Consider the following 57,671-nt stretch of genomic DNA (forward strand, 5'->3'; position numbering starts at 1 on the left):
CATCCACCTGCCGATACAGATGAACCTTGGAGTAGCTTCCTGCTTCCACACCATTCCGATCCAAGACGTAGGTAGTGTTGTATACGTTTATTCCTTTCCTCTCCGCGATCGATCCGCCGATCACATGCGCGTCAAGCTGCAATGCCGTCTCACGCAGCAAGCGTTTTGCCTGCGCTCCCTCATCGTCAGCGATCTCCTCGAAGCGGGGCAAATCATAACCGGTATCCCACAGTTCAGGCAACACAAGAATATCTGTTTTTCCGCCTTGGGCCAATTGGGCGACGTACTTCCTGACCATCTCCCGATTATTATCAGGTTGCCCAAACGCGATGTCCATTTGCAGCATGGCCACCTTCCATTTCATGTATTTCCCTCCCTGACCATATGTTTCTTTCATGGTAGCTTTCCACTGGTTTCAATTCAAGATAAAAAATGAGAAAAATCTACTAGTGAAAACGAGGATTTCGCCTGCATGAAAGATGAAAAATGCCCAAGATGAACATGTCATCCGGGCATTTTTGCGGGTAGTGTGATACGCGATCAAGTGCGAGGGGTCGGTGTCGGCCGCGGAGTAGCTGTCGGGCGAGGCGGTGTCGTCGGGCGCTGCTCAAGCTGCCGCACCTGATTCTCCAGACGCTGAATCCGCCTTTGCAATTCGTCCACCCGGTCGTCTACTGCGGTGTAATCGGAACGCAGCGCATCGACCCGTCTTTCCACCCGCTCCAGTCTGCGCTCGAAGTCATCTGTCGGGACTGGGGCAGGCGTAGGCGTGGCGATTGGAACATACAAAATTTGCCCGACGTAAATGTAGTACGGGTATGGAATGTTGTTGGCTCTGATCAGGTCTTGGACAGAAATGCCGAAACGAGCGGCAATGCTGCTTAACGTATCCCCGGAACGTACAGTATAATTCACGCGTACTCCTCCTTGATTTCATTTCCTACGTTAACAGCCTATGCCTAGCAGCTATCAGCGGAAATAAACCAACACCCATTTTTGCGGAAATGGTTATACACCCAGGTTAGCCGCCGTTCCCGCTTTTTCGTGGGTGGACGGAAATAAAAACACCTTGCCAACGCATGCTGGCAAGGTGGATATGGCGCAACTGTTGTTAAAATACCGGATCTGCAAATTGCGCCAGTTTTTCGATAGAGGCTTTTTCCACATCGGCGTGGAGGCTGTTTCCGTGAGCATCCATGGTAACGATGGCGGCAAAGCCTTTTACCCGCAGATGCCACATCGCCTCTGGAATACCGAATTCCATGAAGTCGACACCCTCTACTTTTTCGATACATTCGGCGTAATACTGGGCAGCCCCGCCGATTGCATTCAGATAGACGGCTCCGTGCTCACCGAGTGCTTTCAGCGTCTTGGCTCCCATGCCGCCTTTTCCGATGACAGCGCGAATCCCAAATTTCTTGATGATGTCGCCCTGGTACGGCTCTTCGCGAATCGAAGTGGTCGGACCGGCTGCTTTTACGTGCCATTCGCCGGATTCGTCTTTCAGCATAACAGGTCCGCAGTGGTAGATGATGCCGCCGTTCAGGTCGATCGGGCAATCGTGATCCATCAAGTAGCTGTGCAGCGCATCACGGCCAGTGTGCATTTCTCCGTTGATGATGACAACATCCCCGACTTTCAGGCTGCGGATTTGTTCTTCGCTGATCGGCGCTTGCAGGACGACTTCACGGCGCTCTCCGTCCTGGTTCGCTGCAGCTACTGGCGTCAGGTCCATCGCCACTTCCTCATCCTTGTAGAGGTAGCGTTTGATCTCGCCTGTCTCGGCGTTGAGACGCACACCTTGACGGCGGAATGCCCAGCAGTTGTACGCGACAGAGACGAAGAAACTGGCTGGCAGACGGTTTTCGGCGCCGATTTTGCAGCCCAACAGCGTAGCATTTCCGCCGAAGCCCATCGTTCCGATACCCAATTGGTTAGCCGTCTCCAAGATGTAGTCTTCCAGCTTGGCCAGATCAGGATTCGGGTTGACGTCGTCTACTTTGCGGAACAGTTGGTGCTTGGCCAGCGCGTAACCGGAAGTACGGTCGCCCCCGATGCCGACGCCGATGAACCCGGCGCTGCAGCCTTGACCTTGTGCCTGGTAGACCGCGTGCAAAATGCACTTGCGTACGCCGTCCAGGTTGCGACCCGCTTTGCCCAGACCTTCCAGCTCACAGGGCAGCGAGTATTGAATGTTTTTGTTTTCACAGCCGCCGCCTTTGAGGATCAGCTTGATTTCAATCTCGTCCTCTTCCCACTGCTCAAAATGGATGACCGGTGTCCCTGGTCCGAGGTTGTCCCCCGTGTTTGCGCCGGTGAGCGAGTCTACTGAGTTGGAGCGCAGCTTACCTGTTTTGGTCGCTTCGGCAATCGCTTCGTGAATCGCTTTTTTAATAATAAGTTGATTCACGCCAATCGGTGTTTTGATTTCAAAAGTCGGCATGCCCGTATCCTGGCAGATTGGCGATACGTTTTCTTCTGCCATGACGATGTTTTCGGCGATGGTGGACAGGGAAAGCGCTGCCCGCGTGCCCAAATCTTCTTTCAATTTTGCTGCATTGACGGCGCGGCGCACGTCAGGCGGCAGGTTCGTGGATGTCTCCGTAATCAGTTCCAGGATGCTTTGTTTCAAGTTTTCCATCTATGACGCCCCTTTTGACGTAATGGTATGGCGAATATGCGAAATCGCCTATTATTATAGCATAGCTGTCGAAAACTGTCCGTAGGTTGTGCGCAGCAAGTGAAACATTTCGGAAAAAACACCGTCAAAATAGAAGCGAACACATGAGAAACGACACCGAAGCAAAAGACAGATCTAGGGGGAATTTGCTTGAAAAAGAAAATGAGCGTGCTCTTCGCTTCCGTGCTGACGATCGCAGTTGCGGTGTTCGCACTGCCTGCGTTCTTTGGCGACAAAACGGAAGCGATCATCGCAGCAGACCTGGAGAAAACCGATGGCTTGCCTGTCGTCGGCTCGTTCGAGAAGCTCAAACTGCTGCTGGAAAAAGAATCGAACATGCGCGGATACGCGGAAGGCGAGATTGCCATAGCCGTAATGGAGAGCGCCAGCAATCCTTCCAGCGGCAGCGCCGACCGGGCAGCGAATATCTCCACGACCAACGTCCAGGTACAAGGCGTCGACGAGGCTGACATCGTCAAGACAGACGGCACTTATCTCTATCAAACGACCGACGATGAAATCAGAATCGCGCGCATTTTTCCTGCCGGGGAAATGTCCGTCCTAAGCCGCATCAGTTACGCGAACGGCACCTTTCGCCCCCAGGAAATGTACGTGGACGAGAAATGGATGGTTGTGATCGGACATTCGAATCAGACTATCGCGGACACCGGACATAGCAAAAGCACATCTGCTCGTAGAATCGCAGAGCCCACATACGTGCACTACCAAATCGTAACGGCAATGGTCTACGACATCACAGACAAACAGCAGCCTCGCCTTGTGCGCGAGCTGGAACTGGAGGGCGATTACCTCTCCTCCCGCAAAATCGGTTCCAACCTGTACCTGGTGACCAACAGCTTTATCAACACGCACCGTGTGCTGGAGCAAAACGAAGAGGTGCTGCCCATCTACCGGGACAAGGCAAAAGGCGATGACTACCTGACCGTACCGTACAGCGACATCCACTACTTCCCGGAGAATCCTTCGTCCAACTATTTGCTGGTAGCCGGAGTCGACCTGAACGACGCAGACAAGAAGCCGGAAGTAAAAGCCTATTTGGGCGCCGGTGACAGCATGTACGCCTCGCATGACAATCTGTACGTGACAGTCACCAAACGGATGTACCGCATCATGGAGCGTCCGATCCTGCCTTTTTCTACGAGCGCGCCGGCTGACGAAGAAGAGACTACCACGACCGTATACCGCTTCGCCCTCGGGCATGGCACTCTTTCCTACACGGGCAAAGGAGTGGTGCCGGGACGTATCCTCAACCAGTTTTCCATGGATGAGCACGACGGGTATTTCCGCATCGCCACCACGACAGGCAACATGTGGCGCACAGACGAAGGAACGTCCAAGAACAACCTGTATACGCTCGATCAAAACCTGAACATATCCGGCAAGCTGGAAGGGATCGCCCCAGGCGAAAAAATCTACTCCGTACGGTTCATGGGAGATCGCGCCTACATGGTGACCTTCCGCACAGTCGACCCGCTGTTTGTCATCGACCTGAAAAAACCGGAAGCGCCAAGCATCCTCGGGCAGTTGAAAATTCCCGGCTACAGCGATTACCTGCATCCGTACGATGAAAACCACCTGATCGGCTTCGGCAAGGAAGCTATCGCCGAAAAAGACGTCGCCTATTACCAAGGCATGAAAGTCGCCTTGTTCGATGTTAGCGACGTGAGCAATCCAGTGGAAAAATTTGTGACCGTAATCGGCGACCGCGGAACGGATTCCGAGCTGCTGCACAATCACAAGGCGCTGCTTTTCTCCAAAGAGAACAATCTACTCGCCTTCCCGGTAACGGTCACGAAATTGAGCGAGCTGCAAAAAGCGAAAAATCAGGTGGGTGAATACGGCTCCTTCCAATTCCAGGGCGCGTACATCTACCATCTCGACTTGCAACGCGGCTTCCAGTTGGCCAGTACCGTCACGCATTTGAGCCCTGAGGAAATTCGCAAGGCTGGAGATGCCTGGTATCAGAGCGAGAACAACGTCCGCCGAATCCTCCTGCTCGACGACACGCTGTACACGGTTTCCGATTCGATGGTCAAAGCCCAGCAGCTTTCCAATCATCAGCCGCTCGGTACACTTGTCCTGACGAATTCGCGCTAATTCGCTGTAAAGCAGGCGGTTTCTGTGCTAAGATTGAACCAGTAGAGATAGCTGGACGAAGGGGTGTCACCAGGCGTGAACTATCTGAACCTTAACGTAACCTCCACACTGGCAGGGCTTGCAGCAGTCTTTTTGGTAATGTTGCTCCGCCTTCACTGGCCGTTCCGCTTCCAGTATATGTCCAATCTGTTCAACCGCTGGCAGGATGTGCGCCTGCGCTGGCTGGAAGCCTCATACCGCAAAAACCGTTCACGCTCCGTGGCGATGCTGGATAAATCCACCTATGAAATTTTGACCGGCAATTACGAGTTGGCGGAAAAATACATCGCACAGGGGCTCCATGTATGCAAGGAGCAGCCCACGCTGTTCAACCAGGCGATGATCCACTATCTGTTTTACAACCTGGCCATCGTCTACTACTCTTCGGGTCGCTATAGCGAAGCCCTGGAAGTCGCCTTTCGCGTCTATCAGCGAGATCACGGAATGACCGATTCGCTGGCCGTCATTGCTTGTTCGCACGCCCGGCTGGGTGAAGTGGAAAGCGCCCAGGCCGCCTATCAGCTCATCTCCCGCAAACGCTCTGCGCGAAGCTGGAAGCTGTTTTGCCTGGCAGAGATCGAAGCAGCGCAAGGCAACTACGACCATGCTCTGCTGTACATCCGCCAATTGCTGGGTAAATCTCCGCAGTTCCTTCATCTTAATCGAACCGAACTGGAAAAGCGGCTGGAGGAATGGCAAAAAGCGTCGACACAAATCAGTTAAGGGCTTGCCAACTGCAAGCAACACAAAAGGAGCTGGCTTTCCAGCTCCTTTCCTGCGTCAAATCGCCTTACGCTTGGCGACGAATCATGGAAATCAACTCTTGCAGGAAAGGAGCAATCTCCCCTGCCAGTATGGGACCATGACCAGTAGCCAAGTACTCAATCGGCCAATTCAACAAAATCTCCAGTCCTTCTGCGTATGTCCCCGCCCGTTCCGTCTCTTGTGCAGCCCACTCCTCGATCCGCCTTTTATAGGCCTCTCTCGCTTCATCCTCTCGTCCGACGATTGCTCCCAGCGGCATCTCGGTGAATCGCAGATGGTCCCCGACAAAGCAAACTTTCGAATTCGGATCAAAAAAAGCGACGGACCCTTCTGTGTGAAAGCCAAGCTGCCTGAATTTCAAGAAGGGCAGGTCTCCTCCATTTCCTGTAAACGTATGGCCGAACAGTGTCTGAGAAAAATCGTCCAGCTCATAGTAGTCGTCCAGGTGTATCCAATTGTTGCGGGAGGGAAACATGTCGGCATTCCCGATACGGTCGGCGCCGCGATGCGTAAAGTAAACGTAATCAATTTTTCCGGGCACGGCCCCAATCTCTGCCAGGGCTTGCTGAAAATAGTCGCGGTGCTTGCGCAAGTGCGAGTCGATGACGACAAATGTGTCTTTTTGTTTGATGACGTAACTGTTGATGTAGCTTTTCCACGCTTCTTCATAAGTGATGATCGCCCAGGTGGAGTCAGCTATAGGTGCAGTCACATTCGTCATGCCTCCATCTCTCCTCTCCTCCCAGATACATACATACCTTTATTATACACTATCCTCGCCAACTGATGTTGCAACTACCGAATCGTCGCTTCTTCGCCAATACTGACCCAGGATCGGCCCTGGGAAGTGCGAACATCGATCGGCACGCCAAAAAAGCGGGTCAACTGTTCAGGCGTCAAAATATGACGATTTTCGCCGGCAGCTTCGATCGCGCCTTGTTTGAGCAGCAACGTGTGCGTGAAGCAAGGGAGAATTTCTTCGATGTGGTGCGTGACATACAGAAGAGTGGGCCCATCTGGTTGTGCCGCGATCTGCTCGATCATCGCCAGCAGTTGCTCGCGTGACAGCAGATCCAGTCCTGTACACGGCTCGTCCAAAATAAGCAAACGAGGGGAAGCCATCAAAGCCCTGGCAATCAGTACCTTTTGTCGTTCCCCCTGGGAAAGGGCGCGGAACGGTCGGTTTTTCAGGGCGTCACAGCCGAACGTATGCAGCAGTTCGGAAGCCTTCTCTATATCTTCTTCCGACGGGGTGTTGTACAGTCCGATCGTCGCCTCACGCCCGCTCAAGACGAGACGGAAGGCAGTCTCGTTGTCGTGCATGTGGGCCATCAGCGCGGTGCTTACCCAGCCAATCGACTTTCGCACTTCGCGTACGTCTACTTCGCCGTAGCGGTTGCCGAGCACCTGTACTTCTCCTTGCGTCGGCCAGGTGTAGCCGCAAAGAATTTGCAGCAAGCTCGTCTTGCCGGAACCGTTTAGTCCGACGATACACCAGTGTTCTGATTTTTTCACCTGCCAGTTGATTTCCCGCAGGATCGTGGTGTTGTCTCGTTTCCATGTTACATTTTTCACATCAATGATCATTTCTCCCACACTCCCTGTCCGACATTTATCTGATAATTACGAGTATACCTGTCATGTCCGTGTCGATCAACAAATAGAACACTTCTCTTCTGGATGCGCTTCGCCACAAGTGCCGCGACCAACGAAAAAAAGACGCCATCGCTGTGCTGGCGCCTTTCCCCCATTTTTTAGCTGGAGCAACCGCAATCGCAATCGTATCGATGCCGCGATGAAGAAGCCGAAGATGAACTTCTTCCGTAGCGTGAAGAGGAACTGCTGCTGCTGTCATGGAAGTCGTGACAGCGCTCCTGGTAGTGATCCATTCTGCGTTTGTGATGCTTGTAATGCCGCCAGTATTCCGCGTACTTGCGGCGATTGTCGCGGTGTTTTTTGCACTTGCGATAGAAGTGCTCCATCCGATCCCGGTGAAAATGCAGCTTGAACAGATACAGTTCGACATCAACTTTCCGTTTTGGATGCGGAGCAGATGGCCGCATGTTGGGCGACATATTCGGGGACATGTTCGGCGAGACATTAGGCGGCATGTTCGGTGACATGTTCGGTGGCATGTTGGGCGAGAGATGGGGGTGATACGGATGGATCTCCGGTCTGATGTTCGGTCTGACGTTCGGACGGACATTTGGTCTGACATTGGGGCGCACGTTTGGTCGAACATTTGGGCGGACATTGGGGCGAATGTTGGGCATCATGTTGGATGGCTCTCTTTTTGGCGGCATGTTGGGAGCTGGTATGTTGGGGCGTTGCGGTCTCGGCCTGACTGGTGGATATGGAACATTGGGACGTGGTGCCTGCATGTTGGGAGACGGCATGTTCGGCGAGACATTTGGTGAAGGATAGTTCGGCGACACGTTTGGCGACGGGCTTTCAGGCGAAGGCATTGGCATGCTGGATGAAGGCGGTTTTGGCATTTCTTTGGGCCGCCTTTGGATTGGCGATTGGGACGGCTCTCGACGACGTTTTTCCAATGAAGCACTTCCTTTCAGTTGAAATTACACAGTACATGGTATGACGTTTATCACGCTCAAGAAACGACACTTGCCCATCCTCGCACATACGACTAAGCCCGTTTTTTCTCCAAAAAGGACAATAGCTGTGTCACTCCCTTCTTGACTACGCGCCAGAATCAGGTACAATGACAGCAAAGAACATATAACAAATTGAGTGAACATATGGAAAAGAGGAAACTTGCATGCCGATAACGACCATTTTACGTTTGGGCAAACGCATACTTTCCCCGGGACGAGGGGCAGGAGAATAACATCCTGCCCCTCGTCCTTTTTTGTTCTTTGTTCTAGTAAAGGAGGAAACTGATGAATGAAGAAAGCACATGTCATTACCTTGAACGGAGCGAATTTAACAATTGAAGATGTCGTCGCCATCGCACGCGAGCAAGCACACATCAGCCTGGCCCCAGAGGCGCTGGAGAACGTGCGGCAATCCCGCGAGATGGTCGAGCGGATGCTGGCCGAAAAGCAGGTCGTCTATGGCGTCACCACCGGTTTCGGCAAATTTTCGGACGTCGTCATCTCCGACAAGGATACAAGCCAGCTCCAGGAAAACCTGATTATGAGCCATGCCTGCGGGATGGGCGAGCCGTATCCTGGGGAAGTCGTACGGGCGATGATGGCACTTCGCATCAACGCGCTGCTGAGAGGATATTCGGGTATTCGCGAAGAGACCTTGCAGCTTTTGACCGAGATGTGCAACCGTGGTGTACACCCCGTAATCCCGCAGCAAGGATCGCTGGGAGCAAGCGGTGATCTCGCCCCCCTGGCCCATATGGTGCTGGTCATGCTGGGCAAGGGATCAGCAGAAGTCTCCGGTCGGATCGTGCCCGGAGCAGATGCTCTTGCTGCAGTCGGCCTGGCACCGATTCGCCTGCAGGCGAAAGAAGGGCTGGCACTGATCAATGGCACGCAGGCGATGACCGCTCTCTCCTGCCTTGCCCTGTACGACGCGCGGATTGTCCTGGAGAGCGCTGAAGTGGTGGCGGCGATGACGATGGAGGCGCTGCACGGCATCCCGCAGGCATTCGATCCGCAATTGCACCTCGTCCGGCCCCATCCCGGGCAGCAGGAATCGGCCCGCCGGCTGCTCGTCCATCTGGCAGGAAGCGAACGCACTTCGCTGCAGGGAGAGCTGCGCGTACAGGATGCCTACAGCCTGCGCTGCGTTCCGCAAGTGCACGGAGCGACACGTGACACGTTGGCGTACGTCTGGGATGTCGTATCCAGAGAGTGCAACAGTGTGACCGACAATCCGCTGCTCTTTTCCGAGACGGGTGACGTCATCTCCGGCGGCAACTTTCACGGTCAGCCGATCGCATTGGCTGCCGACTTTCTGGCTATTGCCACGGCGGAATTGGCCAACATCTCCGAGCGACGCCTAGAGCGGCTGGTCAATCCGCAATTAAGCGGACTGCCAGGATTTTTGACCGAACAAGGCGGGCTTCACTCCGGCTTTATGATTACACAGTACGTGGCCGCATCAATCGTCTCCGAGAACAAAGTGCTGTGCCACCCCGCTTCTGTCGACTCCATCCCCTCCTCCGCCAATCAGGAGGATCACGTCAGCATGGGGACGACGGCGGCCCGCAAGCTGCGCACAGTCGTAGCCAATACGGCGAAAGTGCTGGCGATCGAGTATTTGGCAGCGGGTCAGGCACTGGAGTTCGGCCACGGAAAAATGGGCGCTGGTACGGAACGTGCTTATCGCGTACTGCGCGACGAGATTCCTCGCCTGGTGGAAGACAGAGAAATGCATCTCGACATGGAAAAGGCAGCGCAACTGATTCGCGCAGGAAAACTTTGCTGGGCTGAGTGAAGAGGAAAGATGCCATAAGCCGGGTGGTACTGGTACAATGAAGAGGAAAACAGGATGGATCGAGGAGGGCTGTACGATGAAAACGACGCATGCAAATCAGGATCAGCCAGAGCATCTGCTGCTGTTTGACGGCGTCTGCCATATGTGCCAAGCATCTGTCCAGTTCGTGATCCGCAACGACGCCAGTCAACGCATCTGCTTTGCCTCCCTGCAGTCCGACACCGCCCGGCGCCTGCTGGCAGAACACGGTTATGATGCTAGAGAGCTAAAATCGGTCGTCTTTATCGACGGTCATAAACTGTATACGAAATCGGACGCCTTGCTGCGGCTCGGAAACAGAATGGGCGGAAAATGGAGAGCCCTGTCCATGCTCGGGCTCCTCATCCCCCGCCTGATTCGTGATCCGCTGTATGAGTGGGTCGCGCGCAATCGTTACCGCTGGTTTGGCAAAAGCGAACAGTGCCTGCTGCCTACGCCGGAAACACGCGCGCGCTTTCTCGACTGAATTCAGCCCCGCTGTATGGCCTGCGGGTGCTCGTCGCTAGCCAACTCCGCTGCTTTGGCATTTGCCTCAACCTGCTGCGGGTTTTTGCAGCCCGGAATGACTGTAGTCACGGTAGGATGCTGCAAGCACCAGGCCAGTGCCCACTGCGCCATATCTGTCCCCGCTGGCAGCTCATTTTGTTTGATTGCTTCCACTTCTTGCAATAGCTTGTTTACATGCTCCTGATCGTGGCGATGGCGCACGTCGTTGCCGGCGAAAACAGCTCCTGGCTTATACTTGCCGCTCAAATATCCGCTTGCCAAAGGCACGCGGGCCAAGACGCCCAGGTCTTGCTCCTGGCAGGACAAGAACACTTGCTCTTCCGGTTTGCGGTCGAGGCGGTTGTAGACGACCTGGATCGTTTTTGCATTCACCCGGGATGCCGATGAGGTCTGATGGATGTTGTCGTTCTTGGCGATGGAAATACCCAAGTGACGGATTTTTCCGGCCTGCACCTGCTTGTCCAGCATCGTCCAGAGCTCGTCGTTGTCGAACACCTCATCCGGTCCGGAGTGAAATTGGTACAGGTCGATATAGTCTGTTTGCAAGGCTTTCAGCGATTGCTCCAACTGCCCCAGCACCGCCGCTGCGTCGAATTCATTGGTGCGGCTGAATTTGTCGTGAAACTGGTGTCCGAATTTCGTGGCGACCACCCAATCCTCGCGCTTATCCTGCTTCAGGTAGCTGCCGATCAAACGCTCAGACGTATGGTCCCCGTAACATTCAGCCGTGTCAATCAAGTTGATCCCGAGGTCTTTTGCCTTGGACAAAATCTCGTCCACTTCTGCCTGGGTAAAGTCCATGCCCCACTCGCCGCCAAACTGCCAGGTGCCGACCCCGACCACAGATACGGTCAAATCTGTTTTTCCCAATCTCCGGTACTTCATGCAGCGTCCCCTCCTGTGAGCATCATTGGTTTATATTGACTTTTTGATGGATAGCTCGTTGACAAATTCCTTCGTCTGGCTTTTTCGCTCGGCACGCATTTTTTTGCGTTCTTCCGCGGATGCCATCAAGTATTTTTCCTCTTCCGTCTCGGCGATGACAGGCGGTACTTCCGTCGGATTCCCCTCTTCGTCAAGCGCCACAAACGTCAGGAACGAAGTAGCGGTCAGTACGCGCTCACCGGTTCCGAGGTTCTCGGAGATGACTTTTACAAAAATTTCCATTGACGTTTTCCCTGTCGAAGAGACGTACGCCTCCAGGCATATGGAGTGGCCCATTTTCACCGGTGCGAGAAAATCGATCGAATCAATCGAAGCCGTTACGACCGGTCGGCGGGAGTGGCGCATCGCTGTAATCGCTGCCACCTCATCGATATAGGCCATCATCGTCCCCCCAAAAATCGTCCCGAGGTAGTTCGTATCGGAGGGTTGAACCAGGGAAGCCTGGACGGTGCGAGATTCTTGCGCTGTTTTTGCCTTCATCACTGTGCTCCTTTTCAAGATCATAACGAAAAATGTCTATCCTGCATGCTCCTGCCAGGCATCATTGTCGTGCCCTTGCAGCATCGCTTCGACGCGTTCGGCCTCCGCTTGCAGCAAATAGCGGAGCAGCGGCAGATTCCACGTGTAGGCAGGACGGTAGCCCTCAATGGCAAAATGCTGCTCATCGAGGTGGACGGCAAGCTGTCTGCGCGAAAGACTGGCGCAGTAAAACTGTTCCAGATAGTCGCTCCCCCAGCGGGAAAAGGGCGCCGTCTCCTCCGTCACTGCAGTCAGCAAAATCGCTTCGCCCGTATCGATCAGATCAAGCGGATAGAGGCGACAGCTAAACGGCTTTACATCGAGTTCGCCTCCCGTCTGCTCGGCGTATGCATGAACCGCACAGCCAAACTGACCATTCATCTCCTGGAAAAACACGCACTTTTCATGTTCCAGCCTCAGCGTCCCTGCGGGCTGCCGCTCGTCCCAGACGGGCTTTTGCGCCCAGTGTTGCGACCATCCTCTCGCTGCAAAATAACCGGCGATCGCAGGAATCTCCCGGTCGAGCAGGGCAGCCTGGTGCGGCTCGACGGCGTAAGGCTGGCCCCCTTCACAGCAAGTTTGGCGATGAACGGTACGACAGTTGCCGCAGTCGAGGTGAAAAAGTGTCCGCAGTGCCGTCACATCTACCAGATACGCGCCTGCCTCCAGCATATTTGCCTTGTTTCGCTTCATGTATTTTTCACAGTGGTACTGTTCCCGCTGGCTCATCGGATCAGGGGTTCCCACATAGCGGTACCGCATCTGCCTGCTCATTTTTCCAGTACGAGCTCCGCTTCCGTACCGTAGATGGAGAGCTTGTCTGCTTCGTGAGACGCCAGGTCTGCTTCCTCTTTCGGTATTTCCATCAGGATCTCGACACTCTCTGAGTCTTCCAACGTGAAGATCAACTGCAAATCCTTCTCGTCAAATTCATTGTCGGTAAGCTGTATCTCCGTCAATTGGCCGCGAAACTGGGTTACTTCCTCGTCTTCATTTTCCGTATCCCACTGTGTGAACAAGATCACGACCTGTTTTTGCAGATATTCGTCCCGCAAAACCTGGAGCAAACGATCATGCTGTTGAATCTCCATACTCCTGTCCCTCCCTATGACCTGCATGCTGCTTTTGGCGATAGTATACCAAAAGCAGGCTTTGATAACCAAAAAGAAAGGCCGCTTGCTTCACATGAGCGGCCTTTGCATGATGTGGACGGGTCAGCTCACCTTGCTGATCGCTTGCGCCAAGGCAAACTCTTTTCCCGTCAGTCCGATTCTTCCACCAGTGGTCAGCGTAATGGTGACGACATTGCCTGCAAGATGAATTTCCACGTACTGACCGTCATGCTCCAGCAATTCCGCTACGCGGTTCACGAGCTGCACGGCTACGGCAAAGTCGCGGCAATGATAGGTACGGGATAATGCCATCCGCTCTTCCACCAGTTTCCACCCTGGAACCTTGCTCAAATACAGTTTGACCTGCTCAACCGACAACTTGCTCACCAGCAGCGCCTCCTCAAAGGTCCGATGAAAAGGATTTTGGTACTATCCTATTCACCGAAACATCCCCTTAGTCACGCTGTTCCGCTCTCATTTTTGCTTGATCGCAAAGAAGATCATACGTGGCGAATCATTCTCCTGGTACGGCTGAAACTGGTAATCCCCAAAAATTTGTATTTGTCCGAATCCGCTTTCCTCCAGCATCGCGCTCATCTGCTCAACACTGTAGAGGCGCACCTGTTCCAGATACTCTCGCGGCTCTCCGCCATTGAGTTCCTGCAAGGTGATCCGCTTTTTGACAAAGCCGTCTTCAATCCAGCGATTTTCTTCGATCCGCATCCCCGCTACTTCTTTGGTCGAATGGGGAACGAGGTTCTGCTGTACGTAGGCCGGGTTCAGAAAGTCGATAATGACCTCTCCGCCCGTCTTTAGCGCCTTGGCCATGTTGCCGACTACCCTTGCATTTTCGGCATCGGATGAAAAATAGCCGAAGCTGGTGAACAGATTGACGACAACATCGAATTCTTCGTGAAACGGGATGTCGCGCATATCGCCGCGGACAAAGTGAAGATGCGGATATGTATTCTGCTCCTCCGCCAGCTTCAGCAGTACCGGGGACAAATCGACCCCGACCACTTCGTAGCCTCGGCGAGCGAGCGCCCGGGAATGGCGGCCGCTGCCACAGCACAAGTCCAATACTCTGCCCGTCTTTTTGATCGGCAAACGCCTCAGCAGGTTGGCGATTTCCTCATCTGCCGCCGTATCGTCACGATGCTGGTACACCAGCACGTAGTCTTCGCGAAAGCTGCGTTCAAACCAGTCTTCTGCCATTTCTAAGCTCCTTTTTCGCTCCATGATTTCCCATTATACCACAGGGAAACGACTCAGATGGATAGCCCGAGTGCAGGCAAGCCTATCCGCGCATCCGCATGCTGCGAAATGCCTGGATTTTCTCGGCGGCGCGGGCAATTACGCTCTCCATCGATGCCGGATCGTTGACGACGTCGTACTCGTTGATGTTGACGCGCAGGATCGGACAGGCAGAAAACGAAGCAATCCATTGCTCGTAGCGCTCGTACAGATCCTGCCAGTATTCGATCGGTGTCTGCTGCTCCATCGGACGCCCGCGCTCACGGACGCGTTTAATGATGTCGTCGAAGCTTCCCTCGAGATAAATCAATATATCCGGATGCGGAAAGTACGGAGTCATAACCATCGCTTCAAACAGCTCCGTATAGGTCGTATAGTCCTCTTCCGTCATATTTCCCTGCTCGTACAGCATGCGGGCGAAAATGCCTGTATCTTCGTAAATGGAGCGGTCCTGTACAAAGCCGCCTCCGTATTCAAACATGCGTTTTTGCTCCTTGAAGCGCTCCGCCAGAAAAAAGATTTGCAAATGAAAGCCCCAGCGGGATAAATCCTCGTAATAGCGGCTCAAATACGGGTTGTTGTCCACCTTTTCGATGGAAACCCGAAAGCCCAACAGCTTGGCCAACGCATGGGTAAAAGTAGATTTCCCGACTCCGACCGTACCGCCGATCGTAATGACTGCGTTTGCCGGTATTCCGTATTGTTCACTTGCTTGATAGTGAAAACTCGTCATGTGTGCAACTCCTTCTCTTCCCTGCTTACGGCTTGTCCGTTTCTCCCCGCAATTCGCGTATGCGCTGCTCGATTTGCCCGAGGACGTGTTGCAAATCTTCTGCCCGATGGACAAAATCGAGGTTGTCGCAATTGAATTTGAGAACCGGTATATCGGGATGCTTTTGTTCAAAGGCTTCCATAAACGCTTCGTAATCCGCGATTAACTGCTCCATGTAGGCCACATCCATATTCCGTTCAAATTCGCGGTCGCGCATCGCAATTCGCCGCATCACCGTATCGAGCGAAGCAGTCAAATACACGACGAGGTCTGCCTGCGGTACATCCTCTGTCAAAATATCGTAGATTTTCAGGTACTTAGGCAGGTTTTCTTCGCTTAATGTCCGCCTGGCAAAAATCGTGTTCTTGAAAATGTTGTAGTCAGACACGACTGAAATCCCTTGCCGCAAGTAGTCGGTGTGAATGTCCTGCAACTGCTTGTAGCGGTTGCACAGGAAAAACATTTCCAGCTGAAAGCTCCACTCCGCTACATTTTCATAAAATTTGCCCAGAAACGGGTTTTCATAGACGATCTCCTCGAGAAGCTCAAGCGAAAAGGCTTGGCTCAGCTCCCGGGCCAAAGAGGTTTTCCCGATCCCGATCGGTCCCTCGACAGTGACTAGTATGGACTTCATCGTATCCCTATGCTTCCTTTCAAAAAAATAAGAGCAACCCATATTGTAGCATGTGCAGGCTGATCCCGTAAAAGAAAAACTGCTCGGTAATATGAGCAGTTTTCTTGTGGCCTGTCGCATTTACGTAAAGTACTCTACACGGGCTTGCGGAAACAACCGGGCGATTTCTGCTTCCAGGTGGTGCTGCAGTTCCTTTGCCTGCTCGTTGGCGTAGACGTACTTGCCTTTTCCGTACTTGCCCCATTTGTATTTGCGCTTTTCCTCGTCCATTTCCAGCTTGGTCTTCGGATACCGCTGCAGGATCAGGCTTTTGGCAATCTTGGTAAACCTGTGCTGTATCAGCTCAAAAGTCAAATCTGCTGTCGCTTCCGGGACCAACTGCTGGCGAAGTTTTTCCAGCATCTCTGTATATCCCGCTTCCCAGCCGTCAAACCGGTACAACGGCGCTACAATGAAGCCGAGCGGATAGCCTGCCAAGGCGACCTTGCCCGCTGCCTCCAATCGCTGCTGGAAGCCGGAAGTACCCGGCTCAAAATGACGGATGACATAATCAGCATTGAGACTGAAGCGAAACCGCGTATGTCCGTTATGTTTGGCGTCAAGCAAGGAATCGACATGATGGAACTTGGTTACAAAGCGCAGCCTGCCATTTTCCTGGCGTCCCATAAACTCGATGGCCCGCTTGAGGTTGCCGGTAATATGCTCGATACTGACCGGATCTGAGGTACAGGCTGCTTCGAAGCGAGTGATTTCACCAGGCCGTTCGCGAATGTACGTTTCCGCCTGTGCAAAAATTTCGTCGGTGTTGACGTAGACGCGAATATAGGGCCTGGAACCCACATTCGTATTGAGATAACAGTAATGGCAATGTCCGATACAGCCGGTGGCAAGCGGCAGCGCGTATTCCGCGCTAGGCTTGGAGGGCTCGAACTTCAACGTCTTGCGGACGCCAACCACCAGTGTCCGTTTGGCATTGCGATACTTTTCCACATCTGTCTCTCCGGGAATACCGCGCACCTGATTGTGGCTGGTGGTCATTTGAATCGGTACTCCTTCCCTTTGATAACGCCGATACAGCTCTTCACCCAATGGATACTCCAGTGCCCCCGGCTCGAAAAACACATAATCCGGTACAAACAGGCCATCCTCACTACGCCTGCCTTTTTCGGATGCTTCCATTACACCTGTAGTGGCCATGGTTCCCTCCCATTCCTCCTGATTTTCCGTAGTATGACCGAAAGCCGACACAGATTGCGATGGAGGAGTATGGATGGATATACTTAACGGCTACTGCCAGGCTTCTTTGAACGTGTCACGGTATTGCTCCGCTTTTGTTTGCTGGGATTTTGGAACTTGCAGCTCATACAGGTTTCCTGCTCGCCTGGCCATTACGATGCGGACCCTGATCCCGTTTGTCTCCAGAAAGCGGCGCAATTCCTGCGAGAATTGCGAAAAGCCATATGATTCGTGTATCGTTACCCATTTCACCCACATTGCGTGCCCCGCCTTTTTTCGTTCTTCTTCTAGCATAAGCAGCAAGCTGAATGGAGGTTCGGCGCAAAACATTTCGCAGCGCATGGAGAAACCATTTTGCGCTTCATTCGTTACTATATTTTAGAGAAAATAATTCTTTTCGGAGGAACAGATAGTGCATACAGATGAACATGTTACAAAAGCAGATCAAGCCGATAGTCACGGCTTGTCCGAGAAAAAAGGATGGAAAAAGTGGCGAAAACCGCAGCGAATTTTCGCGGTCACAAGTCTTTTGGTGTGCGTCCTGCTGGCTGCCCTCTTCTTTGGAGTCCGCTTTTCCCCGGCGACCGCGGCATTCATCAGCGATATTCCCGGATTGGCAAAGCTGGTCGAAGAAATACGCGAGGATGATTGGCTGCGGCAAGCTGCAAAGCATGGCATGATACAGGAAGTCGGCGTGAGTGCCGAAGTCGGAGAGGTTCGTTTGCGTATCGACGAGATGCTGGCAGATCAGCGCCGCATGCTGATTTTTTATACAATCACGCATGAACAGCCGAACCATGAACTCTCCTTGCGCAGTGTCGAGCTGCTTGATCCATCTGCAGGAAAATTGGAAGCAGCGATAAGCTGGGGCTACAGCATGAATCAGTACGGCGAGGCGCGTGACCGGATCGAGGTTTCCCTGTACGGTGAACAGGAGCTGCCCGATTCTCTGCTTGTTCGCGGGATCGTCGAAGTCGACCAGGTAGCGATGGATACTCCCGTGGAACTGGCCATTCCCATCGACAAAGAGCGAGCCATGATAAACAAAGAAATCATCTACCCCGTCAATCAGGAAGTAACCGTCGACGAACAGCGTTTTACCGTTGAGAGAATCACCGCATTTCCTACGCAAACGGAAGTAAGCATACGGTTTGACCCCGCCAATACGAAGAAAATATTCGGTTTCGATCAGTTGCGGCTGGTGGATCAGGATGGAAAGTCGTATGCCTTTTGGGGAAATGGCGTACCCGAGCGGGATGATGGAGAAGACGGTGTGATCTATCATCTGGAGAGCATTTACTTCACCAATCCGGATGAACTGGTCCTGCAGGCAGACGGGATTCGCGCGCTAGACAAAGAAAAGCTCGAAGTCGTAATCGACGCTGCCAGCGGTACCTTCCGGAAAAAACCGGATGACCGCCTGCACCTTCGCGATTTGCGTCTTGCCGAAGATGTCGTCGGAATCGATTACTCCCTGACGATGGCTGCGGCAGACAGCAAGCAATTCTACAATTTGTTCAGTGAGCTGCGAGACGACCAGGGAAATGAGTACGAGTCCGTTTCCAGCAGTGCATCGTCAGACTATCAATCCGATAACAGACATTTGTACTCGGACACGTTTCGCCGCATCAGTCCGCACAATCCGCCCGGCGAATTGCGCTTTACACTGACCAACTACCCGACCAGGCTTTCCGAAGGGTTCCGCGTGCAAATCCAATAGTCGCAATATCGACAAAAAACAGAAGCCGGAGAATCATCTGCCGGCTTCTTGTTGTATTCATTTCTTATTCTGCTTCGGCCCAATGATTCGTCGGACCGTGGCCAGCGCCGATCTCGGGTGCTGTTTTGATCGCCTGGTAAATAAAGCGATTGGCCCGCTCTACGGCCTGTTCGACTGGCAATCCTTTGGCAAGCTCTGCGGTCAGCGCCGCCGAGAAGGTACAGCCCGTCCCGTGCGTATGGCGCGTGTGGATACGCTCGTGGCGCAGCTCGTGGAAGACTTGTCCATCGTACAATAGATCGATGACCTCGTCTCCTTCCAAATGCCCGCCCTTCATTACGACGTAGCGCACGCCCAGGTCATGGATCGCCCGCGCTCCTTCCCGCATTTGTTCCGCGTTTTGGATGCTCATGCCGGTCAGACACTCAGCTTCCGGCAAATTCGGCGTGACGACCTCGGCGATGGGCAGCAGATGCTGCTTCACAGCGGCGATCGCTTCGTCGAGCAGCAGTTTGGCTCCGCCTTTTGCCACCATGACCGGATCGACCACCAGGTGGTTCACCTGAAAAGCCTTCAATTCTTCTGCAACAGCTTGAATAATCTCGGCATTAAACAGCATCCCCGTCTTCGCCGCATCGGTGCCGATGTCGCGCAGCACCTCGTGAATCTGCTGGGTCACTGCTTCCACCGGAAGCGGATACACCCCTGCTACACCGAGCGTATTTTGTGCCGTAATCGCGGTAATCGCGCTCGTTCCGTATACACGCAACTGATGAAAGGTTTTCAAATCAGCCTGAATGCCCGCGCCCCCTCCACTGTCCGAGCCGGCTATCGTCATTGCTTTCGCTAGTGTTGACATACTCTTCCCCCCGTGTTGTCCTGATCTGCATCCAGTATATCATCCAGTCCATTCCTTCGGTATACTAGGATTGATTGCCGTTTGCAAAGGAAGTGACTAGAGATGACGTACCGCACGTTTTACTGGCTGACGGTATTACTTCCCGCCATCATTATCGGCGGTTTTGAGTTTGTCCGTCACGACTTTTTGCTGCCCTACATCTCCATGGAGACGGGCAATGTATACATTACGCTGCTGACGCTGTTCCTCTCGTTTTTGTTCGCGAACTGGATGTTTCGCACGATCGAGCGCATGAACGCCAAGCTGGTCGAGGAACAAGCCCGCCGCGCCGTGTACGAGGAACGCGAACGGCTGGCGCGCGAGCTGCACGACGGCATCGCCCAATCGCTGTTTTTTCTCAATGTAAAGCTGAAGCAGGGAAACCTGGATGAAGCCCGGATCGCCGTATCCGCGATCGACAATCATGTGCGGCAGGCGATTTTCAACCTGCGCTCCCTGCCGGAAGAAGGCAGCCTGGAACAGCGTCTGGAAAAATGGCTCGGCCAATGGAACGCCCTGTCCGGGGTGGAAGTGACGACGGATATCAAGGTGCGGGACAATTTCTTCACCCCTGCCGAGGAGGTACAGCTTTTCGGGATCATCCAGGAGGCATTCGCCAACATCCGCAAGCATGCCCAGGCTCGCCACGCCTGGATCCAGCTTGTGACCCGAGAGCCGGGGCATTGGCGGCTGACCGTGGAAGACGACGGAATCGGGATCGCAGACGTGGAAGCAGACAGCAAAAAATACGGATTGTCGATGATGCAAGACCGAGCCAAGCAATTGCAGGCAGACATCCAGATCGGCACCCGCAGCGAAGGCGGCACCATCATACGTCTTGTGTCGCGAAAAGGAGGCAAACAGTTGTGAATGCGTACCGAGTTTTGATCGCCGATGACCACCCGATGGCACGAATGGGAATTCGCAGCCTGCTCGATGCCGATCCGAGCTTTGAAGTAATCGGCGAGGCGGAGAACGGCGAGCAGGCATACAGACTCTGCGAGCAATTGCAGCCTGACCTGGTCCTGATGGACATCAACATGCCCAAATGGACCGGTCTGGAGGCGACACGCGAAGTAAAAAAGGCGTTTCCGCACATCAAGGTCGTGATTCTCAGCGTGTCTGACGACGTGGGCGACCTGATGACCGCGATACAGTTCGGGGCGCAGGGCTACCTGCTGAAAAATTTGGAACCGGATGACTGGATCAACTACCTGCATGCGCTGCTGGGAGAAGACAGCCAGCCCTCCCGCGAGATGGCCGGACGGCTGCTGCACCCGTTCCGTCAGGAGGATCAAAGCGACGAGCTGACCCCGCAATTGCTCACTCCCCGCGAGCGGGAAATCGTAATGTATGTAGGAGCCGGAAAGACGAACCGGGAAATTAGCGAAGCGTTGGTCATCGCCGAGAATACGGTAAAAAACCACTTAAAAAACATTCTGGACAAGCTGCAGTTGGCCAACCGTGTGCAATTGGCGGCATACGCAGTTCGACACAACCTGGTGATAAAAAAGTAAAGCACAAACACCTCCGAACTCGCGTGCTCACGCGATGCGGAGGTGTTTGTGTAATCGATAGAACGGGATTGTTGCGAAGCTAGTTTTCAAAAGACGTATCGAAGCTGTAGTACACGTACGGGTCTTTGGGAGCTTCTACCTGCTGCACCTGGCTTGCCTTGAGGACCAGCATTTCATAGCCGTCAAAAGTTCGCAGCTCCAGCTTCCCGCGCACTTTGACCCAACTGTCGACTGGCCATTTTTTCGCACCGGGTTCTTCGACCAAAATTCCCAGCACGTTGGCATCTGCGGTGCAGCACGATACCGAGAAGCGGGCGACGACGAATTCCTCAGGTGCAAAATCCGGCTGGCTGTAAACAAATCCGATCGTTTCCAGCTCTTTTCCGGCGAATCCGTCGGCGTACAGCTCCAACGCCGTCAGACCGTCCAGAAATACCTTGTCATCGAGGTTGATGACAGGCTGTTTGTACAAAAATATCGCAACATCCCGATAAAAATCTCCCAGACCGGTATCGGGGAACTTTTGACGAAGCTGCTCCTCGTCCAGTGCTACGGCAGGGGCACTCTCCTCCACTGTCTGCTCAGGCTCAGGGTTGGCAGCAGTCTCTGGGCTTTCGGGCGAGTTCTCCGACTGCTCCGCTTCTTGCGGGCTCTCCACCTCCCCCGCTGGCTCGCTCTGGTTTGTTGCCGCCTGCTGCTCGGCTTCCATCGCCTGAACGAGCTTTCGCGCATCGTTGCTGAGCAGGGTCACTCCAATATTTTCGGCCATCGCGCTGCCAAGAATTTTGTCTGGCATCACAAATCCCATTGCAAGCGGCAGTACGAACAGACCGTAGACGATAAGCGAGCGGAACGCCGATCGCGGAATGTTGTGGACCTCTTCACAATCACACTCGTAGTCTTTTTCCCCGACGATCATCTGGCGTATGCTGGCCACTGTCAACAAGACGAGGATTCCCGTCGTGACGTAGACCAGCATATGCAGCCGAGGCGCAAGATAAATGCTCAATCGATCCGTCAGTATCAGCTCGGCCAGCAAGAAAACAAAGCCGGTCAAAATCAGGCTTCGCACCAAATAGTGGCGTTTCCATCGTTTCTGCTCCATAACCTACTCTCCTCTCAGATCGGCATCAGCATCGTAACAGCCAATACGGCCACAGTGACCAGAAGCATCAGTTTGACGACAAACGCAAAGCGAAAGGAAGCAAACAACAGCAAGGTCGTTTTCAGGTCCAGCATCGGACCGAAGACGAGAAAGGCAAGCAGCGAGCTGCTTTGGAATGTATTGGCAAAGGATGCGGCGATAAACGCATCCGCTTCGGAGCAAAGTGACAGAACGTACGCCATCCCCATCATCACCAGATGGGAGGTAAACGGTGTTTGTCCAATCCCCAGCAGCGTCTCGCGGCTGACGAATACTTGCAATAGCGCACTGAGCAGCGCTCCGAACACCAAATATTTCCCCATGTCAAAAAATTCGTCTACTGCGTGGGACAGCGTTGCCCCAAGTTTCTTGTTCCCTTCCATATGTGCGGTCTCGTGCCTGATTTGCTCCTCTGTCCCGAGGCGCAGCGGACTTTTGCGAACAAACAGCAACACGATCACCCCGACCAGCAGGGCGACAGCCAACGCGGCAAGAGCGCGGTACATCGCCATATCAGGCTGACGGACAAAAGCGGTATATGTAGAAGAGAGCACGATCGGATTGACAATCGGTCCAGCGAGCAAAAAGACGATCCCGACGTGCAGCGGCATCCCTTTTTGAATCAAACGTCTTACTACCGGAATAATCGCGCACTCGCAGACGGGAAAGACAAATCCTAGCAGAGCGGCAAACGGCAAGGCGACAAGCGGATGTTTGGGCGTCCAGCGGCGTACCTGATCTTCCCGGACAAACGTCTGGATGAAAGCCGAGAAAAATACACCGAGCAGGACAAACGGGATCGCTTCCAGCAAGATGCTCAGGAAAAATGTTTTCACATCGAGCCATTTGGGCGACCAGTCGATTGCCCCAAAATTGGAAAGCGGAACACCCGCAGTCATCCACACAACGGCTACTCCCAAGATCAGTGCCCCGACGATTTCAAACAAAAAGCTACGGATTTTTGCTAGCATCTGCCTTCCTCCTAGAGCATGGAAAACATTTCTTATCCATTATATGTGAGATTGGGCAGGCATACAATCGTAATTGTTACATTAAAATATATACTTGAATGTATGAATGTTTATGGGTATGATTGACAAAGCACCCTTTCGAAAGGACGGAACATTGTGATGAGTGACTATGACGTACTGATCATTGGAGGCGGTCAGGCAGGGCTTGCGATGGGCTATTATGTGCAGCAGCAGAAACGACGTTTTCTGATCCTCGATTCCAACAGCCAGACCGGAGACAGTTGGCGCGATCGTTATGACTCGCTCGTCTTGTTTACACCGCGTCGCTACAGCGATTTGCCCGGCCTGCCCTTCCCGGGAGAGCGTGACGGTCTGCCGACAAAGGACGACGTCGCCGATTATTTGCTGGAGTACGCCCGCCTTTTTCTGCTTCCCATCCGGCACGATACTGCTGTCTTGCGCGTAGAGAAGCAGGATTCGCTCTATCTCGTCCACACGCGAGAAAAGACGCTTCGCGCGCGCAACGTCATCGTGGCTACCGGACCTTTTCATACACCGAATATCCCGTCTATCCACGCACAACTGGATCCGGATGTTGTGCAGATCCACACTGCTGCATACAAGAACGAACAGCAATTGCAGGACGGTCCGGTACTCGTGGTCGGCGGCGGCAATTCAGGGGCGCAAATCGCCGTCGAGCTGGCCGCTACCCGCCCGGTCGTTTTGTCGATGGGACAAGTCCGGTCGTTTTTGCCGCTCCATGTATGGGGAAAGTCGATTTTCTGGTACCTGCACAGGTCCGGACTGCTTACGCTTCCCGGGACGACGTGGATCGGCAAGCGTTGGCGGCAAAAGCCCGATCCGATCTTTGGCTACCGCAGCGAAATCCACCATCTGCGTCAAACGAACCGACTCCGCTTGGTGGAACGGACCGTTTCCTTCTCCGGTACAACCGCCACGTTCGCAGACGGAAGCCAGACCGCAATCCGCAATGTCATCTGGGCGACCGGCTTTCTCTCTGATTACAGTTGGCTTAAGGTGCCGGGTGTGCTCGATGAACAGGGACGCCCGATTCATCAACGCGGCGTCACAGCCAGCGCAGGGCTGTTTTTTCTCGGATTGCCGTGGCAGCACAGCCGCTCCTCTGCTCTGCTTGGCGGCGTGGGCAATGATGCAAAATACCTCGCAGAACTTCTTTGATTCGCCGAAAAACAGCTGTGCGTACATATATGCGTGCAAAAAAGCGAGTCCGCACACAGCGAACTCGCTTTTCTCGCTTCTTTTCCTACAGTTTGATGGCAATCAGCTTCAATTCGGTCATTTCTTCCACAGCGTACTTGATGCCTTCCCGGCCGAATCCACTTTCTTTGACCCCGCCATACGGCATATGGTCGACGCGGAATGTAGGGATGTCGTTAATCATCACGCCACCCGCTTCCAGCTCATCGGCTGCTCGCAATGCCTTCTGGATGTCCCGCGTGTAAATGCCTGCTTGCAAACCGAACCGCGAGTCATTCACCATATCGATCGCTTCGTCAAAGGATGCAAACGGCGTGACGACTGCGATCGGACCGAATACCTCCTGGCAGGAGCATTTGGCATCGCTTTTGACTCCTGTCAGAATCGTCGGTGCGAACAGACGGTCCGTCACTTGCTTGCCGCCTGTCACTACCGTCGCCCCCTGCGAGACTGCCTCCTCGATCCATTCAGCCATGCGCTGATGGTCTTTGGGCGAGATAAGCGCGGACATGTCGGTCGCTTCGTCCAACGGATCGCCGAGTACCTGCTTTTCCGCTGCCTGCTTGAACTTCTCGAGGAATTCTTCGTACTTGCTTTCGTGCACGTACACCCGCTGCAAGGAGATGCACACCTGGCCGCTGAACGAAAACGCGCCGATGGCACAACGATCGATCAAGGCCTGGGTGATTTCCACGGTGTCATCGATGATGAGTGCCGAGTTGGAGCCCAGCTCCAGCGTAACCCGCTTCAACCCCGCCTTGTTTTTCATCGCGATGCCTACCTCCGGGCTGCCGGTAAAGGTAATCGCGGCAATCCGGTTGTCGCGGACCAGCTTTTCGCCTACGACCGCTCCTTTTCCGGGCAGGATATTCAGCGCTCCTGCCGGCAATCCCGCTTCCGCAAAAATATCGGCCAGGATCAGTGCGCTAAGCGGCGTTTGGCTGGCTGGCTTGAGCACGACCGTATTCCCTGCGGCGAAGGCAGGCCCGAGCTTGTGAGCGACGAGATTAAACGGAAAGTTGAACGGCGTGATCGCGCCGACGACGCCGATCGGCTTGCGGACGGTATAGGCCAGCCGTCCCTCTCCGCCTGGCGCAGCATCGAGCGGAATCGTCTCGCCGTGGATACGTTTTGCTTCCTCTGCGGCGAATTTGTAGGTCTGGATCGTCCGGGCAATCTCCGTTCTCCCCGTGCGCAGCGGTTTAGCCGCTTCCATCGCCAACATCCGGGCCAGCTCCTCCTGGCGTTCCTCAAAAATCGCAGCTGCCTTCTCCAAAATTGCCGCCCGCTGGCTCGCCGGCATCCGGGCCATCAGCTTGCTCGCCACCTGCGCTGCTTGAATCGCCTCTTCCACATCCGCTTCGTCTGCCTGGGCGATTTCGGCGATCTGTTCGCCCGAATAAGGAGAGTACAGAGGTGCGTATTGCTTCGCTTCCTTCCAGTCACCGTTGATAAACAGATGTTTTTTCACCAAAAATCCCCCCTTATGCTTGGGTCACATACAGATTTTTCAGTACATCAGTCATGATGTCGAGGCCTTCCTGCAGTTGTTCATCGGTTATTACCAACGGCGTCAGGAAGCGCAGTACATTGCTGTGGACCCCTGCGGAAAGTACGATTACGCCGTTCTCGCAGCAGCCTTTCGTGACTTTGCCCACCAGTTCCTTGGCTGGCTCGCCCGTTTGCGGATCGACGAATTCGACTGCGCACATCGCCCCCAGCCCGCGAACGTCAGCGATGACAGGCAGCTCCTTCTGCAAAGCAGTGAAATGCGCCTTGATTTGTTCGCCGATCGCTTCGGCACGGGCTGCCAGGTTTTCTCGTTCCATTTTTTCGATGACGGCCAATGCCGCTACACAACCAAGCGGGCTGCCGCCGTACGTGCCGCCGATCTCCCCCGGATTCGGGGCATCCATGATTTCAGCGCGTCCGGTCACAGCACTGATCGGCAACCCGGCTGCAATCGATTTGGACATCGTGATGAGGTCGGGTTCAATGCCAAAGCGAGACGAGGCAAACATCGCACCCGTGCGGCCAAAGCCCGTCTGAATCTCATCGGCGATAAACAGGATGTTGTGCTTTTTGCACAGGTTGTAGATTCCTTGAACAAAAGTTGCCGGCGGTACAATAAAACCACCTTCGCCCTGCACCGGCTCCATGATGACTGCAGCCAGCTCTTCGGGTGCCGCTTCGGTCAGCAGAAAATCTTCAAACTGGTCGACGCAATACTGTGCGTACGCCTCCTCGCTCAGCCCCTCCGGCTTGTTCATCATGTACGGGAACTGCGCCTTGTACGTAGCGGGAGCAAACGGCCCCATCTGGAACTTGTACGGCTTTACCTTGCTCGTCAGCGACATGCCCAGCAGGGTGCGTCCGTGAAAGCCGCGGGTAAAAGAGACGATCCCTTGACGTCCGGTGTATTTGCGGGCGATTTTCACTGCATTCTCCACTGCCTCGGCACCGCTGTTGGCAAACATCGTCTTCTTGGCAAAATTCCCTGGCGTAATCTCGGCCAACTTTTCGGCCAGCTTGACGTACGGTTCGTACATCGCGACGTGGAAGCAGGGATGAATGTATTTGTCGAGCTGCTCCTTCAGTGCCGCGACGACCTCCGGTGGACAGTGACCGGCGTTGAGAGTTCCGATCGCACCGGCAAAATCAAGGTAAGTATTGCCGTCAACATCGGTCACCAACGCACCGGAAGCAGACTCCACCACGACAGGCGAATTGTTGCCGACTCCTTTGGGAACCGCCTGCGCTCGGCGGGCTATCACTTCGGATGCTTTCGGTCCTGGTACTCCGGCAGAGACATTTACGAACTTTCGGGCTTTTGACATTATGATCGCGCTCCTTTTTCAAGCAGATATATGATTGTGCCAAAAAATTCTGCAAGTAGCGTGCCAAACTTCACAATGGAACGAAATTGGGGGTTTTTCGCGCTCCAGACACAGTCGATTATTTACTTTTGAATAATAACCACGAATAATCTGATTCAATTTTGAATTTTCAATTCATTTTTGCATTACTTCCTCACATTGTATTTTTGCAGCTTGCGCACCACCGACGGTTGACTGATCCCCAGCATTTCTCCCATCTCTGCGGTCGTCCGGCAGCGTTCGGCTGCATAGCGAATCCATTTTTCCTCGACCTGTTCCATCACTGCCTTGAGTGTAAAATGGCTCCTCACCTGCTCCATCTCGACTTGCTCATGCGTCGTTGCGCGAATTTCCCGCGGCAAATGCTCCAGGGTGAGAATATCCTCGTCGGTTGTTACCATCATCCGCTCCAGGACATTTTCCAGCTCGCGCACATTGCCCGGCCATTTGTACTGCAGCAAGGCAGCGGTGGCGGCGCTGTCCAGCCGTTTGTTCAAGCCGTAGCGCTCGTTGAGGTTGCGGCAGATGACCTTGATCAGGGCAGCGATATCCTCGGGGCGCTCGCGCAGCGGCGGGAGGTGAATCGGTACGACGTTGAGGCGAAAAAACAGGTCCTGGCGAAACTTGCCCTGTTCCACCATGCTCTCCAGATCGCGATTGGTCGCGGCGATCAGGCGAAAGTCCACTTCCCGGTACTGCGTGCTGCCGATGCGCTGCAGCCGCTTTTCCTGAATGACCTTGAGCAGCTTCGCCTGCAAGGGCAGCGGCAGCTCTCCCAATTCATCGAGAAACAGCGTGCCTTCGTTGGCCCGTTCGATAATCCCTGGCTTGCCCTTTTTTCCTGCACCGGTAAACGAGCCGGCCTCGTATCCAAACAGCTCCGACTCCAGCAGCCCCTCGGGGATCGCTCCGCAATTTACTTCGACAAATTCGCCGCGCGCCCTATGGCTGTTGCGGTGAATTTCGCGGGCGATGACGTTTTTTCCGACCCCGGATTCTCCCAGAACGAGTACATTGGAATCGACAACCGCCACTTTGCGGATGACTTTGTGCACCGCTACCATCGCTTCGCTGACGGCGACGACTCCCTCCTGGCTCTTCTCGCGCATTTCCTCGATTTCGCTCTCAAACTGCTTCAATTGCTTATTCATACTTTCGTAGCGCTGCTTTAATTCCATGATTTCCGTGATGTCGTGGGAGTAGTTGACCACTGCCCTCATCTGCCCGTCCGAGGAATAAATCGGGTAGGCGGAGACCATCAGCTTTTGCCCCTTTTTTGTTTCCTGCAAAACCGTCTGGGGCGTCTTTCGATCGATCACCATTTGCGTCACCGAAGGGTAGAACACTTTTTCCTTCTCCAGTTCCGCCACGCTTCGTCCCAACAGCTCTTCCTTTTTTCTGCCGTAAATGTCTTCGCACGACTCTCCGATCATCCGAATGTAGCCTTGTGCATCCGTGATCAGCAAATGGTCGCGCGAAGTGTCCACGATTCCTGCCAACACGTCGTACAGCCATTCTGTACTCTCTTCCTGTTTCCTGGTACCCACTTTCCTCACTCCTGTTCTCTGGAAGAGATTTTGTATGCGGAAAGCCATCTCCTGCTTGACGGAGATGGCTTTTTGATGATGCGATTAATCTTCCATTGTAGACAGATCGCCTGTCGGCAGTCCGAGTTCCCATGCTTTCAGGACGCGGCGCATGATTTTGCCGGAGCGAGTCTTGGGCAGCTTGTCGCGGAATTCGATTTCACGCGGTGCGGCATGGGCAGCCAGACCTTCCTTGACGAACTTGCGGATCTCCTCCATCAACTGCTCGCTCGGTTCGTACCCTGCCCGCAAGGAGATGAACGCCTTGATGATTTCGCCGCGTACGGGATCCGGCTTGCCGATGACACCCGCCTCTGCTACGGCAGGATGCTCGACGAGCTTGCTTTCTACTTCAAACGGACCGACGCGCTCGCCAGAAGTATTGATGACGTCGTCGATACGACCCTGGAACCAGAAGTAGCCTTCTTCGTCTTTGTAAGCGGAGTCACCGGAGACGTACCAGCCCGGGAAGCGGAAATACTCTTCGTACTTCGCCGGATTGTTCCAGATTTTGCGCATCATCGAAGGCCAGCCCGTACGAATCGCCAGGTTGCCCATGCGGTTCGGAGGCAATTCGTTGCCTTGGTCGTCAATGATCGCCGCGTACACGCCAGGAACCGGCTTGCCCATCGAACCAGGCTTGATCGGCATCGACTTGTAGTTGGAAATCAGTTGCGCCCCTGTCTCGGTCATCCACCAGTTGTCGTGAATCCGCTGGTTGAATGCTTTCAATCCCCAGTAGACGACTTCCGGATTGAGCGGTTCGCCGACGCTCAGCACGTGGCGCAAGCTGGAGAGGTCGAATTTTTTCAGCACCTCGTCGCCCGCTCCCATCAGCATGCGGAATGATGTCGGCGCGCTGTACCAGATCGTCACCTTGTATTTTTCAATCGTCTCGTACCAGCCTTCCGGAGTGAAGCGGCCACCGCGAACGACGTTGGTCGCACCGTTGAGCCACGGACCGAAAATACCGTATGCAGTACCGGTTACCCAGCCCGGATCGGCTGTGCACCAGTAGATATCGTCATCCTTCAGATCCAGTACCCATTTGCCTGTCATCTTGTGCTGGATCATTGCGTTATGGACGTGCAGGACGCCTTTTGGCTTTCCGGTCGATCCGGACGTATAGTGCAAAATCATGCCGTCTTCGCGATCCATCCATTCGATTTCCAGATCGGACGACGCTTCAGCCATTTTTTCCTCAAAGCTGATTTGTCCATCCGCCAGCTCGCCCTGTGACCCGACGACAATCACGTGCTTGAGCGCCGGCAGCTCTGCGACCGGAATGCGCGGCAACAGTGCCGGAGTCGTGACGATCGCGACTGCTTCGCTGTCTTCCAGACGGTCGCGAACAGCGCCTTCCATAAATGCTTCAAAAAGCGGCCCGACAATCGCGCCTACTTTCAACGTACCTAAAACGCTTACATAAAGCTCCGGCGAACGAGGCATGAAGACGAAAACGCGGTCCCCCTTCACGATGCCCAAGCTGCGCAGCACATTACCGAACTTGTTGGACAATTCACTCAACTGAGCGAAGGAGTAGCTCTCTTCACGAGTTGCGTCGCTGTAGAGCAGAGCCGTCTTGTCTTTGCGATCTGTCAGAAGATGGCGATCTACTGCTTCGTACGCCATGTTTACCTTTCCTGTCTCGTACCAGGAAAATTCTTTTTCTGCCTGGGTCCAATCAAAAGCAGCATAAGTTTCCTCATAATTACTCAAGTTGAACGTACCTGGTGTAACCGGAATTTTTTCAACTTTCATTTGAGAACACTCTCCTTCTACTCCTCGATTGAATTCTTTTTAGTCAACATTCGTACTATTTCTTCTTTTTTTGCGAAATTCCTGCTGCCAATAACTACTAATTTGTAGAGATGCAAAAGCATGTATAATGGACTCTACTCTACTTGATCAAAAAAACGGAGGTGACAGGGAACGATGATCTGGATTCCTGTTTTATTTGTGTTGGCACTCTTCTTTTACCGGTTATACCGAAATACGTTTGACGTTACGACCCGTCATATCGCTGTGTCCATCCAGCCATCCCGGCATGTCCCTGCACCAGCCGACTTTCCACCTCTGTCAATCCTGCACCTGTCTGACTTGCATATGGAAAATCTGTCTGTCGGCGCCGATCGCATCGTGGACGACTTTTCTCAACAGCCTCTCGATGTGCTCGCGATCACGGGCGACTTGCTGGACAGGAAAAAAAATATACCGAAGGCTGTGGCCTATGTACAGACACTCATGCAGCTCAAGCCGCGCTACGGCACCTACGTCGTATTCGGCAATCACGACTACGTCCTGCCGCAGCCGAAACTCGACGAGCTGCAATACAAACTGGAGCAGCTCGGCTGCCGCGTGCTGATCAACGAACACGTCACCATCGAGCATCACGGCCAGCCTCTGCATATTATCGGCGTTGACGATTTTGCCACTCGCCACAGCGATTTGCCCCAGGCGTTTCGCGATGTTCCGGAAACGGGAGCACGCCTTGTCCTGACGCATGATCCCAACGTGGTGCTGACGATGCGCCATTACCACTACGACTATTTGCTCGCAGGCCATTTTCACGGCGGACAAATTCACTGGCCGCGCCCGTACCACTTGGCCAAAATGGGCAAACTGCCAAAGCTCAACATGATCAACGGGCTCCATCATGTAGACGGCCGCCCCTTTTACATCAGTGAAGGACTCGGTCAGACGGGCGTGAACATTCGCCTGCGCTCCCGCCCGGAAATCACCCTGCACACGCTGAACGCACACGGTGAATCTTTCACACCTGCTGTTGCCGAACAAGAAGTAGCAGCCACACTCGCCTCCAGTAAGCTATAATATTCGCATGGTAGCACAGACATGCGGAGGGAAGCTATGAACTGGCCCGAGGAAACGGATAAAATTGCGCAGGCGACCGGCTTGCCGATCATCTGCCTGCAAGGACTGGCCCATGAAATCGCGCAATGGGAAAAGGAACGAAACGAGCAAGGATGGGAGACGGTATTCCGGCTCTCACAAGGGGAGTGCCACATTCTGATTATGATTGCGTCAGCCAGTTGGCCTGCGGCTGCCCGTGCCATGCTGCAGCTTTATCTGCCGCAGAAGCAGGCTGCTCCCGACGACGTTCTCGCTTCCTGGCTCGGCGATCTGTACGAACACGGGCGGCTTGCCCCTCCTCCACCGCTGCTGGAGCAGTTTTTGCCCTGGCGTGAGGAGCGGGTCTGCTTCCTGTTGGAGCGGCATCGAGCGGACGGAACTTTTTCCTGGACGGAAATCCACCCGCTACTCGATACCTTTTTTGCCTCGGCTGAGCCGGCTCGCTTGTCGGTACGGGTACGCGCGGATGCGATGCTGTTGCTCGTTCCGCTCTCCCAGTTGGGGTCCGAACACGCACCGGAACACATGCTGGAGTGGGCATCCGGCTTGCATGAGTTGCTCGCCGTCGAGCTGATGGAACCGATTCGTCTGCTCGTCAGCCCCCCGATCGCAGCGCCTGGACAGATCGGGCATGCGCTGGTCAAGCTGCGCCAGCTCAGCATCGCCATTCGCCGCTACCGTCAATCGGTCTGGGTGGCGGGAACGTGGCAGCATGCATTGGAGCAATGGGCAGCTTCGCTCGACGACGACACGGCTTCCAAACTGACTGCCGGGCTGTCGCACGCGCTTTCTGCGGTCACGCTGTCAAAGGAGCAGGTCGAGACATTGGAGGCGCTGTTCGCTCGCCAACTCAATGTCAGCGAGACGGCACGCCATCTTTTTTTGCACCGCAACAGCCTGCAATACCGTCTGGACAAGCTGACGGAACAGACAGGGCTGGACCCACGCCTGTTTCCCGATGCCGTCCTGCTGCAGCTTTACCTGTTTTTCAGGAAAAATTGACAAAATATTTTGTTCATTGTGTCTATAGCCCAACAAGTCGCTTTCCCGCTACGATAGAACCCAAGACAACTACGACCTTCCGCGCAAAAGCGAATCGAGGAGGTGCCTTGTTTTGGCAAAAGTGACCCTGAACCACGTCTACAAACGATACGCCGGCAACGTGACAGCCGTTCACGACTTTCATCTGGAGATTCACGATCAGGAGTTTCTCGTGCTGGTCGGGCCGTCGGGCTGCGGGAAATCGACGACCCTGCGGATGATCGCGGGACTGGACGAGATTACGGAGGGAGAGCTGTACATCGGGGACAGACTGGTTAACGACGTCCCCCCCAAAGACCGCGACATCGCCATGGTGTTCCAGAGTTACGCCTTGTACCCGCACATGAACGTGTACGAAAATATGGCGTTCGGGCTCAAGCTGCGCAAGTTTTCCAAAGATGAAATCAAAAAGCGAATCGAGGAGGCTGCCCGTATCCTCGACATCACCCACCTGCTGGAGCGCAAGCCGAAAGCGCTCTCCGGCGGTCAAAGGCAGCGCGTCGCCCTCGGTCGTGCCATCGTCCGCGACCCGCAGGTGTTTTTGATGGACGAACCGCTCTCCAACCTGGACGCCAAGCTGCGGGTACAGATGCGCACCGAGATCCTCAAGCTGCACCAGCGCTTGCAGACGACCGTCATCTACGTGACGCACGACCAGACGGAAGCGATGACAATGGGCGATCGAATCGTCGTAATGAAAGACGGCTTGATCCAGCAAGTGGACACTCCGCACGAAATATACAACCACCCTGTCAACCAGTTCGTCGCCAGCTTCATCGGCTCTCCGGCGATGAACTTCGTCAGCGGCAACCTGACTGAGCAGGAAGGCGAGATCGTTTTCGATGCCCCGCAGCTTCACGTCCGCTTTCCGCAAGACAAAGCCCGGCTCCTGCGGGAAAAAGGATATGTCAACAAACAGGTGATTTTCGGCATCCGTCCGGAAGACCTGTACAGCGATACCTCCTTTATCCAGGCAAATCCGTACGACTGTACAATTGAAGCGACGGTGGAAGTCGTGGAGAACATGGGCTCGGAGCTGTACATTTACTTTTCAAATATTGGCAATGAGCAAATGATCGCCCGCATCGATGCCCGCGAACGCATCAAACCAGGCTCGACAGTCCTTCTCGGCATCGATTTGGCCAAGTGTCACGTATTTGACAGCGAGACGCAAGTGGCGGTATTCTGAATAGCGAAGTGAACAGGGATGTCTCTTTCCGACATTCCTGTTTCTTTTGTGCAATGCCCATACTGTGAAAAGAAAGAGTGGAGAGAAACGAATGTCATACAAAATTGTCTTCTTTGACATTGACGGAACCTTGCTCAACACCAGCCATACGATTCCCCCTTCCACCTGCGAGGCGATTCGGCAGCTGCGGGAAAAAGGCGTCCATGTGGCCATCGCTACCGGACGTTCTCCCTACCACCTGCTGCCTGTTGCCCGCGAGCTGGACATCGACAGCTACGTCAGCTTCAACGGCTCGTACACCGTCTACCAGGGGGAGGTCATCCGCCACACACCGTTTGCCCGTGAAACGCTGGAGAGATTGGAATCGCTGGCAAATGGCAACGAACATCCCATGGTTTTTCTCAGTGAGGACTCCTGCTATGCCAACACGAACGATCATCCGCATGTCCACGAATCGTTTGAGTTTCTCGGTCTGCCAAGCCCGAACTCCCGTCAGCACTACTGGCAGGAAAAACCGATCTACCAGGCATTTCTCTACTGCAACCCAGAAGAGGAGCATCTCTACACCAGCGGGTTTCAGGAAGTCTCTTACGTGCGCTGGCACCCAAAAGTTATGGACATCCTGCCGCTTAACGGCTCGAAAGCGCGCGGCATCGAAGCGATCTTGAACCATCTCGGCTTGCGGCCGGAAGAAGCTGTCGCCTTCGGTGACGGCTTGAACGACAGGGAAATGCTCGCCTACGTCGGCATGGGAGTCGCCATGGGAAATGCACATGAACAACTGAAGCCGCACGCCAACCTGATCACCCGTCACGTCGATGAGGACGGCATTTATCACGGCTTGAAACAGCTTCAGATCATCTAACAGGAGGGCAGGCTACCCCATGCCTTGGGATTGGTTAAACATTATCGGTACCGTCGCCTTCGTCATCAGCGGAGCGGTCATTGCCATGGAAGAGGAGTACGATTTGCTTGGCGTCCTCGTCCTCGGCATGGCCACCGCTTTTGGCGGGGGAATTTTGCGCAACATGCTGCTGGGAATCCCGCTTACTGCGTTCTGGAACCAGGGCAGCTTGTTTACCATCGCTCTCGTCGCGATGCTGATCGTCTTCATTCTCCCCTCTAAATACATTTTCTATTGGAATCGTTGGGGAATCTTTTTTGATGCTGTCGGCCTGGCAGCCTTTGCCATCCAGGGTGCGCTCTACGCAACCCAAATGAACTACCCGCTCAGCGCCACGATCGTCGCAGCCGTCCTGACGGGAATCGGCGGCGGGATTATCCGCGATGTGCTGGCCGGCCGCAAACCGCTTGTGTTCAAAGCCGAGGTGTACGCAGTCTGGGCGATGCTCGGCGGACTCGCTGTCGGCATGAAATGGGCAGTCAGCAATACCGAACTGTTGCTTTTGTTCCTTTTCATCATTGCCTGCCGGATGATTTCCGTCTATTACGGCTGGAAACTCCCCCGCCGCTCGCTGCGCTCCACAACCGGTGCCGGCATGTAGCTTTTTATCGGATGTAATCTTTTTCCTTCATAAACACTCTCTTCATGTACACGCTATAGTCAGATAGCATGGAGGGAGTGTATTTTTTTGCGAATCTTGCCCCCGCTTGTCGCTGTACTGGCCGTGATCGCACTGGTCGTCATTCCCCTGCGCAACAACAACAACGCCCAGCAGGAGATGCAAGAGCCTCACCCGCGCGTCACGTCCCAACAGGCAAGCATACCGCGCATCAACTTCATCGAGCAGGTCAAGGACATCCGCCATTCGCTGGAAAAGAAACCCCACATCCGCACGCTGCAACACAACATGAAAGACCGCAGCCACTATGTGGAGCATGAAGTGGTGGTGCGTTTCCATCCGCGTCCCGACCAAAAGACGATAAACCAACTGGCTGCTTCTCTGGATGCCAAGATCAAGCGTGATTACGACAAGTTCCTCATCCTCAAATCGAACAGTTTGACCACGCAGCAGCTGATGAAAAAACTGGCAGAGCATCCCGACTCCGTCTTTGCCGAACCGAACTATTTGCTGCTCCCCAACCGTCGACCCAATGACACGTACTATATCGACTACCAGTGGAACCTTCCGCTGATCGGCATGGAACAAAGCTGGGAGATCAGCAAGGGCAGCAACGATGTGGTGGTGGCTGTCATCGATACCGGTCTCGACTTGTCGCACCCCGAATTCGCCGGAAAAGTCATCGAGGGGTACAACGTCCTGGACGGCTCCAACCGCCCGGAAGACGACAACGGACACGGAACGCATGTGGCCGGAGTTATCGCCGCCAAAACGAACAACAGTGACGGGATCGCCGGAATGAGCTGGAACAGCAAGCTGATGCCCATCAAGGCGATCGGCGCAGACGGTTCCGGTTCGGCTGTCGACATCGCGCAAGGTATCTATTGGGCGACAGACCACGGAGCCGATGTGATCAACCTCAGCGTCGGCAACTATACGTCTTCTGCCGCGCTGCTGGAAGCATGTCGCTACGCCTACAAGAACAACGTCGTTCTCGTCGCTGCCTCTGGCAATGACGCCACGGACAAATCCAGCTATCCCGCCGCCTACGACGAGGTGCTGGCTGTTGCAGCAGTGGATCATCGCCGGGAACGCGCCGATTTTTCCAACTTTGGCGATTACGTGGATGTCGCCGCTCCCGGCGTAGACATCCCGAGCACGTACATCTACAGCGACTACGCTTCCCTCTCCGGCACGTCGATGGCTTGCCCCCACGTCGCTGCACTTGCCTCTCTGGTACGTTCGGTTCGTCCGGAAATGACGAGCGCGGAAGTGATGGAGCACATTCGCAATTCGGCAGTCGATTTGGGCGCACCTGGACATGACGCCTTGTACGGGCACGGGATGATCAATGCAGAACAGGCGCTGAGCCAACTGGGACAGGCCACACCGCCAAAAGCGCAGGAAAGCGAAGAACAGCTGACCTTCGGAAACCTGCTTCAACAATTTTTCCTTCGGTTGCGCGAACAATTTTCCCAGTAAAGGAGTGGCACTATGAAAGCATGCATCGTTTTTGCCCATGAAGGCGATCACAGCTTCAACCATGAAATTCTCTCGCGGGTGCGAAAGGCGTGTGAGGCATCAAACATTTCCTACGTAGTTCGCGACTTGTATGAAATGAACTTTCAACCTGTCTTTACCGCGCTTGACATGAAGCGGATCGAGCACCGCAACCCGAGCAGCGATATTGAAGAAGAGCAATCGCTGATTACGGAATCCGATCTGTTGATTATGATTTACCCCGTCTGGTGGTGGTCGCCGCCTGCCATCTTAAAGGGATACCTCGACCGTATTTTTACCGATGGCTTCGCTTTCCGCTACGAATCGGACGGCCCCGTCGGTCTGTTGCAGAACAAACGCGCCCTTGTCTTCACCTCGACTCGCGAATCAGCAAAAGAAATGGCAGAACAAGGCTTGGACCTCGTCGTCCGCAAACAGATCGTCGAAGGAACACTGGAGATGATCGGATATGAGGTCGAATATCAAAATTTCGCCGCTGTCACCGAGGTGGATGACGAGGCCCGCGAATTGATGCTGCGTCTCGTGGAGCGAAAGATTCACGCCATCCGTGAACCGATCCCCTTGTAAGCCGCTGACGGCTGACGGCAAAAAAAAGCACAGGGATTTATACCTGTGCTTTTTGCATTCGTTTTTTTGTGATGTAGTCCGTTTCGTAGTATTGCAGATCGTCACGCATTTGTTCAAACACTTTGGACAGTCCGATCGTCAGACGTTCCAACTCAGGAACCACTTTTTTGCGGAAGATGATCGAATCCTGGCTCGTGTAGGCGTACCGACCGTCTTCGTCGTACACTTCGCCTTTTGGATAGTAAAAGTTGTTGATACAGGTATGATACACCTGGTACAACACTTCTTCGGCAAACTCCTCATTAAAGCGCGCCCGACGGAGAGCTACCCCCAGCCTTTCGTACGCATTTTCACAGTATACCAGCAAGTGCCGCAGGTCAGAAAGGTAGTTACGATAGTAGGATTCATACTCTTCCGGATCACCAGACTGAGCGACGAGGCTAGCCAAGGTTACTTGGTTCAAATAGCGTTCCAGTTCGATGCTTACCTTTTTCAGCCTCGTATACGTCTCTTCGCACAATTGTTTCAGATGAGTTGCTGACATAGTGTCCCCCTTGCGTAGAAGAATCTGCTTTTGATCATAAGTATAATGGAAATATTCTTTGTAGCACAAGGTTTTTCTTTCCATATACCGACTCTAGCCGATAGTAGATTCTGCCTGGGTTCCCGCCGTTTTCCGCTTCTGGAATGTATAGATCAAATAAGCGACAAACAGGCTGACCACCGACATGAACGCGAGGACGAGCAAATCATGCCCTACTGCAGAGAGACCGTGCCCTTTGGTCAAAATTTCGCGGACACCATCCAGAAAATAGGTTAATGGTAAAGATTTTCCAATTGCTGCCACCGCTGTCGGCATCGACAGAAAAGGCCAGGTAAAGCCTGACAGCATAAAGGACGGAACAGCGATCATCATCGCAATCTGCGTCGATTGAAGCTGATCCTTGAAGAAGTAGGAGATCATGTAGCCGACACAGAGAACAGCCAGGTTAAACGCCGTGGCAACGACCATCAGGTCAACCGTACTGCCGGCGTACGGCACACCGAATCCTTTTAACAGCAGGGTAAAGCCGATAAACATGTTCAGCGTTCCGGCGAGCAGATACGGCAGCAGCTTGCTTGCGGTGATCGCGAAAAAACTGTTGGTGGCAACAGACGTCTGCCACGTGCCCTGCTCCTTTTCCTGCGCGACTGACAGGGCGATTCCGAGGAAAAGCACCTGTTGCAGCACCGTTCCCGCAAGGCCAAAGACCATGAACGACAAATAGCTGAACGTCGGGTTGTAGAGCACCCGGTAGCGAAAGTCGATCCCGGTGTAGAGGGCCATCCCTTCGTCTCCCCAGCTACCTTGCGCCTCCAGCTTTTTCAAGGTTGCCCCGGCAGAAATCGTTTTGACTACCGTATTGGCAGCACGGACAGCCGTGTTGGAGATCATCATGTTGCTGCCGTCGATCACCGTCAGCACCTCAGCGCCCCGACCTGCCTTGATATTTTGCTCCAATCCGGCCGGAATCATCAAGGCGATACTGGCCTCTCCTTCATCAATCCACCTGAGCGCCTCTTCTTCGGTCGGGACAGTCCCGATCAGACCGAACGTCTCGTCCGCATCAAAGCCCCGGTACAGCTCGCGGCTCAACTCTGACTGGTCTGCATCCACGACGACAGTAGGGATGTTGGTCACTTTTTCCTCGCTGTACAAAAAGCCAAACAGCGTCAAGTAAATGATCGGCACAAGGAAGACGACCTTGCGTATTGTTTTATCAGCAAATAATTTCTTCCACTCGATCCAGAACAGACGGGAGAATTGGCTCATTGCCCTTCATCTCCCTGAATCCGCCATTCTACTGTCAGTCCCGGCCGGAGCGCTTCATCGGAAACCAGCACTTTGACGGCAAAGGAGCGAATGTCGCGGCTCCCCAACTGCTGGGTCGCTTTTTTCACGGCAAAGTCGGCTGCCGGTGCGATCGTGGCTACTTTCCCCTGCACCTCCTGTTCGAGCGCTGGGACATACAGTGTCACGCTGTCTCCCGTCTTTACTTTGCCCAGTGCGTATTCATCGACGTAAAACTTGGCGTAATTGTCTGCGTTTACTTGCAGCGTAATCACGGTGAAGCCTTGCGAGACGAGCTCTCCTTTTTGCACGGCAACATGCTTGACAATGCCATCTGCCGGTGCGACCAGCCGGGTGTTGTTCACATATGCTTCTGCCTCTTCCAGTGCGCCTCTCGCTTGTTGCACATTCGCTTCGGCCGATTTGACATCGAGCTCTTTGAGCGCGACCTGGCCTCTGCCGGCAACGGCCTGCTCATACGCAGCCTGGGCCTGATTCAGTTGGGCCTGGGCTGCTTCTACCTGCTCGCGGCGCGAACCGCTCTCAGCCATTTTCAACTGCTCTTCTGCCGCCTTGTACTCCGCATCGGCTTGCTCGAACTTCATCTGTGCGTCTTCCACGCTGACCTGGGCGACGGCTCCTTCTTCCAGCAGCTTTTTCATCCGCTCCAAGTTGGTCGATGCGACTTCTCGTGCCGTTTTTGCTGCCTGCTGTTTCGCCTTGAGCTGGGCGATCTCTTCTGCACGCGCTCCGTTGACGTTCGCTTCAAGCTGTGCCCGCGCCGAATCGACGACAGCCTGGGCCTGGCTCACCTGTGCGCTGCTGGAGCTGTCTGTCAAAGACACGCCTTGTTTCGCCTGCTCCAGCTTCACCTGGGCAAGATGGTAGGCGGCTTCGGCCTGCTCTTTTTTGGCCAGCAGCTCTTCGCTTCGCAAGGTCGCCACGAGCTGCCCTGCTTTCACCTCGTCCCCTTCCTGCACGGCAATTTCTGCGATGGAACCGCCTATTTTAAAGGAAAGATCAATTTCCGTCCCTTCGATTACCGCTGTAAACAATTTCGCTGGCTGACCGGACGCCTGTTGGCCCGGCATAAACAACGCTGTTCCCAGTACAGCAATGGCGACAGCGAAGCCCGCCACTCCAATCCACGTACGTTTGCTCATCTTGGTTTCCCCTCTTTTTCGCGAATTCTAGTTATTTGTCTGTAAAATACCTTCCAGCATATGGCGCAGCGTTTCCCTGCTGGTGGAAATGTCGACCGGCTCTTTGCGGAACTGTTTGCGCAGCACGGTAAACCCGACCATCCCGAACATGGCGGAGGCGATCGTCCGCACCTCGACCTCGGCCTTGATGTAGCCCTGCTGCTGCAACACCGTCATGTGCTTTTCCATCATCAGAAAGTAGTCGGCCAAATGCCGCGCCATCATCTGGTCCCTGTTTTCGTCGCCGGTAAAAAAGCTGAGCAGCAAAAAGCAAAGCTCACGGTTCTCGGAAAAGAAGCGAAGATGCTCATCCAGCACGCTAATCATGCGGTCGGCAAGCGACAATTGCTCGTTGTTCATCACATTCTCAACGGAGTCGATCAGCATCTTCACGCCTTTTTCAATGACGTACAGGAATAGTTCTTCTTTGGTTGTGAAATGGTAATAGAGCGTTCCTTTGGCAACCTGTGCTGCCTCTGCAATCGTATCCATCGTCGTCTCGCTGTAGCCGTTCTGGGCAAACGCGGTCAACGCACCCTGCACAATCTGGTCTTTTTTGGAAATGGCCATCACTCCCATCCTCCTTTTGGTTTTTAAACTGACTGGTCAGTACAAATATTATCTTACTGCTTCTTCCAGCTTCCGTCAAGCTGCTACTTGCCAAAAGAAAAAGGCCGCATGTTTGCGACCTATTCCTCTCCCACTATTTGCCGGTACGTCTCCAGCGTTGCTGGCATGGGCTGGACGCCCAGTTGTTCTTGCAGTTTTTGCTTGCATTTTTCAAACCAGCGCATGGCCAGTGTCCGGTTGTTTTGCCGATAGTAGACCGTCATCAACAGGCGGTATGCCTCTTCCCAGCAGTCGTCCACACGCAAAATCGCCTCGCACCAGCGAATCGCCCTCTCCCACTCCCGTTCCTCGAGACTGAGTGCAGCGACCCGTTCCGCACCGCGCAAAAACAGGACGCGAAGACGCTCCCGCTCCGCCTCGCACCAGTCTTCGTAGCGACATTCCGGGATGTAGTCCCCCTGGTAGTACGCCAGCCCTTTTTCCAGCAGTTGGATCGCCTGACGCGCATCGCGCTCCTCCAGTCCGAGCCGCACCAGCTTCTCGAATTCTTCGACGTCCAGATGGTAGCCGGAAGCGAGGTTGAAGCCGTAGGAGCTGCCGTGGCGCTGGACAAAGAACGCTTCTGTCCGTGCGGTGCGATTGGGCTCAAGCGCTTTGTGCAAGGCGTTTAGGGCAACTTTGAAGTCGCGCAGGGCAGCTTCTTCATCCTGCTCGCCCCAAAGCTGCGTCAAAATTTCTTCCCGCGCCAGCAAATGATGGCGTCTGGTGAGCAGCAGTTGGAACAACAGCTTGGCTTTTCCGCGCTGCCATGCTTTTCCCGACAGCTCCTGATCGCCGAGCCAGACGCGGAAATGGCCGAGTGCCTGTATCCGCAGCGTATAGCCGGGGTGGAAGTCGACGTTTTGCAAGCCGAGATCGTTGAGGAGATGGGAGACGTAGTCCGGGCTGACCTGCCTGCGCTTTGCCTCCAGCAAAATCGGCATGAGCTGCTGTACGTCCGCCGGCGCGAGCATCGTAGGTCGCTGCAACAAAAAGTCGTACTCTCCCGACTGCATCATCGACAGCGCCTGTGTGACTGCCGGTACGAACAAGTCCCATTGCTTGTTGCGATAGGCCAATACACTGAGCCACAACTGACAGATGACCACGCTCAAGCTGTCTCCACAGCGGCTCAAACGCTCGACGCAGTCGTGGAAGGTGCTTTTGGCCTCTGCTTCGTGGCCGTTCGTCGCATAGGCGATACCGATTGCGACGCGGACGAGACTATTCAGCCAATCGTCGCGCATCGCCTCCGTCTCCTGCAATCCGCGCTTGCCGTAGTACAGAGCCTGATCCAGCGCCTTCTCCTTGCCGTACAAAAGCGTCAGCCCGAGCATCGTCTCCGATTTGCCCCGCGTCGACTGCAACTCCTCCATAATGAGCAGCCCTTTTTCATACAAGCCGCGAATTTCGTCAAACGGCAGCGCCTGACCGATAAAGGCTGCTGTCGCTTTTCGCACATAGCCATTCGCTTCCACAAAGGGCGAATGTGCCACCCGCCCGAGCTCGATCGCGGTCTCCGCTGCACGCAAGCCTTTTTCCCACTCTCCGTTGAGGCTGTAGACAAACGCGAGCAAAAGCGATGTTTCCCGGTAGGAACGCGTCAGCACCGGATGCTTGGTCTGCTCCACTTGCCATTTGCGCTCAAGCAAGGAAACGGCAGACTGCAGCCGACCGGTCCGAAACAACAGACGCGATTCCAGCTCTACCTCGATCTGCTGCTCCAGCTCCTGGCTGCGCTCGTACCAGTACGAGGCTTGCTTCGCATCCCCGCGGTTGGTGTAAATTTCCGCCAGAAGCCGATACAGGCGCGGTGCCATCTGCGGCTCCTGTTCGTGCTCGGGCAGAAGCTGGATCGCCTGTTTCAACAGTTCTTCCGCCTTGACGCCCTGTACGCTGTCCAGATGAACCCGAGCCAGCCCTTCCAGACCGCGGCACATTCCGTGACGATCCTGTTTTTCCTGGCAGAAGTCCAGAAAGTGTTGGTAGGAGGCGAATGCCTTGTGGTACACGCAGCGATAGCGCTCCACCTCTCCCTGGTAAAAGTAGAGCCAGTACGCCTTTTCCTTGGCCCAGTCAGGCACGGCGCTCGTCCACTGGTACAAAAAGTCCAGCTTGCCGCTCACGAGCAGCCGTTCCCCGTCTTCTTGCAGCCAAGCCGCCAACAGCTCCCACTCTTCGACGAGAGAGAGTGTTTCGTACGCCTTCTCCGTCTCTCCTTTGCTGCGGTACCAGAGAGCGGCAGCGCGATGAATCCGGAGATGGTTGGGATGGGTGGCCAGCTTGCTTGCCAAAAGCCGGCGAAACAGCGGATGAAACGTATATACCCCTTCCCGGTTGACGGTCACGAACAGATGGCAGCGCAGCGCTTCGCGTAGCAAAAGCACGGCGTCTTCTCCCAAAACGTGGCGGCAATCCTGTTCTTCAAAGGCTTCAAAGATCGCAGATTGAATCAAAAATTCCTGCATTTTCACATCCAGACGGCTCCACACTTCAGCCTCGAGCAAATACATCAGCCGGGAAAGCTCACGCAAACTGTCCGATACAGAAAGCCCGCGCGCCACATGCTCCCCAAAGTAGCGCAGCGCCAGTACCCAGCCACGGGACACCTCTGCCACCAGGTCCCACTCGTGCGGGGAAATGGTTACATCGTATTCATCCAAGTACAGTGTCTCGCTCTCTTCCCGGGAAAAGGCCAAGTCGTCCGTCGTCAGTTCCAGGCACTCGCCGCGCACCGCCAACAAATCGAGCTCGGGCCATGCGGGGCGGGTGCGGCTCAACATGACCAGCTTCACTTGTGGCGGAAGATGCTTGGCCAACTGCTGCACAAACTGGTCCACTTCACTGGCTGGAGCGATGTGCTGGCAGTCATCCAGCACCATCACAAACTCCTTTTCCAGCCCGAACAACTCCCTGATAAACAGTTCAGCCGTTGCGACGGCATCATGCCCCCCCTCCTGCTCAATTCCCGCCCCCAGCTCCTGCAGCAGAGCGTCGCCAAAATCCGGGTGGGCGCGCCGAACGCTCGCCAGCAGACAAGTGACAAAAACAGCGAGGTCCTGATCTTCTTTGCCGATGAAGTACCACGAAGCGGTCTTTCCGGAGTCGGCCAAAAAGGCAGAGAAGGTCGCTGTCTTTCCATAGCCCATTTCCGCATGGACCAGACAGAGGCGCACATGCTGAAGAAAGCGCAGCTTCTTCGCCAGAGCAGGTCGGCGAACAATATAGCTTGCGGGCACGGGCGGCGTTATTTTTACAGGGGAGACGTGTGTGACCTTCATCCGTTGCACTCCTTGCCGTTCTACTACTGATGTAGATACACTTTCCCCGTAAAGCGAAAAAATCCTGCAAGAAAAGACCACCCGGGCGGCCAGGTGGCACAGTTTAATCGACCAGGCTAAATCCTTTTACGGTATAGCCAATATCGTTGAGCAAAGCTTGAAACGTATCGTCGCCCACCTGTTCCCCGTGCATGATGCGGCTGTGCACCTCTGCTACCCGATCGTAAATGGCCCTGTTGGTGCTGACGTACATGATGTTGTAACGAGTCTGCGCTTGCAGGCGGGAGCGCGTTCTTTGCACGACTCTTCGTTGTACGCTATCCGTATGGCCGTCGTCTACCCGTACAATATTTTCCGGTCGGTGCGGGATATTGGGATGGATGTTGACTTCCTCCGACTTCGGGGTGTCGGTCGTCAGCACTCCCATGATCAAGTTGTCTTTATATGCGAGAATTTTGATGTCGACGACTCCGGGAATTTCCTCGGCATACTGTTCCAGGTCGGCGATTAACTCCGGCTCGCGGTTGTGTACCATCTGTTGGGCGATCATGCCCGCCGGACCTTTGTCCCTGCCCCGGTTGTCATCCCGCATGTTTATGCCATAGGCGTCAAACTTGGCCTGATTTCCGTTTTGGTCTTCCGCACCCATCTGCTTGTTTGGCGTACAGGCGGCGAGTGATCCGATCAGCAAAAGGCACGCGCACAAACCACCACTCCATCGTTTCACAACAAACACCTCCTGCACTTAGTGTGGTGTGCAGGAGGCAATCTTACTCGGCTTTGCAATTCCATTTTCCGGTCATCGTTTTTTCTCGGTGAATTCTCCTTGGATAACTTGTTGTTTGCCGTCTTTTACAACGGTTAGCGTATATTCGCTGACGAAGATTTTATCCGCGATCTCAATCACAAAGGTTCCGTCATCTTTCATTCTCGCTTCAAAATCGTGATGGTCCAGTGTTGCGGTTACTTCTGTGTCCGGTTCAATTTCTCCCTTGATCACGTAAATGCCCAGCCCCATCAGGTTGAAACTAGTAGCGGTGATCGTCTCTGGATCGATGAGTTTTACCTGTTCTGTCGGCTCAGCCTGCTGCTGTTCGTCAGGCTGCGGCGCGGACGGCACAGCATCAACCGGCTGCTCCAACGGTTGGCTCGCCAGTGCTCCGCCTGTCACATCACGGATCATAACGGTCTGCCTGTTTGGATCCCAGCTCACATCGTAATCAAGCGCTTCGGCGACAAAGCGGACAGGTACCATCGTACGGTTGTTAATGATTTGTGTAGGGACGTCTAGCGGCACGACCTCCGTATTTTTTCGGGCGATTTTTTGGGACACGACCAAGCGAATCCGGTCATTTCCTTTTTTGATCGAGACGGCTCGCGCCTCCTCGTTCCACTCCACCTGGAAACCGAGGCTCTCCGCAATCGGACGAAGCGGCACGAGGGTACGATCGTTTTGCATGATCGGCTTCTGATCCGGGAAGACAATTTGCTGCTGATTGTACTCGACTTGTATCGGCTGCACGGCTGCCATGGCGGGAAGGACCGCAACTGGCACCATGGCCAGGACCAGCAAGGCCGCACCTATTTGCTTCTGTAGCATCATTTCCACTCCCTGTGAAAGCATATCCTCATCTACTATAGGCTGTACCGAACATTTAATCAATTCCTGTTTGTCAAACGCCTTCCACCTCGGACCTTAGACCTATTTTCAAATTGTTACAAAAATGCAACCAACTTGCTTCCAAAAAGCGTTACAATAGACGTACATCAGTGATATTTTCTCATCGAAAGAGGCGCAAAACCGATGAAAAGAATTCTCCCTATCCTCATTCTCGCACTTTTTCTTACCTTGATTCCTCCCGGTGGTAGTTCCGCCAACACCTCTGCCATTCAATTGGGAAGTGACCTGCTCTTCGGACAATTTCACCAAATGATGGAAGGCAAAAAAGTTGGGCTTCTTACCAACCAGACAGGTATCAACAGCAACGGCATCAGCACGATCGACATGCTCAGACGCGATAGGACCGTGTTCCTGACGACTCTGTTTGCACCGGAAACCGGTCTGTACGGAAGGGGAACAGACACTGCGAATACGCATATGTACACCCATCCCGTCTACGGTGTTCCCGTGTACAATCTCAGCAACAGTTCTCCCGAATTTACCGCAGACATGCTTGAGCCCCTTGATCTCATTCTCGTCGACTTGCAGGACACAGGCTCCCGGCACGATTCATCTCTCTCGATTCTCCATGCATTGATGGCGGCTTCCAAACAGTACGGCAAACAGGTCGTCGTGCTGGATCGACCCAACGTCCTGCGCGGACAAGTTGACGGTCCGCCTGCTCAGCCTGATGACAGTGTTCCGCCTGGTTTGGCTGGACTGCCCATCACCCACGGCATGACGATTGGAGAAGTCGCTCTGTACATCCAGCGCAAGACCGAAGGCACGTTGGCGGTTATTCCCATGTCGGGCTACACCCGCAGCATGACTTATTCGGAAACGGGGCTTCCCTGGATTCCTCCATTGCCCGCGATCACGAATGAAACAGCCGCCAAGGGATATATCGCCAGCAAGCTGGCAGCTGGTACCGCTCTTACGTTTGCAGATGATTACAACTGGATTGGCGGAAACGGAATCGATTCCTACCAGTACGCTGATTTGCTGAACGGCAGCTTGCTTCCGGGGGTCGTCTTTTTCCCGGAAAACCGCGATGCGGCTGGAGGCGTCAAGCTGCGAATTATCGAACCGCGCCTGTTTAATCCCGTAAAAACCGGAATATACGCGCTTGCCTACGCCGCTCAATTGACAGATGGTCACATCTTGCCTGCAAATGAGGAACAGACCGCTCTGTTTGCCCAAGCAGTGGACAGCGACACCGTGAGGCAAATGCTGAAACAAGGAGCAAGCCCGCAGGAAATCGAAGCGAGTTATGAATCACAGCTCGAAGCGTTTCTTGCCTCTCGCAAGCCTTATTTGATCTACGATGACAGCAAACCGTACTATCCGACGAAGCCGATACACATCATTGATGAATCCGAAGAGCCACCGGCTGTTCCAGATTCTGCCCAGTCCGATCCGCCAACGGCTCCAAACAATGCCACACCAGTCCAGCCGACGGACGACAATCAACAACCGGGCAAGCCGGCAACACCCGCACAAAATTCGGATGCTCCAACAACACCGACAACGCAGCAACCGCCTTTGCAGACACCACCAGAGTCGACATCGCCACCTGCGGAACAGAACGAGCCGCCAACGCTCCCAGCACCTCCTGCTGTCTCCGAAAAAGTGGCCTACCTCACCTTTGACGATGGGCCTTCTCCGGTGACGCTGCAAGTGCTGGACATCTTACAAGCACATGACGTGAAAGCGACCTTTTTCGTCGTCGGCCGCAACATTCCCGGCAACGAAGCCATTTTGCAACGCATCTTGGCGGAAGGACACACGATTGGCGGACATACTTTCTCCCACGATTACCAAGTACTGTACCGCAACAAGGATGCTTTTTTTGCCGATCTGGAGAAAGGCAACGAACTGATCGAACAGGCGACCGGAATCAAGCCGACGATTTTCCGCTATCCTGGTGGCAGCAGCAACACAATCAGCCTGACATACCAGGACCCTGCCCATTACAACAAACAGCATACCGTCATGGCAGAGATCAAGGCTGAAAGCGACAGTCGCGGCTACACCTTTATCGACTGGAACGTGACAAACGGCGATGGACGCTCCAACACGTACACCGCTTCCGATGCACTCGCCCAGGTCAAACAACAGGTCAAGGAACAGAAGGAAATCGTCGTGCTGATGCACGATGCAGCCCCCAAAAAGGCGACTGCACAATCTTTGGAAGCCGTCATCGTGTTTTTGCAGGAAAAAGGATACCGCTTTGCGGCGATCGAAGCAGACAAACCGACGGTCGCAACTGTAAAATAAACAGCATCTCACCTCAATAAAGTACAGCCCGCTTCCGGCAGCAAAAACCGGAAAAAGCGGGCTGTTCGTTTGTATATTCGATCAGGTGGCTTCGGCGGAGGCGAGCGATTCATACCGAATGCGCAGCTCCCGTTTCAATATTTTGCCGCTCGGATTACGCGGCAGGTTGTCGGCTATGACCACGTATTTCGGCGCTTTAAAGGCGGAGAGGCGTTCTTTGCAAAAGGCGAGCAATTCTTCTTCAGTGACGCTCTCCCCTGCCTTTGGAACGACGACAGCAGTTACCGCCTCGATCCAGTACGGATGCGGGACGCCAATGACGGCAACCTCGGAAACCTGCGGATGTTGGTACAGCATCTCTTCTACTTCCCGGCTGGCGACATTTTCCCCGCCTGATTTGATCATATCCTTTTTCCGGTCTACGACTGTGATGAAGCCTTCTTCGTCCATAATGCCCAGATCCCCGCTGTGGAACCATCCCCCGACAAAGGCGGCCTGGGTCTTTTCCTCGTCCTTGTAATAGCCCAGCATGGCGTGACTGGTGCGATGGACGATCTCTCCGACACGGCCCCGCGCTACTTCATTCCCGTGCTCATCGATGATTTTTGTCTCGACGTTGAGTGCAGGTTTGCCTGCCGAGCCAGCTTTCCGGATTTGGTCGGAAGGTTTGAGCACTGTTGCCAGTGGCGCTACCTCCGTCTGTCCGTAGAAGTTGAAAAACTGCGCACCCGGCAGACGCTCGCCCAGTTCTTTCAATACTTCCACTGGCATGATCGCGGCCCCGTAGTAGCATTTTTTCAAGGAACTGAGATTGCGCGCAGCGAACTCAGGAGATCGCAGCAAGGCTATCCAGACCGTCGGCGGGCAAAACAACTGCGTGGCGCGATGGGTTTCCACCGTCTCGAGGATGAGCGCCGGTGTCGCCTGCTCAAGAATGATCCCGCTGCCTCCCAGATACACGTAAGGTCCCAAAAAGCAGTGGAGCTGCGCACTGTGAAACAGCGGCAGTGCATGGATCGCGACATCGTCGGCCTCCATATTTCCTTCTATAATTGTACTGACGTATTCGGAGATCAGGTTGCGGTGTGTCAGCATGACCCCTTTTGGTTTCGACTCCGTACCGCTTGTATACAGGATGTGGGCGACATCTTCATCGTCCAGCTCCACTTCCGGCTCATCGGCTCCCTCAGGCGCAATCAGTTGGCGAAACGGTATCCACTCTCCCTGCTGCACAGCCGGCCTGGAGATCAACGAGCAAAGAATCAGCTGCACCTGCGCTTGCTGCAAGCCTTCCTGCGCCACCGACAAAAACTCCGGAGAGGCGAAGCAAGCCGTGACTTCGGCATGAGCGAACAAATAGGCGATGTCGGCCGCATTCAGCATGTAGTTAATCGGGACCATAATCACCCCGGCTTTTGCAAGCGCGAAGTTGAGAATCGCGAAATCCATCGAGTTGCGGGAAAGTACCGCGGCGCGGTCTCCTTTTTGCAACCCCTTGCGGATAACGGCATTCGCCGTCTGATTGACGATCTGATCCAATTCGCGGAATGTAAGCGCTTCCTCTTCGAATTGCAAGGCAACCTTCCCGGGATAACGTGCGCTCGTTCGCCGCAGGATATCCCCCAATGTATTTCTCCTGGCTCGCTGGACTGCCGTCATATGCTCGCCTCCTCCATTTTTCTCCATTATATACCAGGTTTCATTTTTCTGTAAATTCAGATCATTTATCCTGCGTAAAACGGAATAAACAAGGAGCAGAGGCATCCTCTGCTCCTTGTGTGCGCATGTTGCTTGTTTGTTTCAATCCCGTTTACCGGCTGTGGATTTCCCATTTTAGCGTGGAGACAGAAGCCTCCCGTTCAAAAGCGGCACCAAACTGGTACAACACCGCCTCGTCCATCGGCTTGCCGATCAATTGCATCCCGATCGGCAGACCAGTGCGGGAAAATCCGCAAGGGACGGAAAGGCTGGGCAGTCCCGTCAAATTCGTCGGTCCTGTCAAACGCAGCAAAGCGGGACGTACCTGTTCGCTTTTTCCTTGGATGACAGTTTCCCGCTGGCCGATGTCCGGTGGCAAAATCGGCAACGTAGGAGTCACGATCACATCGACACTTGCAAAGACTTGCTGGAACGCCGCTTGCGCACGTCTGCGAATATCCTGTGCCTGCACGTATTCGTAGCCTTTCGCATCAGCGCTCAGCAGCAATCGTTCGCGTGTTTCCGGATGGTATTTGTCTGCTTCCGGAGCGTTGAGAAGCTCGGCGTGAATGGCGTACGCCTCACTTTGGATCGTTTTTAGCTGCGCCCACGACACTTCGGAGAGGACCGGTATATCAACCGTGCGAATTTCCGCTCCCAGGTCTTTGAATACCTGGATCGCTTCCTCCACCTTTTCTTGGACTTCGTCATGCAAATCCTCGTAATAAAAGGTCGATGGAATCCCGATGACCTTTCCGCGGATGCTTTCCCCGATGTAACGGGCAAAATCTTCCTCGCTCTGTACCAGTGTATACGGGTCATCCGGATCGTGTCCGGCCAACACCCCGAGCATCACTGCATTGTCGCGAATCGTCCGCGTCATAGGGCCTGGATGATCGAGTGTATAGGCGAGCGGGTAAATCCCTTGTTTGCTTACGCGGCCAAAACCGGGCTTCATGCCGACAATCCCGCACGCCGATGCAGGAATCCGGATCGAACCTCCCGTATCCGTTCCCAATGCGCCAAAGCAAAGTGCCGCTGCCACGGCAGCACCGGAACCGCTGCTCGATCCTCCTGTCATCTTGGACAGATCATACGGATTGCGAACAGCGCCAAAATGTGAAATATCCCCTGTCGGTCCGTAAGCAAACTCATGTGTATTCAGCTTGCCGATCAAAATTGCGCCCGCTTCTTGTAATTTGCGCACTACGGCAGCATCCGTCTCAGGCACAAAATGTTCGTATACGGAAGAGCCCATCGTCGTTCGAATCCCTTTTGTGTAAATCAAATCTTTCAGTCCGATGGGAACTCCGTGAAGCGGCCCGCGGTAATGACCAGCTGCAATCTCGGACTCGGCCTGTTTGGCCTGCTGCATCGCTTCCTCTGCCGCTACGGTGATAAATGCATTCAAGATCGGGTTTAGCTCGATGATTCTATGTAGGACTGCCTGGACAACCTCTTTCGGTGAAATGTCCTTGTTGCGAATTTTCTCCCCGAGTGCCGTCAAGTCCAGCTTTACAACATCATCATGCGTCATCGCTCTTCACCTTCCGCCTATTATTTGTGCCATTCTCTACAAACTGCAAACGTCACGCCCAGCTTCGTTTCCATGTTTACGCTGTGTGCGGCAAACGACAACGCGCATTTCCGATGGCTGCTATTCCAGCAGCCTGGCACATTATGTGATGTGTACTTTTTCGGTAGGGATTGCCCGTATTCCTTTCACCATTTGCGGTTAAATTCGGGGCATGAATGTATCGGAGTTTTCTGAATCATTGAATTCTATAGGTTTATATCGGTCAGTTTCTCGGCTTGCTGTATTCGCTCATACTTTTTTTGCATAAAAAAAAGCGACAGCTTTCTCTGCAAGATTAAAGCTGTCGCAGGCCCCAAGAAACAAGTCCTTATGTACAAGCATATCTCATCTGTAGCGATCCATCGACATTGTTTCTACTGGTTTTTAAGGAAAAAACAGGTGTTGGGACCGGATCTCAAGACGTTCGATGGTAACAAAGCCCGAGAAAAAACGGTTTGCACGCAAGCAAAAAGGCTGTCCGTCTGGTGCCATATACCAGTCGAACAGCCCTGTTGTTCATGTATCCATATGGCGGAGGGAGAGGGATTCGAACCCCCGTGACGTTGCCGCCTAACGGTTTTCAAGACCGCCCCGTTATGACCACTTCGGTATCCCTCCACAAATTTCACAGAACATACTATAGCACAGTCATTCTATTCCTTGCAATCTTTTTTTACCCGGACATCATCATGTGTGCCTGCATCCGCGTGATCAAAATAGAGTGCAAATCAACTACCCGATCACTTTCCTCCTGCCGCTGCTGGAGAAGGTCCACTTTACCGTTGATCGTTTTCAGCAGCGCCACCGTGTCATCATTTTGGGTAATCTCAATGCGCTGGATGGATTCTTTAATGTGCGTTACATCTTCTTTCAGCACAGACACATCCCGCTCAATTCTTCCCATCTGCTGGTGCATCTCGGTCAAAATTCCCAATATTTGCGCTTCCATCCTCTTACCCTCCTTTCCTCCCGAGTCTTATTCAGCAGCTTCGTTAAGCCTATCATAAAATATCTCTGGCTCTCATGCAAAAAAAGATGCCGGGCTTCGTCGCCAGACATCTTTCTCGATTCTATCTATATGTTGCACCTCTACTCTTCTGCGATCCCGCACCACTCGATCAGCGTGAGGGCAAAAATTTCTGCGCAGCGGAACACGTCATCGAGTTCAATATACTCATCAGGATAATGGGCGACGGAGGTCACGCCGGGACCGACGACGATTGCCGGAGTGTCTGCCAATAAGGTCAGCAAGCCTCCGTCCGTTCCCCAGGGAGAGGCTTCTACGACAGCTTTTTCACCAGTAGTGGCGACAAACTGCTGTTGCAAAATTTCCATCAGCGGATGATCGAGGGCGACGGAGCCGGGAACCCATTGCGCACCGAACCATTCCAGCTCGACCGGATGCTCTGCGAACCATGGATCTTCTTCGGACAGACGACTCAGTGCAGCCGCCATTTCTGCCTTGGCATCGGTCATTTGCTCGCCAGGAGCGACCCCCATCCTGCCCTCCAGCTTGACCAGGTCGGCGACCGAGGATGGCCATTTTCCGCCTTCGATCACACCGATATTGATCGGGATCGGAATCGGGAGTTTTTCGTACAGCGGGTCTGTCATGCGCTGATTGCGCTCTTTTTCCAGGCGACCGATCGCCTGTACCACCAGCATGCTCTTCTCGATGGCACTGACACCTTCATAGCGGGTGCCCCCGTGGGCAGAACGCCCTTTGACGGTTAAGCGGAACCACATCGAGCCTTGTTGTTTGGGAAAGATTTTCAGATTGGTCGGCTCAGGGATCAGGGCTGCGTCTGCCTTGTAGCCGCGCAGAATGGTTGCCAACGTACCCGCGCCACCGCTTTCCTCCTCGACGACGCTCTGGAAGATCACATCGCCCTTGAGCCGTACATTCAATGCCTGAAGTACCTGAATGGCCAAAAGGGAGGAAAGATTGCCTCCCTTCATATCCGTGGCGCCGCGTCCGTACAGCTTGCCATCCACGATCTCGCCGCTGAATGGAGAATGGCTCCACTGCGCTTCATCCCCCGCAGGAACGACGTCGACGTGGCCGTTCAAAATGATCGATCTGCCACCGCCGACTCCCCTCCAGACGCCAACGACATTGGGACTGTTCTGGAACACGCTGCGTGGCGAGACAAAGTAGGGATGCTTGAGCAGCTCCTCTCCCCCCATCTCCCACACGTCGACTTCCAGCCCCATCGCAGCTAACCGCTTGGCGATGCTTTCCTGAATGGACAACTCTTCGCACTGTACGCTGGGATGACGTACCCACTCCTGCAGCAATAAAGTAGCAGCCTCTCGCTCTTTTTGCAGCTGCTCGCGAATCCGCGTCTGCAAATTCGACACGTTGATCCCTCCTGTTCGTTTGTTTGTCTGTATGCCATGCTGCCAAACTAACGAAATACGGGCACATCTCCCTTCATTTTCAACTCCGCTTCTGTCGCACCGATGACATCGGCCACCGTGTATGGATACATGACTTCACGCAGGTACAATCCGTCCTGACGAACCTCCATGACGGCCATATCCGAAATGATCATATGCGCAGCAGACTTTGCCGTAAGCGGCAGCGAACATTCGCGCACGATTTTGGATCGTCCGTTTTTGTCCAGATGGGTAGTCACGACCAGCACCTTTTTCGCTTTTTGCGCGAGTTCCATCGCGCCGCCCATTCCCGGCACACGCTTGCCGGGGACAATCCAGTTGGCGATGTCACCAGTCTGGCTTACCTCCAGAACACCGAGGATCGTCATGTCCAACAGCCCTCTGCGGATGATTGCAAAAGCAGTGGCGCTGTCAAAAAAGGAGGCACCTTGCACGAGCGTCACGGGAAACCCGCCCGCGTTGCACAGCATCGGGTTTTCCTCTCCTTTTGCCGGACTGGGCCCTGTTCCGAGAATACCGTTTTCGGCGTGGAACATGACACGCTTGTCGGCGGGAATGTAGTCGGCAACCAAAGTCGGAATCCCGATTCCGAGGTTAATGATCATGCCATCTTCGACTTCCATGGCCGCGCGTCGGGCGATCCGCTCGCGGTACCCTTCCGCCTCTTTTACTTCTCCCAAGCCCATTTCCAGTCCACCCCCTTGCTCTGCACGATAAAGTTGACAAAGACTCCAGGCGTCACGATCTCTTCCGGCGCCAGCTCGCCTACCTCGACAATTTCGTCCGCCTCCACGATCGTGATGTCTCCGGCCATTGCTACCAGCGGGTTAAAATTGCGTGCGCTCGTGTCGTACACCAGATTTCCAAAGCGATCTGCTTTTTTGGCGTGGACAATCGCTACCTCGGCTGTCAACGGTGTCTCCAGCAAATACTCCTTGCCCGCGATGACGAGCTTTTGCTTGCCTTTTTCTGCGATCGTGCCAATCCCGACGTCGGAGAGAATCCCGCCGAGGCCGACACCGCCCGCCCGAACTCGCTCTGCGAGAATTCCTTGCGGGCAAAATTCCACTTCCAGCTCCCCTGCTGTCATTTGTGCGCCGGCATTAGGATTGGAGCCAATATGTGAAGCGATGACCTTCTTGACCCTCTTTTCCGTGACCAGCTTGCCGATTCCGATTGTGGGGAATGCCGTATCGTTGCTAATCAGCGTAATATCGCGTACGCCTTTGGCGAGGATGGCCTGCACCAGACCGGGCGGATTGCCGATACCGCCGAAGCCGCCTGCAAGAAGCGTCATGCCATCGTGAAAATAAGCGGCAGCTTCCTCCATGGAAATGACCTTGTCAAACCCACTCGTCATGTAAGTTCCCCCCTTCTAGTCAAGCAATCCTTGCTGCTGCAAGTCATCGTGGACAGCGATCACCGCTTCCTTCAAGATCGCCAGCAGCTCGTCAATTTCTTCTTTTGTGATCGTAAAAGGCGGTGAAACGATGATGGAATCACCGGCTACACCTTCCAGACCGCCAACCGCCGGATAGATGATCAATCCCTTTTCCAGACATTTGGCGATCACGCGTGCTGCAACGCCCACTGTCAACGGAAATGCCTCCTTGCTCGCCTTGTCACGCACGAACTCCACCCCGCAGAGCATCCCCAGCCCGCGCGCTTCCCCGATCAAAGGCAGTTCGCTGGCCAGTTGCCTAAGCCCGGACAGCAGATATTCTCCCTGCTCGGCCGACTTCGCGATCAGACCGTGCTTTTCGATATAGCGCAGGACCGCCAGAGAGACTGCGGCAGACTGCGGGTTGGCGCTGTACGTATGGCCAGCCATGATCTCTCCGCTGCCGTTGGCGATCGTCTCAATGATCTCGTCTGTGACCATCGTTGCCGCCATCGGCGTATAACCGGCGCTCATCCCTTTGCCCAGCGCCATCAGGTCGGGGACGACTCCCCAGTGGTCGACACCAAAGGCCTTGCCGGTGCGACCTACTCCGGTCATTACTTCGTCGGCGATAAACAGCACCTCGTACTGATTGCATATTTCGCGAATTCTCTGGAAATAACCATCCGGAGGAACGACGGCTCCACCCGATGCGCCGATGACCGGCTCGGCGATAAAGGCTGCGACCTGATCCGGACCGAGGCGCAATATCGCCGTCTCCAACTGGTTGGCACAGGCGAGCGCGTATTCTTCCATCGTCATTCCGCTCGGCATGCGGTACGGGTACGGAGCTACAATCTCCGGATAATCGGCCAGAAGCGGCACAAAACGCTTGCGGCGCAGAACGTGGCCCGACATGGACAAAGCCCCCATCGTTATCCCGTGGTAGCTCATCCAGCGCGAGATGATCCGGTTTTTCGTCGGTCTGCCTTTTTCCTGCCAGTATTGGATCGCAATTTTTTGCGCGGTTTCCGTCGCCTCTGATCCGCTGCTGACAAAAAACGACCAGTTGAGTGAGCCGGGAGCCCATGACGCCAGTTTTGCGCCCAGCTCCTCCACAGCCGCACTGCTGAAGTGCGAGCGATAGGCAAAAGACACTTCCTTGGCTTGCGCATACATCGCTTCCGCTACTTCTTCCACGCCATGGCCGATGCTGACAGTGACAGCACCGCCACAGCCATCCAGGTACCGTTTTCCGTTCTGGTCGTAGAGATAAATCCCTTTTCCATGCGCAACAGAGGGATATGTTTTTCCCAGCACGGGTTTGATTACATAGCTTCTTGTCATGGACGCCACCTCTTTCTACCTCCATCCTATCTGACAGGGGCATATTCGCCATCCGACCGGGTGGCAAAAAAACATGGATTGAAGACGAAATCTTTTGTACATTTTGTATAAGAGATCGTAATTCATCCGACAGGAGTGGTTTTCCATGACCATTACCATCCGCGAGGCCCTGCAGCTTCCCGACATGGTGCAGACGCGGCTGATCGCCGGAGCAGGCGGACTCGACAACCCGATTCGCTGGGTGACGATCGTGGAAGTGCTGGAAGACGCCAGCCGCTTGCAGGAAGGCGAGTTTTTGATTACCACCGGTTTTGGACTCGACGGCGACGAGGAGCGCATCGCTTCCTTTATCCCCAGGCTCGCCAGGCAAAAACTGAGCGGCGTCGCCATCCATACCGGCTTTTACCTGCGTGAAATCCCTCCGGCGTTTATCCAAATGGCGGACGAGCATCGCCTGCCGTTGATCGAAATTCCCGTGGAAATCAATTTCTCCACGATTACCAGGGCCATTTTGCAGCCCATCGTCAACAAGCAATTCGAAACTCTCGCCTACTCGCAGGCGATTCACAATCAGATGATCGAAGCGGCATTGTCAAAAGGGGGGTTGCGGGCGATCGTAGCGGAGCTGGCAGCTCTTACAAGCGGTTCAGTCACGCTGCTGGATGCGCTCGGTTTTGAGGTTGTCCAGGACGGAACCGAGACAGAGAGGGCAGAGA

Annotated in this window: 54 protein-coding genes and 1 tRNA gene (2 of these 55 only partly in view); 17 read left to right on the forward strand and 38 right to left on the reverse strand. The window is 54.2% G+C overall.

What is annotated here, in order from left to right; translation table 11 throughout:
* The 3 genes from ACAF76_RS13295 to ACAF76_RS13305 all read right to left on the reverse strand — a co-directional run.
* Nucleotides 1–364: the start of a carbon-nitrogen family hydrolase gene (locus tag ACAF76_RS13295; RefSeq protein WP_400164050.1), read on the reverse strand. It extends 428 nt beyond the left edge of the window; only the first 364 of its 792 coding nucleotides appear in the window; it begins with the start codon at nt 362–364; its stop codon lies off the left edge, out of view.
* Nucleotides 365–540: 176 nt separating this feature from the next.
* Complete coding sequence (locus ACAF76_RS13300; RefSeq protein ID WP_400164051.1) at nt 541–915, reverse strand: LysM peptidoglycan-binding domain-containing protein; 375 nt, start codon at nt 913–915, stop codon at nt 541–543.
* Nucleotides 916–1,111: 196 nt separating this feature from the next.
* Nucleotides 1,112–2,641, reverse strand: a complete 1,530-nt coding sequence (locus ACAF76_RS13305; protein ID WP_400164052.1) for a fumarate hydratase — start codon at nt 2,639–2,641, stop codon at nt 1,112–1,114.
* A gap of 189 nt (nt 2,642–2,830) precedes the next feature.
* On the opposite strand from ACAF76_RS13305, the gene ACAF76_RS13310 reads away from it, so the two are divergent.
* Both ACAF76_RS13310 and ACAF76_RS13315 read left to right on the forward strand, forming a co-directional pair.
* Entirely contained in the window at nt 2,831–4,798 is a 1,968-nt protein-coding gene (locus ACAF76_RS13310) for a beta-propeller domain-containing protein (protein ID WP_400164053.1), read from the forward strand.
* Between the two features lie 75 nt (nt 4,799–4,873).
* Entirely contained in the window at nt 4,874–5,560 is a 687-nt protein-coding gene (locus ACAF76_RS13315) for a tetratricopeptide repeat protein (RefSeq protein WP_421616752.1), read from the forward strand.
* A gap of 67 nt (nt 5,561–5,627) precedes the next feature.
* On the opposite strand, the gene ACAF76_RS13320 is transcribed toward ACAF76_RS13315, so the two are convergent.
* From ACAF76_RS13320 to ACAF76_RS13330, 3 genes are all read right to left on the reverse strand, one after another.
* Entirely contained in the window at nt 5,628–6,323 is a 696-nt protein-coding gene (locus ACAF76_RS13320; RefSeq protein ID WP_421616753.1) for an MBL fold metallo-hydrolase, read from the reverse strand.
* A 74-nt stretch (nt 6,324–6,397) separates the two neighbouring features.
* The gene (locus tag ACAF76_RS13325; RefSeq protein ID WP_421616754.1) at nt 6,398–7,189 is read right to left on the reverse strand and encodes an ABC transporter ATP-binding protein; all 792 of its coding nucleotides are present in this window, start codon (nt 7,187–7,189) and stop codon (nt 6,398–6,400) included.
* Between the two features lie 167 nt (nt 7,190–7,356).
* Nucleotides 7,357–7,878, reverse strand: coding sequence for a hypothetical protein (locus ACAF76_RS13330; RefSeq protein WP_421616755.1), 522 nt, complete (start codon nt 7,876–7,878; stop codon nt 7,357–7,359).
* 625 nt (nt 7,879–8,503) lie between these two features.
* Here ACAF76_RS13330 and hutH point away from each other — a divergent pair.
* Both hutH and ACAF76_RS13340 read left to right on the forward strand, forming a co-directional pair.
* Nucleotides 8,504–10,012 (forward strand): histidine ammonia-lyase, encoded by a 1,509-nt coding sequence (gene hutH / locus ACAF76_RS13335; RefSeq protein ID WP_421616756.1) that lies wholly within the window; start codon nt 8,504–8,506, stop codon nt 10,010–10,012.
* Between the two features lie 76 nt (nt 10,013–10,088).
* Nucleotides 10,089–10,517, forward strand: coding sequence for a thiol-disulfide oxidoreductase DCC family protein (locus ACAF76_RS13340; RefSeq protein ID WP_421616757.1), 429 nt, complete (start codon nt 10,089–10,091; stop codon nt 10,515–10,517).
* A gap of 2 nt (nt 10,518–10,519) precedes the next feature.
* Here the strand turns inward: ACAF76_RS13340 and ACAF76_RS13345 are convergent, their stop codons facing one another.
* From ACAF76_RS13345 to ACAF76_RS13390, 10 genes are all read right to left on the reverse strand, one after another.
* Nucleotides 10,520–11,443, reverse strand: coding sequence for an aldo/keto reductase (locus tag ACAF76_RS13345; RefSeq protein WP_421616758.1), 924 nt, complete (start codon nt 11,441–11,443; stop codon nt 10,520–10,522).
* A gap of 30 nt (nt 11,444–11,473) precedes the next feature.
* The gene (locus ACAF76_RS13350) at nt 11,474–11,983 is read right to left on the reverse strand and encodes an acyl-CoA thioesterase (protein WP_421616759.1); all 510 of its coding nucleotides are present in this window, start codon (nt 11,981–11,983) and stop codon (nt 11,474–11,476) included.
* 36 nt (nt 11,984–12,019) lie between these two features.
* Nucleotides 12,020–12,796 (reverse strand): DUF3109 family protein, encoded by a 777-nt coding sequence (locus ACAF76_RS13355; RefSeq protein WP_421616760.1) that lies wholly within the window; start codon nt 12,794–12,796, stop codon nt 12,020–12,022.
* Nucleotides 12,793–13,113 carry a hypothetical protein gene (locus ACAF76_RS13360; RefSeq protein WP_421616761.1) on the reverse strand — a complete coding sequence of 107 codons (321 nt, stop codon included), beginning with the start codon at nt 13,111–13,113 and terminating at the stop codon, nt 12,793–12,795. The genes ACAF76_RS13355 and ACAF76_RS13360 overlap by 4 nt, the downstream gene beginning before the upstream one ends.
* 123 nt (nt 13,114–13,236) lie before the next feature.
* The gene (locus tag ACAF76_RS13365; RefSeq protein WP_421616762.1) at nt 13,237–13,521 is read right to left on the reverse strand and encodes a 4a-hydroxytetrahydrobiopterin dehydratase; all 285 of its coding nucleotides are present in this window, start codon (nt 13,519–13,521) and stop codon (nt 13,237–13,239) included.
* Nucleotides 13,522–13,608: 87 nt separating this feature from the next.
* Complete coding sequence (locus ACAF76_RS13370; protein ID WP_421616763.1) at nt 13,609–14,349, reverse strand: class I SAM-dependent methyltransferase; 741 nt, start codon at nt 14,347–14,349, stop codon at nt 13,609–13,611.
* An 82-nt stretch (nt 14,350–14,431) separates the two neighbouring features.
* Nucleotides 14,432–15,121, reverse strand: a complete 690-nt coding sequence (locus ACAF76_RS13375; RefSeq protein ID WP_421616764.1) for a deoxynucleoside kinase — start codon at nt 15,119–15,121, stop codon at nt 14,432–14,434.
* A 25-nt stretch (nt 15,122–15,146) separates the two neighbouring features.
* Nucleotides 15,147–15,794, reverse strand: a complete 648-nt coding sequence (locus tag ACAF76_RS13380; RefSeq protein ID WP_421616765.1) for a deoxynucleoside kinase — start codon at nt 15,792–15,794, stop codon at nt 15,147–15,149.
* A 120-nt stretch (nt 15,795–15,914) separates the two neighbouring features.
* Nucleotides 15,915–16,991 carry a spore photoproduct lyase gene (gene splB, locus ACAF76_RS13385; protein ID WP_421616766.1) on the reverse strand — a complete coding sequence of 359 codons (1,077 nt, stop codon included), beginning with the start codon at nt 16,989–16,991 and terminating at the stop codon, nt 15,915–15,917.
* Nucleotides 16,992–17,081: 90 nt separating this feature from the next.
* Nucleotides 17,082–17,288, reverse strand: coding sequence for a hypothetical protein (locus ACAF76_RS13390; RefSeq protein WP_421616767.1), 207 nt, complete (start codon nt 17,286–17,288; stop codon nt 17,082–17,084).
* Nucleotides 17,289–17,442: 154 nt separating this feature from the next.
* Between ACAF76_RS13390 and ACAF76_RS13395 the strand changes: the two genes are divergently transcribed.
* Nucleotides 17,443–18,750, forward strand: a complete 1,308-nt coding sequence (locus ACAF76_RS13395) for a DUF4179 domain-containing protein (RefSeq protein WP_421616768.1) — start codon at nt 17,443–17,445, stop codon at nt 18,748–18,750.
* A gap of 64 nt (nt 18,751–18,814) precedes the next feature.
* Here ACAF76_RS13395 and thiD read toward each other — a convergent pair whose 3' ends face one another.
* Nucleotides 18,815–19,609, reverse strand: coding sequence for a bifunctional hydroxymethylpyrimidine kinase/phosphomethylpyrimidine kinase (gene thiD, locus ACAF76_RS13400; RefSeq protein WP_421616769.1), 795 nt, complete (start codon nt 19,607–19,609; stop codon nt 18,815–18,817).
* 102 nt (nt 19,610–19,711) lie between these two features.
* On the opposite strand from thiD, the gene ACAF76_RS13405 reads away from it, so the two are divergent.
* Nucleotides 19,712–20,518, forward strand: coding sequence for a sensor histidine kinase (locus ACAF76_RS13405; RefSeq protein ID WP_421616770.1), 807 nt, complete (start codon nt 19,712–19,714; stop codon nt 20,516–20,518).
* Nucleotides 20,515–21,165, forward strand: a complete 651-nt coding sequence (locus tag ACAF76_RS13410) for a response regulator (protein ID WP_421616771.1) — start codon at nt 20,515–20,517, stop codon at nt 21,163–21,165. The genes ACAF76_RS13405 and ACAF76_RS13410 overlap by 4 nt, the downstream gene beginning before the upstream one ends.
* A gap of 79 nt (nt 21,166–21,244) precedes the next feature.
* On the opposite strand, the gene ACAF76_RS13415 is transcribed toward ACAF76_RS13410, so the two are convergent.
* Together ACAF76_RS13415 and ACAF76_RS13420 are read right to left on the reverse strand one after the other, a co-directional pair.
* On the reverse strand, nt 21,245–22,270 hold the full coding sequence (locus ACAF76_RS13415) for a TIGR03943 family putative permease subunit (protein WP_421616772.1): 1,026 nt from the start codon (nt 22,268–22,270) through the stop codon (nt 21,245–21,247).
* A 14-nt stretch (nt 22,271–22,284) separates the two neighbouring features.
* The gene (locus ACAF76_RS13420) at nt 22,285–23,280 is read right to left on the reverse strand and encodes a permease (protein WP_421616773.1); all 996 of its coding nucleotides are present in this window, start codon (nt 23,278–23,280) and stop codon (nt 22,285–22,287) included.
* A 159-nt stretch (nt 23,281–23,439) separates the two neighbouring features.
* Between ACAF76_RS13420 and ACAF76_RS13425 the strand changes: the two genes are divergently transcribed.
* Nucleotides 23,440–24,480, forward strand: coding sequence for a flavin-containing monooxygenase (locus ACAF76_RS13425; RefSeq protein ID WP_421616774.1), 1,041 nt, complete (start codon nt 23,440–23,442; stop codon nt 24,478–24,480).
* A gap of 85 nt (nt 24,481–24,565) precedes the next feature.
* Here ACAF76_RS13425 and ACAF76_RS13430 read toward each other — a convergent pair whose 3' ends face one another.
* From ACAF76_RS13430 to acsA, 4 genes are all read right to left on the reverse strand, one after another.
* A complete protein-coding gene (locus ACAF76_RS13430) occupies nt 24,566–25,990 on the reverse strand; it encodes an aldehyde dehydrogenase family protein (protein WP_421616775.1) in 1,425 nt (474 codons plus the stop codon).
* Nucleotides 25,991–26,003: 13 nt separating this feature from the next.
* A complete protein-coding gene (gene gabT / locus ACAF76_RS13435) occupies nt 26,004–27,356 on the reverse strand; it encodes a 4-aminobutyrate--2-oxoglutarate transaminase (protein WP_421616776.1) in 1,353 nt (450 codons plus the stop codon).
* A gap of 185 nt (nt 27,357–27,541) precedes the next feature.
* A complete protein-coding gene (locus ACAF76_RS13440; RefSeq protein ID WP_421616777.1) occupies nt 27,542–28,942 on the reverse strand; it encodes a sigma-54 interaction domain-containing protein in 1,401 nt (466 codons plus the stop codon).
* Between the two features lie 84 nt (nt 28,943–29,026).
* Nucleotides 29,027–30,742 carry an acetate--CoA ligase gene (gene acsA, locus ACAF76_RS13445; RefSeq protein WP_421616778.1) on the reverse strand — a complete coding sequence of 572 codons (1,716 nt, stop codon included), beginning with the start codon at nt 30,740–30,742 and terminating at the stop codon, nt 29,027–29,029.
* A 174-nt stretch (nt 30,743–30,916) separates the two neighbouring features.
* Between acsA and ACAF76_RS13450 the strand changes: the two genes are divergently transcribed.
* The 7 genes from ACAF76_RS13450 (at nt 30,917) to ACAF76_RS13480 (ending at nt 37,693) form a co-directional block, all read left to right on the forward strand.
* The gene (locus ACAF76_RS13450) at nt 30,917–31,813 is read left to right on the forward strand and encodes a metallophosphoesterase (RefSeq protein ID WP_421616779.1); all 897 of its coding nucleotides are present in this window, start codon (nt 30,917–30,919) and stop codon (nt 31,811–31,813) included.
* 36 nt (nt 31,814–31,849) lie between these two features.
* Nucleotides 31,850–32,854 carry a PucR family transcriptional regulator gene (locus tag ACAF76_RS13455; protein WP_421616780.1) on the forward strand — a complete coding sequence of 335 codons (1,005 nt, stop codon included), beginning with the start codon at nt 31,850–31,852 and terminating at the stop codon, nt 32,852–32,854.
* A 112-nt stretch (nt 32,855–32,966) separates the two neighbouring features.
* The gene (locus ACAF76_RS13460; protein WP_421616781.1) at nt 32,967–34,082 is read left to right on the forward strand and encodes an ABC transporter ATP-binding protein; all 1,116 of its coding nucleotides are present in this window, start codon (nt 32,967–32,969) and stop codon (nt 34,080–34,082) included.
* Nucleotides 34,083–34,173: 91 nt separating this feature from the next.
* Nucleotides 34,174–34,947 (forward strand): Cof-type HAD-IIB family hydrolase, encoded by a 774-nt coding sequence (locus ACAF76_RS13465; protein WP_421616782.1) that lies wholly within the window; start codon nt 34,174–34,176, stop codon nt 34,945–34,947.
* A 19-nt stretch (nt 34,948–34,966) separates the two neighbouring features.
* Entirely contained in the window at nt 34,967–35,587 is a 621-nt protein-coding gene (locus tag ACAF76_RS13470; protein ID WP_421616783.1) for a trimeric intracellular cation channel family protein, read from the forward strand.
* A gap of 87 nt (nt 35,588–35,674) precedes the next feature.
* Nucleotides 35,675–37,087 (forward strand): S8 family peptidase, encoded by a 1,413-nt coding sequence (locus ACAF76_RS13475; RefSeq protein ID WP_421616784.1) that lies wholly within the window; start codon nt 35,675–35,677, stop codon nt 37,085–37,087.
* 12 nt (nt 37,088–37,099) lie between these two features.
* On the forward strand, nt 37,100–37,693 hold the full coding sequence (locus tag ACAF76_RS13480; RefSeq protein WP_421616785.1) for an NAD(P)H-dependent oxidoreductase: 594 nt from the start codon (nt 37,100–37,102) through the stop codon (nt 37,691–37,693).
* 37 nt (nt 37,694–37,730) lie between these two features.
* Here the strand turns inward: ACAF76_RS13480 and ACAF76_RS13485 are convergent, their stop codons facing one another.
* The 7 genes from ACAF76_RS13485 to ACAF76_RS13515 form a co-directional block, all read right to left on the reverse strand.
* Complete coding sequence (locus tag ACAF76_RS13485; RefSeq protein WP_421616786.1) at nt 37,731–38,237, reverse strand: DUF3907 family protein; 507 nt, start codon at nt 38,235–38,237, stop codon at nt 37,731–37,733.
* A 93-nt stretch (nt 38,238–38,330) separates the two neighbouring features.
* Nucleotides 38,331–39,506: an ABC transporter permease gene (locus tag ACAF76_RS13490; protein WP_421616787.1), complete on the reverse strand. Its 1,176-nt coding sequence runs from the start codon at nt 39,504–39,506 to the stop codon at nt 38,331–38,333.
* Entirely contained in the window at nt 39,503–40,687 is a 1,185-nt protein-coding gene (locus tag ACAF76_RS13495; RefSeq protein ID WP_421616788.1) for an HlyD family secretion protein, read from the reverse strand. The genes ACAF76_RS13490 and ACAF76_RS13495 overlap by 4 nt, the downstream gene beginning before the upstream one ends.
* Nucleotides 40,688–40,714: 27 nt before the next feature.
* Nucleotides 40,715–41,296 carry a TetR/AcrR family transcriptional regulator gene (locus ACAF76_RS13500; RefSeq protein ID WP_421616789.1) on the reverse strand — a complete coding sequence of 194 codons (582 nt, stop codon included), beginning with the start codon at nt 41,294–41,296 and terminating at the stop codon, nt 40,715–40,717.
* 119 nt (nt 41,297–41,415) lie between these two features.
* Nucleotides 41,416–44,616 (reverse strand): BTAD domain-containing putative transcriptional regulator, encoded by a 3,201-nt coding sequence (locus ACAF76_RS13505; protein WP_421616790.1) that lies wholly within the window; start codon nt 44,614–44,616, stop codon nt 41,416–41,418.
* Nucleotides 44,617–44,719: 103 nt separating this feature from the next.
* Nucleotides 44,720–45,343 (reverse strand): sporulation protein, encoded by a 624-nt coding sequence (locus ACAF76_RS13510; protein ID WP_421616791.1) that lies wholly within the window; start codon nt 45,341–45,343, stop codon nt 44,720–44,722.
* Nucleotides 45,344–45,415: 72 nt separating this feature from the next.
* Nucleotides 45,416–46,216: a copper amine oxidase N-terminal domain-containing protein gene (locus ACAF76_RS13515; RefSeq protein ID WP_421616792.1), complete on the reverse strand. Its 801-nt coding sequence runs from the start codon at nt 46,214–46,216 to the stop codon at nt 45,416–45,418.
* A 204-nt stretch (nt 46,217–46,420) separates the two neighbouring features.
* Between ACAF76_RS13515 and ACAF76_RS13520 the strand changes: the two genes are divergently transcribed.
* Complete coding sequence (locus ACAF76_RS13520; protein WP_421616793.1) at nt 46,421–48,553, forward strand: exo-beta-N-acetylmuramidase NamZ domain-containing protein; 2,133 nt, start codon at nt 46,421–46,423, stop codon at nt 48,551–48,553.
* 81 nt (nt 48,554–48,634) lie between these two features.
* On the opposite strand, the gene ACAF76_RS13525 is transcribed toward ACAF76_RS13520, so the two are convergent.
* The 8 genes from ACAF76_RS13525 to ACAF76_RS13560 all read right to left on the reverse strand — a co-directional run bounded on the left by ACAF76_RS13525 (nt 48,635) and on the right by ACAF76_RS13560 (nt 56,955).
* The gene (locus tag ACAF76_RS13525) at nt 48,635–50,212 is read right to left on the reverse strand and encodes an acyl-CoA synthetase (RefSeq protein ID WP_421616794.1); all 1,578 of its coding nucleotides are present in this window, start codon (nt 50,210–50,212) and stop codon (nt 48,635–48,637) included.
* Nucleotides 50,213–50,363: 151 nt separating this feature from the next.
* On the reverse strand, nt 50,364–51,788 hold the full coding sequence (locus ACAF76_RS13530; protein WP_421616795.1) for an amidase: 1,425 nt from the start codon (nt 51,786–51,788) through the stop codon (nt 50,364–50,366).
* A gap of 568 nt (nt 51,789–52,356) precedes the next feature.
* Nucleotides 52,357–52,445 (reverse strand) — tRNA-Ser (locus ACAF76_RS13535).
* 55 nt (nt 52,446–52,500) lie between these two features.
* Nucleotides 52,501–52,776 (reverse strand): hypothetical protein, encoded by a 276-nt coding sequence (locus tag ACAF76_RS13540; RefSeq protein WP_421616796.1) that lies wholly within the window; start codon nt 52,774–52,776, stop codon nt 52,501–52,503.
* A 140-nt stretch (nt 52,777–52,916) separates the two neighbouring features.
* Complete coding sequence (locus ACAF76_RS13545; RefSeq protein ID WP_421616797.1) at nt 52,917–54,188, reverse strand: peptidase; 1,272 nt, start codon at nt 54,186–54,188, stop codon at nt 52,917–52,919.
* A gap of 47 nt (nt 54,189–54,235) precedes the next feature.
* A complete protein-coding gene (locus tag ACAF76_RS13550; RefSeq protein WP_421616798.1) occupies nt 54,236–54,913 on the reverse strand; it encodes a 3-oxoacid CoA-transferase subunit B in 678 nt (225 codons plus the stop codon).
* Nucleotides 54,895–55,587: a 3-oxoacid CoA-transferase subunit A gene (locus ACAF76_RS13555; RefSeq protein ID WP_421616799.1), complete on the reverse strand. Its 693-nt coding sequence runs from the start codon at nt 55,585–55,587 to the stop codon at nt 54,895–54,897. The genes ACAF76_RS13550 and ACAF76_RS13555 overlap by 19 nt, the downstream gene beginning before the upstream one ends.
* Before the next feature lie 15 nt (nt 55,588–55,602).
* Complete coding sequence (locus ACAF76_RS13560) at nt 55,603–56,955, reverse strand: aspartate aminotransferase family protein (RefSeq protein ID WP_421616800.1); 1,353 nt, start codon at nt 56,953–56,955, stop codon at nt 55,603–55,605.
* 145 nt (nt 56,956–57,100) lie between these two features.
* On the opposite strand from ACAF76_RS13560, the gene ACAF76_RS13565 reads away from it, so the two are divergent.
* Nucleotides 57,101–57,671, forward strand: the start of a protein-coding gene (locus ACAF76_RS13565; protein WP_421616801.1) for a PucR family transcriptional regulator. The gene runs 983 nt beyond the window's last position; the window shows 571 of its 1,554 coding nt (coding positions 1–571); it begins with the start codon at nt 57,101–57,103; its stop codon lies off the right edge, out of view.

Origin of the sequence: Brevibacillus sp. TJ4 (assembly GCF_044627595.2) — a bacterium.
GTDB lineage: Bacteria > Bacillota > Bacilli > Brevibacillales > Brevibacillaceae > Brevibacillus.

Coding starts and splice junctions, on each gene's coding strand:
- ACAF76_RS13345 (WP_421616758.1), bottom strand. CDS start 11,443: ATGAAGTACCGGAGATTGGGAAAAACAGATTTGACCGTATCTGTGGTC.
- ACAF76_RS13375 (WP_421616764.1), bottom strand. CDS start 15,121: ATGACGAGTTTTCACTATCAAGCAAGTGAACAATACGGAATACCGGCA.
- ACAF76_RS13305 (WP_400164052.1), bottom strand. CDS start 2,641: ATGGAAAACTTGAAACAAAGCATCCTGGAACTGATTACGGAGACATCC.
- ACAF76_RS13530 (WP_421616795.1), bottom strand. CDS start 51,788: ATGACGCATGATGATGTTGTAAAGCTGGACTTGACGGCACTCGGGGAG.
- ACAF76_RS13465 (WP_421616782.1), top strand. CDS start 34,174: ATGTCATACAAAATTGTCTTCTTTGACATTGACGGAACCTTGCTCAAC.
- ACAF76_RS13555 (WP_421616799.1), bottom strand. CDS start 55,587: ATGACGAGTGGGTTTGACAAGGTCATTTCCATGGAGGAAGCTGCCGCT.
- splB (WP_421616766.1), bottom strand. CDS start 16,991: ATGGCCACTACAGGTGTAATGGAAGCATCCGAAAAAGGCAGGCGTAGT.
- ACAF76_RS13390 (WP_421616767.1), bottom strand. CDS start 17,288: ATGTGGGTGAAATGGGTAACGATACACGAATCATATGGCTTTTCGCAA.
- ACAF76_RS13470 (WP_421616783.1), top strand. CDS start 34,967: ATGCCTTGGGATTGGTTAAACATTATCGGTACCGTCGCCTTCGTCATC.
- ACAF76_RS13515 (WP_421616792.1), bottom strand. CDS start 46,216: ATGCTACAGAAGCAAATAGGTGCGGCCTTGCTGGTCCTGGCCATGGTG.
- ACAF76_RS13325 (WP_421616754.1), bottom strand. CDS start 7,189: ATGATCATTGATGTGAAAAATGTAACATGGAAACGAGACAACACCACG.
- ACAF76_RS13330 (WP_421616755.1), bottom strand. CDS start 7,878: ATGATGCCCAACATTCGCCCCAATGTCCGCCCAAATGTTCGACCAAAC.
- ACAF76_RS13450 (WP_421616779.1), top strand. CDS start 30,917: ATGATCTGGATTCCTGTTTTATTTGTGTTGGCACTCTTCTTTTACCGG.
- ACAF76_RS13505 (WP_421616790.1), bottom strand. CDS start 44,616: ATGAAGGTCACACACGTCTCCCCTGTAAAAATAACGCCGCCCGTGCCC.
- ACAF76_RS13415 (WP_421616772.1), bottom strand. CDS start 22,270: ATGGAGCAGAAACGATGGAAACGCCACTATTTGGTGCGAAGCCTGATT.
- ACAF76_RS13560 (WP_421616800.1), bottom strand. CDS start 56,955: ATGACAAGAAGCTATGTAATCAAACCCGTGCTGGGAAAAACATATCCC.
- ACAF76_RS13350 (WP_421616759.1), bottom strand. CDS start 11,983: ATGAAGGCAAAAACAGCGCAAGAATCTCGCACCGTCCAGGCTTCCCTG.
- ACAF76_RS13520 (WP_421616793.1), top strand. CDS start 46,421: ATGAAAAGAATTCTCCCTATCCTCATTCTCGCACTTTTTCTTACCTTG.
- ACAF76_RS13370 (WP_421616763.1), bottom strand. CDS start 14,349: ATGGCAGAAGACTGGTTTGAACGCAGCTTTCGCGAAGACTACGTGCTG.
- ACAF76_RS13550 (WP_421616798.1), bottom strand. CDS start 54,913: ATGGGCTTGGGAGAAGTAAAAGAGGCGGAAGGGTACCGCGAGCGGATC.
- hutH (WP_421616756.1), top strand. CDS start 8,504: ATGAAGAAAGCACATGTCATTACCTTGAACGGAGCGAATTTAACAATT.
- ACAF76_RS13380 (WP_421616765.1), bottom strand. CDS start 15,794: ATGAAGTCCATACTAGTCACTGTCGAGGGACCGATCGGGATCGGGAAA.
- acsA (WP_421616778.1), bottom strand. CDS start 30,742: ATGAAAGTTGAAAAAATTCCGGTTACACCAGGTACGTTCAACTTGAGT.
- ACAF76_RS13495 (WP_421616788.1), bottom strand. CDS start 40,687: ATGAGCAAACGTACGTGGATTGGAGTGGCGGGCTTCGCTGTCGCCATT.
- ACAF76_RS13320 (WP_421616753.1), bottom strand. CDS start 6,323: ATGACGAATGTGACTGCACCTATAGCTGACTCCACCTGGGCGATCATC.
- ACAF76_RS13420 (WP_421616773.1), bottom strand. CDS start 23,280: ATGCTAGCAAAAATCCGTAGCTTTTTGTTTGAAATCGTCGGGGCACTG.
- ACAF76_RS13485 (WP_421616786.1), bottom strand. CDS start 38,237: ATGTCAGCAACTCATCTGAAACAATTGTGCGAAGAGACGTATACGAGG.
- gabT (WP_421616776.1), bottom strand. CDS start 27,356: ATGTCAAAAGCCCGAAAGTTCGTAAATGTCTCTGCCGGAGTACCAGGA.
- ACAF76_RS13455 (WP_421616780.1), top strand. CDS start 31,850: ATGAACTGGCCCGAGGAAACGGATAAAATTGCGCAGGCGACCGGCTTG.
- ACAF76_RS13525 (WP_421616794.1), bottom strand. CDS start 50,212: ATGACGGCAGTCCAGCGAGCCAGGAGAAATACATTGGGGGATATCCTG.
- ACAF76_RS13480 (WP_421616785.1), top strand. CDS start 37,100: ATGAAAGCATGCATCGTTTTTGCCCATGAAGGCGATCACAGCTTCAAC.
- ACAF76_RS13500 (WP_421616789.1), bottom strand. CDS start 41,296: ATGGCCATTTCCAAAAAAGACCAGATTGTGCAGGGTGCGTTGACCGCG.
- ACAF76_RS13490 (WP_421616787.1), bottom strand. CDS start 39,506: ATGAGCCAATTCTCCCGTCTGTTCTGGATCGAGTGGAAGAAATTATTT.
- ACAF76_RS13355 (WP_421616760.1), bottom strand. CDS start 12,796: ATGAGCAGGCAGATGCGGTACCGCTATGTGGGAACCCCTGATCCGATG.
- thiD (WP_421616769.1), bottom strand. CDS start 19,609: ATGTCAACACTAGCGAAAGCAATGACGATAGCCGGCTCGGACAGTGGA.
- ACAF76_RS13540 (WP_421616796.1), bottom strand. CDS start 52,776: ATGGAAGCGCAAATATTGGGAATTTTGACCGAGATGCACCAGCAGATG.
- ACAF76_RS13360 (WP_421616761.1), bottom strand. CDS start 13,113: ATGGAGATTCAACAGCATGATCGTTTGCTCCAGGTTTTGCGGGACGAA.
- ACAF76_RS13405 (WP_421616770.1), top strand. CDS start 19,712: ATGACGTACCGCACGTTTTACTGGCTGACGGTATTACTTCCCGCCATC.
- ACAF76_RS13425 (WP_421616774.1), top strand. CDS start 23,440: ATGAGTGACTATGACGTACTGATCATTGGAGGCGGTCAGGCAGGGCTT.
- ACAF76_RS13340 (WP_421616757.1), top strand. CDS start 10,089: ATGAAAACGACGCATGCAAATCAGGATCAGCCAGAGCATCTGCTGCTG.